Source organism: Streptomyces sp. NPDC086549 (assembly GCF_044746205.1).
In the GTDB taxonomy this organism is placed as follows: Bacteria; Actinomycetota; Actinomycetes; order Streptomycetales; family Streptomycetaceae; genus Streptomyces.
On the sequence record NZ_JBIVBS010000003.1, the window covers coordinates 169,704 to 226,084 of the forward strand.

Annotated in this window: 51 protein-coding genes and 3 pseudogenes (2 of these 54 cut by a window edge); 27 read left to right on the top strand and 27 right to left on the bottom strand. The window is 71.0% G+C overall.

All coding sequences use genetic code 11. The features are described 5' to 3' along the window. On the top strand, positions 1-529 hold the 3' portion of the coding sequence (locus ACIPSA_RS11710; RefSeq protein WP_402633731.1) for a HipA family kinase. The gene continues 383 nt to the left of window position 1, outside the view; only the last 529 of its 912 coding nucleotides appear in the window; its start codon lies off the left edge, out of view; its stop codon occupies positions 527-529. Further along, positions 526-822 carry a SelT/SelW/SelH family protein gene (locus ACIPSA_RS11715; RefSeq protein ID WP_402632195.1) on the top strand — a complete coding sequence of 99 codons (297 nt, stop codon included), beginning with the start codon at positions 526-528 and terminating at the stop codon, positions 820-822. The genes ACIPSA_RS11710 and ACIPSA_RS11715 overlap by 4 nt, the downstream gene beginning before the upstream one ends. Positions 823-841: 19 nt before the next feature. On the opposite strand, the gene aceB is transcribed toward ACIPSA_RS11715, so the two are convergent. Both aceB and ACIPSA_RS11725 read right to left on the bottom strand, forming a co-directional pair. After that, complete coding sequence (aceB, locus tag ACIPSA_RS11720; protein WP_402632198.1) at positions 842-2,467, bottom strand: malate synthase A; 1,626 nt, start codon at positions 2,465-2,467, stop codon at positions 842-844. Positions 2,468-2,650: 183 nt separating this feature from the next. Next, positions 2,651-3,250: an NTP transferase domain-containing protein gene (locus ACIPSA_RS11725; RefSeq protein ID WP_402632201.1), complete on the bottom strand. Its 600-nt coding sequence runs from the start codon at positions 3,248-3,250 to the stop codon at positions 2,651-2,653. 187 nt (positions 3,251-3,437) lie between these two features. On the opposite strand from ACIPSA_RS11725, the gene ACIPSA_RS11730 reads away from it, so the two are divergent. Beyond that, positions 3,438-3,752 (top strand): DUF5955 family protein, encoded by a 315-nt coding sequence (locus tag ACIPSA_RS11730; protein WP_402632204.1) that lies wholly within the window; start codon positions 3,438-3,440, stop codon positions 3,750-3,752. Between the two features lie 456 nt (positions 3,753-4,208). Here ACIPSA_RS11730 and ACIPSA_RS11735 read toward each other — a convergent pair whose 3' ends face one another. Continuing rightward, positions 4,209-5,000, bottom strand: a complete 792-nt coding sequence (locus tag ACIPSA_RS11735) for an IclR family transcriptional regulator (RefSeq protein WP_402632207.1) — start codon at positions 4,998-5,000, stop codon at positions 4,209-4,211. 274 nt (positions 5,001-5,274) lie between these two features. Here ACIPSA_RS11735 and allB point away from each other — a divergent pair, with 274 nt between their 5' ends. From allB to ACIPSA_RS11755, 4 genes are all read left to right on the top strand, one after another. After that, positions 5,275-6,615 carry an allantoinase AllB gene (gene allB / locus ACIPSA_RS11740; RefSeq protein WP_402632210.1) on the top strand — a complete coding sequence of 447 codons (1,341 nt, stop codon included), beginning with the start codon at positions 5,275-5,277 and terminating at the stop codon, positions 6,613-6,615. A 62-nt stretch (positions 6,616-6,677) separates the two neighbouring features. Further along, positions 6,678-7,793 (top strand): allantoicase, encoded by a 1,116-nt coding sequence (gene alc, locus ACIPSA_RS11745; RefSeq protein WP_402632212.1) that lies wholly within the window; start codon positions 6,678-6,680, stop codon positions 7,791-7,793. Positions 7,794-7,890: 97 nt separating this feature from the next. After that, on the top strand, positions 7,891-8,706 hold the full coding sequence (locus ACIPSA_RS11750; protein WP_402632215.1) for an AIM24 family protein: 816 nt from the start codon (positions 7,891-7,893) through the stop codon (positions 8,704-8,706). A 162-nt stretch (positions 8,707-8,868) separates the two neighbouring features. After that, complete coding sequence (locus tag ACIPSA_RS11755; RefSeq protein ID WP_402632218.1) at positions 8,869-9,264, top strand: ribonuclease domain-containing protein; 396 nt, start codon at positions 8,869-8,871, stop codon at positions 9,262-9,264. Between the two features lie 55 nt (positions 9,265-9,319). Here the strand turns inward: ACIPSA_RS11755 and ACIPSA_RS11760 are convergent, their stop codons facing one another. Next, entirely contained in the window at positions 9,320-9,520 is a 201-nt protein-coding gene (locus tag ACIPSA_RS11760; protein WP_402632221.1) for a hypothetical protein, read from the bottom strand. 182 nt (positions 9,521-9,702) lie between these two features. Between ACIPSA_RS11760 and ACIPSA_RS11765 the strand changes: the two genes are divergently transcribed. The 3 genes from ACIPSA_RS11765 to ACIPSA_RS11775 all read left to right on the top strand — a co-directional run bounded on the left by ACIPSA_RS11765 (position 9,703) and on the right by ACIPSA_RS11775 (position 13,009). Continuing rightward, positions 9,703-10,956, top strand: coding sequence for a sensor histidine kinase (locus ACIPSA_RS11765; protein WP_402633734.1), 1,254 nt, complete (start codon positions 9,703-9,705; stop codon positions 10,954-10,956). Between the two features lie 96 nt (positions 10,957-11,052). Next, entirely contained in the window at positions 11,053-11,751 is a 699-nt protein-coding gene (locus ACIPSA_RS11770; protein ID WP_402632224.1) for a response regulator, read from the top strand. A gap of 76 nt (positions 11,752-11,827) precedes the next feature. Beyond that, the gene (locus ACIPSA_RS11775; RefSeq protein ID WP_402632227.1) at positions 11,828-13,009 is read left to right on the top strand and encodes a cytochrome P450; all 1,182 of its coding nucleotides are present in this window, start codon (positions 11,828-11,830) and stop codon (positions 13,007-13,009) included. Between the two features lie 27 nt (positions 13,010-13,036). On the opposite strand, the gene ACIPSA_RS11780 is transcribed toward ACIPSA_RS11775, so the two are convergent. Continuing rightward, positions 13,037-14,059 (bottom strand): Gfo/Idh/MocA family oxidoreductase, encoded by a 1,023-nt coding sequence (locus tag ACIPSA_RS11780; protein WP_402632229.1) that lies wholly within the window; start codon positions 14,057-14,059, stop codon positions 13,037-13,039. Positions 14,060-14,176: 117 nt separating this feature from the next. Here ACIPSA_RS11780 and ACIPSA_RS11785 point away from each other — a divergent pair, with 117 nt between their 5' ends. The 9 genes from ACIPSA_RS11785 (at position 14,177) to ACIPSA_RS11825 (ending at position 25,565) form a co-directional block, all read left to right on the top strand. Beyond that, positions 14,177-14,926 (top strand): GntR family transcriptional regulator, encoded by a 750-nt coding sequence (locus tag ACIPSA_RS11785; RefSeq protein WP_402633737.1) that lies wholly within the window; start codon positions 14,177-14,179, stop codon positions 14,924-14,926. Between the two features lie 224 nt (positions 14,927-15,150). Further along, complete coding sequence (locus ACIPSA_RS11790; RefSeq protein ID WP_402632232.1) at positions 15,151-16,296, top strand: ROK family glucokinase; 1,146 nt, start codon at positions 15,151-15,153, stop codon at positions 16,294-16,296. Continuing rightward, the gene (locus ACIPSA_RS11795) at positions 16,293-16,871 is read left to right on the top strand and encodes a sugar kinase (RefSeq protein WP_402632235.1); all 579 of its coding nucleotides are present in this window, start codon (positions 16,293-16,295) and stop codon (positions 16,869-16,871) included. The genes ACIPSA_RS11790 and ACIPSA_RS11795 overlap by 4 nt, the downstream gene beginning before the upstream one ends. Positions 16,872-16,970: 99 nt before the next feature. Further along, complete coding sequence (locus tag ACIPSA_RS11800) at positions 16,971-19,838, top strand: SNF2-related protein (RefSeq protein ID WP_402632237.1); 2,868 nt, start codon at positions 16,971-16,973, stop codon at positions 19,836-19,838. A 326-nt stretch (positions 19,839-20,164) separates the two neighbouring features. After that, on the top strand, positions 20,165-22,282 hold the full coding sequence (locus ACIPSA_RS11805; RefSeq protein WP_402633740.1) for an SWIM zinc finger family protein: 2,118 nt from the start codon (positions 20,165-20,167) through the stop codon (positions 22,280-22,282). Between the two features lie 90 nt (positions 22,283-22,372). After that, positions 22,373-22,843: a MarR family winged helix-turn-helix transcriptional regulator gene (locus tag ACIPSA_RS11810; RefSeq protein ID WP_402632240.1), complete on the top strand. Its 471-nt coding sequence runs from the start codon at positions 22,373-22,375 to the stop codon at positions 22,841-22,843. Further along, complete coding sequence (locus ACIPSA_RS11815; protein ID WP_402632243.1) at positions 22,840-24,339, top strand: MFS transporter; 1,500 nt, start codon at positions 22,840-22,842, stop codon at positions 24,337-24,339. The genes ACIPSA_RS11810 and ACIPSA_RS11815 overlap by 4 nt, the downstream gene beginning before the upstream one ends. Then, a complete protein-coding gene (locus ACIPSA_RS11820) occupies positions 24,336-24,932 on the top strand; it encodes a cysteine hydrolase family protein (protein WP_402632246.1) in 597 nt (198 codons plus the stop codon). The genes ACIPSA_RS11815 and ACIPSA_RS11820 overlap by 4 nt, the downstream gene beginning before the upstream one ends. A gap of 402 nt (positions 24,933-25,334) precedes the next feature. Further along, a complete protein-coding gene (locus ACIPSA_RS11825) occupies positions 25,335-25,565 on the top strand; it encodes a hypothetical protein (protein WP_402632249.1) in 231 nt (76 codons plus the stop codon). A gap of 17 nt (positions 25,566-25,582) precedes the next feature. Here ACIPSA_RS11825 and ACIPSA_RS11830 read toward each other — a convergent pair whose 3' ends face one another. Further along, complete coding sequence (locus ACIPSA_RS11830; RefSeq protein WP_402632252.1) at positions 25,583-26,146, bottom strand: TetR/AcrR family transcriptional regulator; 564 nt, start codon at positions 26,144-26,146, stop codon at positions 25,583-25,585. Between the two features lie 87 nt (positions 26,147-26,233). On the opposite strand from ACIPSA_RS11830, the gene ACIPSA_RS11835 reads away from it, so the two are divergent. Continuing rightward, complete coding sequence (locus ACIPSA_RS11835; RefSeq protein WP_402632255.1) at positions 26,234-27,043, top strand: SDR family NAD(P)-dependent oxidoreductase; 810 nt, start codon at positions 26,234-26,236, stop codon at positions 27,041-27,043. Positions 27,044-27,823: 780 nt separating this feature from the next. On the opposite strand, the pseudogene ACIPSA_RS11840 reads toward ACIPSA_RS11835, so the two are convergent. Continuing rightward, a pseudogene (locus tag ACIPSA_RS11840) lies at positions 27,824-28,135 on the bottom strand (IS701 family transposase); the annotation flags it as partial. Positions 28,136-28,140: 5 nt separating this feature from the next. On the opposite strand from ACIPSA_RS11840, the gene ACIPSA_RS11845 reads away from it, so the two are divergent. Continuing rightward, complete coding sequence (locus ACIPSA_RS11845; RefSeq protein WP_402632258.1) at positions 28,141-28,284, top strand: hypothetical protein; 144 nt, start codon at positions 28,141-28,143, stop codon at positions 28,282-28,284. Positions 28,285-28,566: 282 nt separating this feature from the next. Next, complete coding sequence (locus tag ACIPSA_RS11850) at positions 28,567-29,856, top strand: alpha/beta hydrolase (RefSeq protein WP_402632261.1); 1,290 nt, start codon at positions 28,567-28,569, stop codon at positions 29,854-29,856. 203 nt (positions 29,857-30,059) lie between these two features. Here the strand turns inward: ACIPSA_RS11850 and ACIPSA_RS11855 are convergent. Next, a pseudogene (locus tag ACIPSA_RS11855) lies at positions 30,060-30,226 on the bottom strand (hypothetical protein); the annotation flags it as partial. A 150-nt stretch (positions 30,227-30,376) separates the two neighbouring features. Between ACIPSA_RS11855 and ACIPSA_RS11860 the strand changes: the two are divergent. Next, positions 30,377-30,511: a hypothetical protein gene (locus tag ACIPSA_RS11860; RefSeq protein ID WP_402632264.1), complete on the top strand. Its 135-nt coding sequence runs from the start codon at positions 30,377-30,379 to the stop codon at positions 30,509-30,511. On the opposite strand, the gene ACIPSA_RS11865 is transcribed toward ACIPSA_RS11860, so the two are convergent. The 3 genes from ACIPSA_RS11865 to ACIPSA_RS11875 form a co-directional block, all read right to left on the bottom strand. Then, entirely contained in the window at positions 30,512-31,996 is a 1,485-nt protein-coding gene (locus tag ACIPSA_RS11865) for a multicopper oxidase family protein (RefSeq protein ID WP_402632266.1), read from the bottom strand. After that, positions 31,993-32,229 carry a hypothetical protein gene (locus tag ACIPSA_RS11870; protein WP_402632269.1) on the bottom strand — a complete coding sequence of 79 codons (237 nt, stop codon included), beginning with the start codon at positions 32,227-32,229 and terminating at the stop codon, positions 31,993-31,995. Before ACIPSA_RS11870 ends, ACIPSA_RS11865 begins: the two co-directional genes overlap by 4 nt. Positions 32,230-32,759: 530 nt before the next feature. Next, a complete protein-coding gene (locus tag ACIPSA_RS11875) occupies positions 32,760-34,445 on the bottom strand; it encodes a ribonuclease J (protein WP_402632272.1) in 1,686 nt (561 codons plus the stop codon). Positions 34,446-35,135: 690 nt separating this feature from the next. Here ACIPSA_RS11875 and ACIPSA_RS11880 point away from each other — a divergent pair. Then, complete coding sequence (locus ACIPSA_RS11880) at positions 35,136-35,624, top strand: GNAT family N-acetyltransferase (protein WP_402632275.1); 489 nt, start codon at positions 35,136-35,138, stop codon at positions 35,622-35,624. 745 nt (positions 35,625-36,369) lie between these two features. On the opposite strand, the gene ACIPSA_RS11885 is transcribed toward ACIPSA_RS11880, so the two are convergent. The 6 genes from ACIPSA_RS11885 to ACIPSA_RS11910 all read right to left on the bottom strand — a co-directional run bounded on the left by ACIPSA_RS11885 (position 36,370) and on the right by ACIPSA_RS11910 (position 43,282). After that, entirely contained in the window at positions 36,370-37,062 is a 693-nt protein-coding gene (locus tag ACIPSA_RS11885) for a hypothetical protein (protein WP_402632278.1), read from the bottom strand. Positions 37,063-37,202: 140 nt separating this feature from the next. Beyond that, positions 37,203-37,556 (bottom strand): DoxX family protein, encoded by a 354-nt coding sequence (locus tag ACIPSA_RS11890; protein ID WP_402632281.1) that lies wholly within the window; start codon positions 37,554-37,556, stop codon positions 37,203-37,205. Continuing rightward, the gene (locus ACIPSA_RS11895; protein ID WP_402632284.1) at positions 37,553-39,586 is read right to left on the bottom strand and encodes an acetoacetate--CoA ligase; all 2,034 of its coding nucleotides are present in this window, start codon (positions 39,584-39,586) and stop codon (positions 37,553-37,555) included. Before ACIPSA_RS11895 ends, ACIPSA_RS11890 begins: the two co-directional genes overlap by 4 nt. Then, positions 39,583-41,205: a bifunctional 3-(3-hydroxy-phenyl)propionate/3-hydroxycinnamic acid hydroxylase gene (locus ACIPSA_RS11900; protein WP_402632287.1), complete on the bottom strand. Its 1,623-nt coding sequence runs from the start codon at positions 41,203-41,205 to the stop codon at positions 39,583-39,585. The genes ACIPSA_RS11895 and ACIPSA_RS11900 overlap by 4 nt, the downstream gene beginning before the upstream one ends. Then, a complete protein-coding gene (locus tag ACIPSA_RS11905; protein WP_402632290.1) occupies positions 41,202-42,140 on the bottom strand; it encodes a fumarylacetoacetate hydrolase family protein in 939 nt (312 codons plus the stop codon). The genes ACIPSA_RS11900 and ACIPSA_RS11905 overlap by 4 nt, the downstream gene beginning before the upstream one ends. Continuing rightward, entirely contained in the window at positions 42,137-43,282 is a 1,146-nt protein-coding gene (locus ACIPSA_RS11910) for a VOC family protein (RefSeq protein ID WP_402632293.1), read from the bottom strand. The genes ACIPSA_RS11905 and ACIPSA_RS11910 overlap by 4 nt, the downstream gene beginning before the upstream one ends. Before the next feature lie 138 nt (positions 43,283-43,420). Between ACIPSA_RS11910 and ACIPSA_RS11915 the strand changes: the two genes are divergently transcribed. Next, positions 43,421-44,056 (top strand): TetR/AcrR family transcriptional regulator, encoded by a 636-nt coding sequence (locus tag ACIPSA_RS11915; RefSeq protein ID WP_402632296.1) that lies wholly within the window; start codon positions 43,421-43,423, stop codon positions 44,054-44,056. On the opposite strand, the gene ACIPSA_RS11920 is transcribed toward ACIPSA_RS11915, so the two are convergent. From ACIPSA_RS11920 to ACIPSA_RS11930, 3 genes are all read right to left on the bottom strand, one after another. Further along, the gene (locus ACIPSA_RS11920; RefSeq protein ID WP_402632299.1) at positions 44,025-44,675 is read right to left on the bottom strand and encodes a TetR/AcrR family transcriptional regulator; all 651 of its coding nucleotides are present in this window, start codon (positions 44,673-44,675) and stop codon (positions 44,025-44,027) included. The genes ACIPSA_RS11915 and ACIPSA_RS11920 overlap by 32 nt on opposite strands. Before the next feature lie 108 nt (positions 44,676-44,783). Next, a complete protein-coding gene (locus ACIPSA_RS11925) occupies positions 44,784-45,830 on the bottom strand; it encodes a zinc-binding dehydrogenase (RefSeq protein ID WP_402632302.1) in 1,047 nt (348 codons plus the stop codon). Between the two features lie 162 nt (positions 45,831-45,992). Further along, complete coding sequence (locus tag ACIPSA_RS11930) at positions 45,993-49,214, bottom strand: cytochrome P450 (RefSeq protein WP_402632305.1); 3,222 nt, start codon at positions 49,212-49,214, stop codon at positions 45,993-45,995. A gap of 246 nt (positions 49,215-49,460) precedes the next feature. Between ACIPSA_RS11930 and ACIPSA_RS11935 the strand changes: the two genes are divergently transcribed. Beyond that, complete coding sequence (locus ACIPSA_RS11935) at positions 49,461-50,093, top strand: TetR/AcrR family transcriptional regulator (protein WP_402632308.1); 633 nt, start codon at positions 49,461-49,463, stop codon at positions 50,091-50,093. A gap of 774 nt (positions 50,094-50,867) precedes the next feature. Here the strand turns inward: ACIPSA_RS11935 and ACIPSA_RS11940 are convergent. The 4 genes from ACIPSA_RS11940 to ACIPSA_RS11955 form a co-directional block, all read right to left on the bottom strand. Continuing rightward, a complete protein-coding gene (locus ACIPSA_RS11940; protein WP_402632311.1) occupies positions 50,868-51,500 on the bottom strand; it encodes a Clp protease N-terminal domain-containing protein in 633 nt (210 codons plus the stop codon). A 149-nt stretch (positions 51,501-51,649) separates the two neighbouring features. Further along, a complete protein-coding gene (locus ACIPSA_RS11945) occupies positions 51,650-51,979 on the bottom strand; it encodes an NIPSNAP family protein (RefSeq protein ID WP_402632314.1) in 330 nt (109 codons plus the stop codon). A 47-nt stretch (positions 51,980-52,026) separates the two neighbouring features. Next, positions 52,027-52,449 (bottom strand): SsgA family sporulation/cell division regulator, encoded by a 423-nt coding sequence (locus ACIPSA_RS11950; protein WP_402632317.1) that lies wholly within the window; start codon positions 52,447-52,449, stop codon positions 52,027-52,029. A 263-nt stretch (positions 52,450-52,712) separates the two neighbouring features. After that, positions 52,713-53,108 (bottom strand): hypothetical protein, encoded by a 396-nt coding sequence (locus ACIPSA_RS11955; protein ID WP_402632320.1) that lies wholly within the window; start codon positions 53,106-53,108, stop codon positions 52,713-52,715. A 418-nt stretch (positions 53,109-53,526) separates the two neighbouring features. Between ACIPSA_RS11955 and ACIPSA_RS11960 the strand changes: the two are divergent. Beyond that, positions 53,527-53,598: pseudogene (locus ACIPSA_RS11960) on the top strand (HdeD family acid-resistance protein); the annotation flags it as partial. Between the two features lie 191 nt (positions 53,599-53,789). On the opposite strand, the gene ACIPSA_RS11965 reads toward ACIPSA_RS11960, so the two are convergent. The 3 genes from ACIPSA_RS11965 to ACIPSA_RS11975 all read right to left on the bottom strand — a co-directional run. Beyond that, a complete protein-coding gene (locus ACIPSA_RS11965) occupies positions 53,790-54,833 on the bottom strand; it encodes an NAD(P)-dependent alcohol dehydrogenase (RefSeq protein WP_402632323.1) in 1,044 nt (347 codons plus the stop codon). Positions 54,834-54,856: 23 nt separating this feature from the next. Further along, entirely contained in the window at positions 54,857-56,125 is a 1,269-nt protein-coding gene (locus tag ACIPSA_RS11970) for a cytochrome P450 (RefSeq protein ID WP_402632326.1), read from the bottom strand. A 62-nt stretch (positions 56,126-56,187) separates the two neighbouring features. Next, positions 56,188-56,381 carry the 3' end of an NAD(P)/FAD-dependent oxidoreductase gene (locus ACIPSA_RS11975; RefSeq protein ID WP_402632329.1) on the bottom strand. 1,210 nt of this gene lie beyond the right edge of the window, so only the last 194 of its 1,404 coding nucleotides appear in the window; its start codon lies off the right edge, out of view; the stop codon is at positions 56,188-56,190.

A 56,381-nucleotide genomic window follows, 5' to 3' on the forward strand; every position in this document is an offset into this window, starting at 1 on the left:
CGCCCTGACCGTGAACGTCGACCGTACGGTCCACAGCTCCAACCTGATGGTCTGGCCCACCTTCGGCACGGTGCCCCCGCGCCTGTGGCTGATCGACCACGGCGCCGCCCTCGTCTTCCACCACCGCTGGGACGCCTCGGATCCCGCGAAGGCGTACGACTTCCGCCATCACGCCCTCGGCCACTACGCGCCCGACACACGGGCTGCCGACGCCGAGCTGGCGCCGAAGGTGACGAGGGAACTGCTGAGGGAGATCACTGCCGAGGTCCCCGACGCCTGGCTGGACGGCGAGGAGGGGTTCACGACACCGGACGAGGTCCGCACGGCGTACGTGGACTATCTCCACGCGCGCGTGGAGGCGTCCGCGGCCTGGCTCCCCACCGACTTCCCGACCCGGGAGGAACTCGCCGCCGAGGAGGCGCTCCGGGCGGAGCGCTCGCAGCAGGGCCGTCCGAACTGGCTCAAGCGGGTCCCCGACCTGCACGGCAAACCGGCGGCGGAACAGGATTGGTCGGTGCACCTGGGATGACGGACAGCCCCCCGGACGCGCGGCACACGCAGCGGGTCGAGATCGAGTACTGCACCCAGTGCCGGTGGCTGCCGCGAGCCGCCTGGCTGGCGCAGGAGCTGCTGACGACCTTCGAGGCCGAGCTCACGGAGCTCGCCCTCAAGCCCGGCACGGGCGGCGTCTTCGTGGTCCGGGTGAACGACGAGGTGGTCTGGGACCGCCGGGCACAGGGCTTCCCGGAGCCGACGGCCGTGAAGCAGGCCGTACGGGACCGAGTGGCCCCGGGAAAGTCCCTGGGCCACTCGGACAGGTGACTCGGACGCCTGCGAGGACTCAGCCGGCGAGCTGCTCGTACGCGGGCAGGGTGAGGAAGTCCGCGTAGTCCTCGTCCAGGGCGACCTGGAGCAGCAGGTCATGGGCCTGCTGCCAGTGGCCCGCCGCGAAGGCCTCCTCGCCGGTCTCCTCGCGGATGGCCGACAGCTCCTGCGCGGCGACCTTGCGGGCCAGCTCCGGGGTCGCCTTCTCGCCGTTCTCGAACTCGACGCCCGCGTTGATCCACTGCCAGATCTGGGAGCGGGAGATCTCGGCGGTGGCCGCGTCCTCCATGAGGTTGAAGATGGCGACCGCGCCGAGGCCGCGCAGCCAGGCCTCGATGTACCGGATGCCGACCTGGACGGCGTTGACCAGGCCCGCGTACGTCGGCTTCGCGTCGAGCGAGTCGACGGCGGTCAGGTCGGCCGCCTCGACGTGGACGTCCTCGCGCAGACGGTCCTTCTGGTGGGGCTTGTCGCCGAGGACCCGGTCGAAGGACTCCATGGCGAGCGGGACCAGATCGGGGTGGGCGACCCAGGAGCCGTCGAAGCCGTCGTTCGCCTCGCGGTCCTTGTCCGCCTTGACCTTCTCAAAGGCGACCTTGTTGACCTCTTCGTCGCGGCGGGACGGGATGAAGGCCGCCATGCCGCCGATCGCGTGCGCGCCGCGCTTGTGGCAGGTGCGGACGAGGAGTTCGGTGTACGCGCGCATGAACGGGGCCGTCATCGTCACCGCGTTGCGGTCCGGCAGGACGAACCTGGGGCCGCCGTCGCGGAAATTCTTGACGATGGAGAAGAGATAGTCCCAGCGGCCCGCGTTCAACCCGGAGGCGTGGTCGCGGAGTTCGTAGAGGATCTCCTCCATCTCGTACGCCGCCGTGATCGTCTCGATGAGGACGGTGGCGCGGACGGTGCCCTGGGGGATGCCGAGGTAGTCCTGCGCGAAGACGAAGACGTCGTTCCAGAGGCGGGCCTCCAGGTGCGACTCCGTCTTGGGGAGGTAGAAGTACGGGCCCTTGCCGAGGTCGAGCAGGCGCTGGGCGTTGTGGAAGAAGTACAGGCCGAAGTCGACGAAGGCGCCCGGGACCGGGCTGCCGTCCGCGTCCACGAGGTGGCGCTCGTTCAGATGCCAGCCGCGGGGGCGCATGACGACGGTGGCGAGCTGCTCGTTCGCCTTGAGGGCGTACGACTTCCCGGACCCGGGGTCGGTGAAGTCGATGTTCCGGGTGTACGCGTCGATCAGGTTGACCTGGCCGAGGACGACGTTCTCCCAGGTGGGGGCGGAGGCGTCCTCGAAGTCCGCGAGCCACACCCGCGCGCCCGAGTTGAGGGCGTTGATGGTCATCTTGCGGTCGGTGGGGCCGGTGATCTCGACGCGCCGGTCGTCGAGGGCCTCGGGCGAGGGGGCCACCTTCCAGGAGTCGTCGGCGCGGATCGCGGCGGTCTGAGGGAGGAAGTCGAGCGTGGAGGTGCGGGCGATCTCGGCGCGGCGCTCCGCGCGGCGGGCCAGGAGCCCGTCACGGCGCGGCGTGAACCGCCGGTGCAGCTCGGCCACGAAGGCGAGCGCCGCGTCGGTGAGGACCTCCTCCTGCCGGGGCAGGGGCTCGGCGTCGACGATGGCCAGCGGAGACGGCGCTGGTGCGGACATGAGCTGTCACTTCCTTCAGCGATGGCACCGGGTGCCAGTCGAACCGGGTAGGACTGAGGACGCCCGGGGAGCGACAGGGCGCTTCTGAAGTGTGGATACTAGTTTCCTCATTGTGGAACTTCAATGGTTTGTTGATGTCGAGATTCTCCGGGTCGAGGCAAGGTGGCTCCCGGTGCCGTCCCCTCATTCGAGGTGGATCAGGTCGGCTTCCGTGTCGATGTCGTACGGCTGTGCCACATCGCCGCACTCGACGAGCGTGATCGCCTCCTCGTGTGCCTTCAGATAGGCACGTGCGCCCTGATCGCCGGTCGCGCTCGCGGCGATCCCGGCCCAGTGGGCGGCGCCGAACAGCACCGGATGCCCGCGTACCCCGTCGTACGCGGCCGAGATCAGCGACCACTCGCCCCGGTACGCGGCCAGCACCCGCGCCACTGCCTCCGGCCCGATGCCGGGCTGGTCGACGAGCGAGACCAGCGCGGCCCGCGTGCCGGTTCCGGCGAGCGCGGCGAGCCCGGCGCGCAGCGAGGAGCCCATGCCCTGCTTCCAGTGCGGGTTCTCCACCAGGACGCAGTCGGGCAGCTCCGCCCTGTCGCGCACGGTGTCCGCCTGCGCCCCGAGGACCACGTGGACACGGCCGCACCCGGCCGCGCGCAGGACACCGACCGCGTGCTCGACGAGCGGCCGTCCCCGGTGTTCGAGCAGCGCCTTGGGGCGTCCGCCGAGCCGTCTTCCGCCGCCCGCGGCGAGCAGCAGACCGGCGATTCGGCCTTGGTTGTCCGTCATACGTCCTGCATACCTGACGCGGCGTCGAGCGACCGGCTTCCGTGACCGGAATTTCGGTCCGCGGTGTGGCGCACCGCCTAGCGGGTGGCGTTTACTGACCCGCGTCCCCCGGCGCCCGACCGACGCCACGGGGCACCGGGCGGGAACGCGAGGCGTGTGCGCAGGGCGGCGTGCCAGGGGGAGGGCTGTGTTGCGGAGCTTGGGACAGAGGCCAGTGACCGGCAGCGACGAGGACCCGAGAGTGGCGGAACTGCGGACCGCGGTGTCCCGGCTCCGCCGCGAACTCGCCGCGCACCCCGCGGAGTTCCCCGACCGCAGCATCGCCGAGGACGAACTGGCGGCGCTCGCCGCGATGGCCGTGAGCGGGATCCCCGAGATACCCCGCCTGCGCCGCTCCCTGCTCCTGGTCGCGGGCGCGATCGGCTCCGTCAGCGCACTGGCGCGGGGGCTGTCCGAGGTCCGCGACGCGGTGGACCTGTTCGGGGAACCGCCGCGCGGCTGAACGGCGGCCCGCGGACGAACCCTGTGGTGGCTGTGGCTGTGGCTGTGGCTGATGCTGCGGCTCGGCTTCGGCGGAGGTGCCGCGCGCCCGGCAGGCCCGCCGCGCGAGGTGCGGCGGTGGTCACGCGCGGGGCCGGGGCTCGATCGCGAGGGGCGGCGGCACTCCCGCCTCGACGGCGCCTTCGACGCCGGGGCGGTGGCCGAGGCACCGGCGCGATGCCACACGCACCGGCGGGACGTGGACGGCGCCCGCCTCGCGGGACACGACAGCGCCCGACCGACGCACGGCCGGCCGGCCTGGCCCACGGGGCGCAGGATCGCGTCCGGCCGTCCGGGCTCGGCGGCGGTCGGCGCCCGGCATTGCGCGGGGCGGTGCGGGTGGTGCCCGGTGGCGAACGGGGCGGTGCCCGGTCGGCAGGGTGCGGGTTCGCGTCCGGCTGCCCGGAGGCCCGGTGGCTCAGCTGCCCGAGCTCGCCAGTGCCAGGGACAGTTCCGTCGCGACCTGCTGGAGTACCGGCACGATCCTGTCCGTCGCCGCTTCCGTGACCCGTCCCGCCGGGCCGGAGATCGAGATGGCGGCGGCCGTGGGGGAGCCGGGCACCGAGACCGCGAGGCAGCGGACGCCGACCTCCTGCTCACCGTCGTCGACGGCGTACCCGAGGCGGCGCACGTCCTCCAGGGCGGCCAGGAAGCCGTCCGGCGTCGTGATCGTCTTCTCCGTCGCGGCCGGCATGCCGGTGCGGGACAGGAGGGCGCGCACCTCCTGGTCGGGGACGTCGGCGAGCAGGGCCTTGCCGACGCCCGTGGAGTGCGGCAGGACGCGCCGGCCGACCTCGGTGAACATGCGCATCGAGTGCTTGGACGGCACCTGGGCGACATAGACGATCTCGTCGCCGTCCAGCAGTGCCATGTTCGCCGTCTCGCCGGTCTCCTCGACCAGGCGGGCGAGGTAGGGGCGGGCCCAGGTGCCGAGCAGCCGGGAGGCCGACTCGCCGAGGCGGATCAGGCGGGGGCCGAGGGCGTACCGGCGATTGGCCTGCTGGCGTACGTAGCCGCAGGCCACCAGTGTGCGCATCAGGCGGTGGATGGTGGGCAGCGGCAGTCCGCTGCTCGCGGACAGCTCGCTGAGGCCGACCTCGCCGCCCGCGTCGGCCATCCGCTCCAGCAGGTCGAAGGCGCGCTCCAGGGACTGGACCCCGCCGCCGGCGGACCTGGCGGAGCCGGTGGTGCTGGCGCTGGACGTCGGCACGGCGCGTTCCTTTCGGGACTGGCACGAAGGGCAGAAGCCTAACCGGCAGTCGGCCGACTCCCCGCTTGTACGTAGCCACGTTCTGTCTGCCGGAATTCTAATTCCGCTTTGTGGAAACGTCCAGAGTGGTGCGGTCGGATGCGCCGTGGAGAAGTGTGCCTCTTGACGGCGCGGGAGCGGGAGTGAAGACTCCTTCAACAGAACGTTGAATTCCATTACGTGGGCGTAAATCCCGTTTCCTGGAAGTAAAACGGCGGCAGAGAGAGGGGTCCGGGTGTCCGACGCTGAACTGGTGCTGCGCTCGACGCGCGTCATCACCCCGGAGGGAACGCGGGCCGCTCTGGTCGCGGTCTCCGCCGGGCGGATCACGGCCGTACTGCCGTACGACGCCGGCGTACCCTCCACGGCCCGCCTGGAGGACCTCGGTGACGACGTCCTGCTGCCCGGCCTGGTCGACACCCACGTGCACGTCAACGACCCCGGCCGCACCGAGTGGGAGGGCTTCTGGACCGCCACGCGCGCCGCGGCGGCCGGCGGCATCACCACCCTCGTCGACATGCCCCTCAACTCCCTCCCGCCGACCACGACGGTCGACCACCTCCGTACGAAGCGGCGGGTGGCCGCCGACAAGGCGCACATCGACGTCGGCTTCTGGGGCGGCGCCCTGCCCGGCAATGTCAAGGACCTGCGCCCGCTGCACGACGCCGGCGTCTTCGGCTTCAAGGCGTTCCTGTCGCCGTCGGGCGTGGACGAGTTCCCGCACCTCGACCAGGAGCAGCTGGCCCGGTCGCTGGCCGAGATCGCCGGGTTCGACGGCCTGCTGATCGTGCACGCCGAGGACCCGCACCACCTGGACGCGGCCCCGCAGCACGGCGGCCCCCGATACGCCGACTTCCTCGCCTCCCGCCCGCGTGACGCCGAGGACACCGCCATCGCGGGCCTCATCGACCGGGCGAAGCGCCTCCACGCGCGCGTGCACGTCCTGCACCTGTCCTCCGGTGACGCGCTGCCCCTGATCGCCGCGGCCAAGGCCGAGGGCGTCCGCATCACGGTGGAGACCTGCCCGCACTACCTGACCCTGACCGCCGAGGAGGTCCCGGACGGCGCCAGCGAGTTCAAGTGCTGCCCGCCCATCCGCGAGGCCGCCAACCAGGACCTGCTCTGGCAGGCGCTGGCCGACGGCACCATCGACTGCGTGGTCACCGACCACTCGCCGTCGACGGCCGACCTCAAGACCGACGACTTCGCCACCGCGTGGGGAGGCATCTCGGGCCTTCAGCTGAGCCTGGCGGCCGTCTGGACCGAGGCGCGCCGGCGCGGACACGGCCTGGAGGACGTCGTCCGCTGGATGTCGACGCGTACGGCCGCCCTCGTCGGCCTCGACGCGCACAAGGGCGCCATCGAGCCGGGCCGCGACGCCGACTTCGCCGTGTTCGCCCCCGACGAGACGTTCACCGTGGACCCGGCGGCCCTCCAGCACCGCAACCGTGTCACGGCGTACGCGGGCAGGACCCTGCACGGGGTCGTGAAGTCCACCTGGCTGCGCGGCGAACGCATCGTCGCGGACGGCGAGTTCACCGAACCGAAGGGCCGCCTGCTGACCCGCGCCACCTGACCCGCACCGGCATCCGCACCCGCGCCCGCAACGGCCGACTCCCGAAAGGACCCCTGATCCCCGTGACGGCGATCCAGAGCTTCACCGGCGACGCGAACCCCTACGGTGGCGGTGACCCGTACGCGGACTACCGCACCGCCGACTTCCCCTTCACCCACCACGCCGACCTCGCCGACCGGCGGCTCGGCGCCGGTGTCATCGCCGCCAACGACGAGTTCTTCGCCGAGCGGGAGAACCTGCTGGTGCCCGGGCGGGCCGAGTTCGACCCCGAGCGCTTCGGGCACAAGGGCAAGATCATGGACGGCTGGGAGACGCGCCGCCGGCGCGGAGCCTCGGCCGAGCACCCCTGGCCCACGGCCGAGGACCACGACTGGGCGCTCGTCCGCCTCGGCGCGCCGGGTGTCGTGCGGGGCATCGTGGTCGACACGGCCCACTTCCGCGGCAACTACCCGCAGGCGGTGTCGGTCGAGGGCGCGTCCGTGCCGGGTGCCCCGTCCCCGCGGGAGCTGCTCGGCGACGACGTGAAGTGGACGACCCTCGTCCCGCGCACCCCTGTCGGCGGCCACGCGGCGAACGGTTTCGCCGTCTCGGTCGAACAGCGCTTCACGCACCTGCGCGTCAACCAGCACCCCGACGGAGGCATCGCGCGCCTGCGGGTGTACGGCGAGGTCGTCCCCGACCCCGAGTGGCTGGCGGTCCTGGGCACCTTCGACGTGGTCGCCCTGGAGAACGGCGGCCGGGTCGAGGACGCCTCCGACCTCTTCTACTCGCCGGCGGCCAACACCGTCCGGCCGGGCCGCTCCCGCACGATGGACGAGGGCTGGGAGACCCGCCGCCGCCGCGACCGGGGCAACGACTGGATCCGCTACCGGCTGGCGGCCCAGGCCCGGATCCGCGCGATCGGGATCGACACGGCCTGCCTCAAGGGCAACAGCGCGGGCTGGGCGGCGGTGTCCGTGCGGGACGGCGAGAACGGCGACTGGCGCGAGATCCTCCCGCGCACCCGCCTCCAGCCCGACACCGACCACCGCTTCGTCCTGCCGGAGCCCGCCGTCGGCACGCACGCGCGCGTGGACATCTTCCCCGACGGCGGCATCTCCCGCCTGCGCCTGTTCGGCTCCCTGACGGAGGAGGGCGCGTCGGCCCTGGCGGCCCGCCATCAGGAGCTGGGCGGCTGACCCGGACCGCCTGCCGGACTTCAGGGGTTCCGTGAGTCGTCGGTCACTGGTCTCCGGCGAGCGGAACTCTTCCCTCCGCCTTTCGCGTTCTCCCCTCGTGACCCTTCAGCAAGAGATCGTCGGCAACGCCATGCAGATGGCTGTCGTCAACCTGAACCCCGGCCAGACCGTGTACTGCGAGGCGGGGAAGTTCCTGTTCAAGACCACGAACGTGACCATGGAGACCCGCCTGAGCAGCCCGTCCGGCAACGGCAACGGCGGCGCTCCCCAGGGCGGGGGCGGCATGGGCGGCATGCTGCGCCAGGCCATGGGCACGGCCATGCAGGTCGGCCAGCGCGTCCTCGCGGGCGAGTCGCTGGCCTTCCAGTACTTCACCGCGCAGGGCGGCGAGGGCACGGTCGGCTTCGCGGGCGTCCTCCCGGGCGAGATGCGCGCCCTGGAGCTGAACGGCACGCGCGCGTGGTTCGCCGAGAAGGACGCCTTCGTCGCCGCCGAGTCCACCGTCGAATTCGGCATCGCCTTCCAGGGCGGCCGCACCGGCAGGAGCGGCGGCGAGGGCTTCGTCCTGGAGAAGTTCACCGGGTACGGCACGGTGATCATCGCCGGGGCGGGCAACTTCATCGACCTCAACCCGGCCGACTTCGGCGGCCGCATCGAGGTCGACACCGGCTGTGTCGTCGCCTTCGAGGAGGGCATCCAGTACGGCGTCCAGCGCGTCGGCGGCCTCAACCGCCAGGGGATCATGAACGCGGTCTTCGGCGGCGAGGGCCTGTCGCTGGCCACCCTGGAGGGCAACGGCCGGGTCATCCTGCAGTCCCTGACCATCGAGGGCCTCGCCAACGCCCTGAAGAAGGCGCAGGGCGGCGACAAGCAGGGGCCGACCGGCGGACTGTTCTCCACGCACGTGGGGTGAGACGGCCGACGTACGGCTTGTACGAACTCCACCGAAAATTCCTGACCGCAGATCATTCGCCCCAGCGCGCAGGTTAACTCCCCGAAAACTCATCGGACTTGAGGGGAAACTCTTCAGACTTGTCATTGACATGCCACCATCTACGCGCGTCATCATGAAGCCATGAGATTCCCCCCACGCATCACCCGCATCGGCGCCGCGGGCGCCCTCCTGTCCGCCCTCCTCGTGGGCGGCGCCGTCACCGCCACCACGGCGGACGCGGCTGCCGCGTCCGTCGGCAGCATCTGCTACAGCGACCTGCCCTCGCAGGCGTACACCACCCTCCGGCTCATCGACCAGGGTGGCCCCTTCCCGTACTCGCAGGACGGCACCGTCTTCTCCAACCGCGAAGGCGTTCTGCCCAGCCAGTCGTCCGGCTACTACCACGAGTACACGGTGAAGACCCCCGGCTCCTCCACCCGCGGTGCCCGGCGCATCGTCACCGGTGAGGAGTACGAGGAGGACTACTACACGGCGGACCACTACGCCACGTTCGACCTGATCGACTTCGGCTGCTGAAGCCGGGCATCGGGTCCTGGGGAACAGTGCGACCAGCCGGAGGTCCGTGCGGCGCTCAGCCGGACCTCCGGCTCTCCGCGGCGGCGAACAGCGCGAACGCCAGCACCACCAGGCCGGCGCTCACATAGACCTCGTAGCCGTCGAGGAAGCCGAGCCGCTGCACGAGACCCACGTGCCAGTGGGTGAACTCGTGCACCAGGCCCAGCACACCCTGCACCAGGGCGATGAATCCGATCAGTTCCAGCAACTTCTTCATGGCAGGACTCTCGCCCCGCGGTCTGCCCCCACGCATCGGCCGCGGGGCGGGTCACTGCCCGCCGGAGGACTGCGATCGGGACGCGTCGGACCGCCGAAAGTCCACAACGGCGCGACTTTGGTCGGCGACCCCGACCGCGGGGGAGCCACGCGGGCCCACGCTGCGTAGATTTGCCGACCGTGATGGGTGACGAGACGGCCGGGGTGTCGCACGAGTTCACGGTCCGCCGGTGGCTGTTCCCGTCCGCCGTGATGCACGAACTGGACCCGGACGTCGGATCCTCCGGGCGGCGGCCGCGACGCACCGCGCGCGACTGGGTCGTCGACTTCTCCTGCTTCCTGCTGGCCGTCGTCGTCGGCCTCCTGGGCGCGCAGTCCCTGCCCGACGAGCCGAACCTGCCGCACGCCCTCGCCGTCCTCGACCAGTTGCTGGGCGCACTGGCCTGTGCGGCCGTCTGGTTCCGGCGCCGGTGGCCGGTCGCGCTCGCCGTCGCGATGATCCCCGTCGGCTTCCTGTCCAACACCGCGGGCGGCGCGAGCATGGTCGTGGCGTTCACCCTCGCCGTGCACCGGCCCTTCCGGTACGTGGCCTGGATCGGCGGCGTCGACCTCGCACTGGTCCCGCTCTCCCTCTGGCTGCGCCCCGACCCGGACGTGCCGTACGCGGGCATGGTCGCGTTGACGACGCTGCTCACCGTCTCGGTCGTCAGCTGGGGCATGTTCGTGCGCGCCAAGCGGCAGCTGACGCTCAGCCTGCGCGACCGCGCCCGCCGCGCCGAGACGGAGGCGCGGCTGCGCGCCGAGCGGGCGCAGCGGCTCGCACGGGAGGCCATCGCCCGCGAGATGCACGACGTACTCGCCCACCGGCTCACCCTGCTGAGCGTCCACGCGGGAGCCCTGGAGTTCCGCCCGGACGCGCCCCGCGAGGAGGTCGCGCGGGCCGCCGGCGTGATCCGGGAGAGCGCGCACGAGGCCCTCCAGGACCTGCGGGAGATCATCGGCGTGCTGCGGGCGGGCGAGCGCGACGACGCGGGCCGGCCCCAGCCGACGCTCGCCGCGCTGGACGCCCTGGTCGCCGAGTCCCGCGAGGCCGGCATGAAGGTCACTCTCGACGGCCGGGTCACCCACCCCGCGGCCGTCCCCGCCGCCGTCGGCCGCACCGTCTACCGCATCGCCCAGGAGGCACTGACCAACGCCCGCAAGCACGCCCCCGGCACCGAGGTCACGGTGACCGTCACGGGCGCCCCCGGCGACGGCCTGGCCGTGGCGGTGCGCAACCCCGCTCCGGAGGCCGATGTCCCGCCCGTGCCGGGCTCGGGCCAGGGCCTGATCGGCCTGACGGAGCGCGCGACGCTGGCCGGGGGCCGCCTGGCACACGGGCCCACGGCGGACGGGGGGTTCGAGGTGCGGGCCCGGTTGCCGTGGGGTGAGGGGTGAGGGGTGCCGTACGACCGTGATCCGTTGCCGCACGACCGCGATCTGTTACCGCACGACCGTGATCCGTTACCGCACGACCGTGATTACGTAGGGCCCATGACTGCGATCAGACTGCTGCTCGTCGACGACGATCCGCTGGTGCGGGCGGGCCTGTCCCTCATGATGGGCGGGGCCGACGACATCGAGATCGTCGGGGAGGCCGCCGACGGCGGCGAGGTCGAGGCGCTCGTGGACCGCACCCGGCCGGACGTCGTCCTGATGGACATCCGCATGCCGTCGGTGGACGGGCTGACCGCGACCGAGCGGCTGCGCCGCCGCGAGGACGCCCCGCAGGTCGTCGTCCTCACCACCTTCCACGCCGACGAGCAGGTGTTGCGTGCCCTGCGCGCGGGCGCCGCCGGTTTCGTCCTCAAGGACACCCCGCCCGCCGAGATGGTCGACGCGGTACGGAGGGTGGCGGCCGGCGACCCCGTGCTGTCGCCCACCGTCACCCGCCAGTTGATGGAGCACGCCGCCGGTGCCCCCGCCGACACCCGTCGAGCCCGCGCGCGGGAGCGGCTCGCGGGACTCAACGACCGTGAACGCGAGGTCGCCGTAGCGGTCGGCCGCGGGCTCGCCAACGCCCAGATCGCCGCCGGACTCTTCATGAGCGTCGCCACCGTCAAGACCCATGTCTCCCGCATCCTGGCCAGACTCGGCCTCAACAACCGCGTGCAGATCGCGCTGTTGGCCTACGACGCGGGGATGCTGGACGAGGGGAGCGGGAAGGACGCGGAGGGGAGGGCCGGGCACTAGCCGGGCCGGCCACGCGTTGTCGGTTCACCGGGGCGCGCCCCGGAGGACCTCGGGACTGTCCGAGATGGGGAGGATCATGGGGCAAGTGATCGACCTGAGTGAATTCGGAGACGGGCTCCGCGAGGACCCGCATTCGGTCTACGCGCGGCTGCGGGAGCTCGGCCCCGTGCACCGCGTACGGCTCCCGGCACCCGAAGAGCTCGAGACCTGGCTCGTCGTGGGGTACGAGGAGGCACGCGCGGCGCTCGCCGACCCGCGGCTGTCCAAGGACGGCGGCAGATTCGGGGTCCGCTTCTTCGACGAGGAGCTCATCGGCAAGCACCTCCTGCTCGCCGACCCGCCGCAGCACACGCGTCTGCGCGGGCTCATCACGCGCGCGTTCACCATGCGCCGGGTGGAGGAACTGCGCCCGAGGATTCAGCAGATCACCGACCGACTGCTCGACGAGATGCTCCCGCACGGCCGCGCCGACCTCATCGATGCCCTCGCCTACCCGCTGCCGATCACCGTGATCTGCGAACTGCTCGGCGTCCCCGAGCTGGACCGCGCGGAGTTCCGGAAGCTGTCCACGGAGACGGTCGCACCGACCAGCGCGGAGAGCGAGTACGAGGCCTTCGTCGGGCTCGCCGACTACCTCACCGAGCTGATCGAGGACAAGCGCAGCGCCGGTCCCAGCGACGACCTGCTCAGCGACCTGATCCGCACCACCGCCGAGGACGGCGACCGGCTCTCCCCGCAGGAACTGCGCGGCATGGCCTTCATCCTGCTGATCGCCGGCCACGAGACCACCGTCAACCTCATCGGCAACACGGTCCTCGCCCTGCTCGGCCACCCCGACCAACTGGCCGCCCTGCGTGCCGACATGACGCTCCTCGACGCCGCGATCGAGGAGTCGCTGCGCTACCAGGGGCCGGTGGAGAACGCGACGTACAGATACGCCGTGGAACCACTGGACATCGCGGGGACGGCCGTCGCGCAGGGCGACATCGTGCTGGTCACGCTCAGCGCGGCCGACCGCGACGCGACCCGTTACGCCGACCCCGTCCGCTTCGACATCCGCCGCGACACCCGTGGCCACCTGGCCTTCGGGCACGGCATCCACTTCTGCCTGGGCGCACCCCTGGCCCGCCTGGAGGCCCGCACGGCTCTCCGCTCCCTCCTGGAGCGCGCCCCGGCCCTCGCCCTGGACGGCGCACCCGGTGACTGGCTGCCGGGCATGCTGATGCGGGGGGTGCGGAGCCTGCCGGTGCGTTGGTAGGGGCACGGAGAGGCACCCGGTCGCCGGTCAGCCGAGCGCCGGCCGGGTGCCGTCCGGTATCTCCGCCAGCCGTACCGGTCTGCGCTCCCGGCGGGACACTTCGCAGGCCTCGGCGACGCGCAGGGCCTGGAGCGCCTCGCCGCCGTCGCAGGGGTTGGCCCGCCCGCCGCGCAGGACCTCCACGAAGGCGCACAGTTCGGCCTCGTACGCGGGCCCGAACCGCTCCAGGAACCCGGTCCACGGCTTGTCCGCGGCGGGCGGCCCGGTCGGCTCGGTCGAGGCGACCGGCGTACGGTCGTCCAGGCCCACCACGACCGTGTCCAGCTCCCCGGCGAGCTCCATCCGGACGTCGTAGCCGGCCCCGTTCAGCCGCGTCGCCGTCGCCGTGGCCAGTGTGCCGTCGTCGAGCGTGAGGACGGCCGCGCCCGTGTCGACGTCCCCCGCCTCACGGAACATCCTGGGGCCGGCGTCCGACCCGGTCGCGTACACGTCGACGATCTCGCGTCCCGTCACCCAGCGCAGCACGTCGAAGTCGTGGATCAGGGTGTCCCGGAACAGCCCGCCGGACAGCGGCAGCCAATCGGCCGGGGGAGGGGACTGGTCGCAGGTCAGCGCCCGGATCGTGTGCAGCCGCCCGAGCCGCCCCGAGCGCACCGCCTCCCGCGCACCGGCGTAGCCCGGGTCGAAACGCCGCTGGAACCCCATCTGCAGGACCGTGCCGGCGGCCTCGACCTCGGCGAGCGCCTGCAGCGTGCCGGGCACGTCGAGGGCGATCGGCTTCTCGCAGAAGACCGGGAGCCCGGACCGCGCCGCCCGGCCGATCAGTTCGGCGTGCGCCGAGGTCGCCGTGGTGATCACCACGGCGTCCACGCCCCACTTGAAGATCTCGTCCACCCCCGGCGCCGCCGTCTCCCCCAGACGGTGCGCGAGCTCCTGGGCCCGTGCCGGATCGGCGTCCGTGAGGATCAGTGACCCGACCTCGCGATGGCGGCTGAGCGTGTTCGCATGAATGGTGCCTATGCGGCCCGTACCGATGACCCCGATGCGCATGGAAACAAAGTGAGGGCCCACCCCGCACGCTGTCAATGCGTATGTCCGGACAATCGAACTACACAACTTCCCGTCAACCATTCACGGAGCTACGCTCGGGCCGTGCCGAAACCAGCAGTGGACCCGACCGTAGCGCTCGACCTCAGAGTGGACCGGAACTCACCGGTGCCGTTGTACTTCCAGCTGTCCCAGCAGCTGGAGGCCGCGATCGAGCACGGAGACCTCACTCCCGGCAGCCTCCTGGGCAACGAGATCGAGCTCGCCGCGCGGCTAGGCCTGTCCCGGCCCACCGTCCGCCAGGCCATCCAGTCCCTAGTGGACAAGGGTCTCCTCGTCCGCCGCCGCGGGGTCGGCACGCAGGTCGTGCACAGCCAGGTCAAGCGCCCGCTGGAGCTCAGCAGCCTCTACGACGACCTGGAGGCGGCCGGTCAGCGCCCCGCCACCAAGGTCCTGGTCAACACCGTCGTCCCGGCGACCGCCGAGGTCGCGGCCGCGCTCGGGGTCGCCGAGGGCGGCGAGGTGCACCGCATCGAGCGGCTGCGCCTGGCCCACGGCGAGCCGATGGCGTACCTGGTCAACTATCTGCCGCCCGGCCTGCTCGACCTGGACACCGCGCAGCTGGAGGCCACCGGCCTGTACCGGATGATGCGGTCCGCCGGTATCACCCTGCACAGCGCCCGGCAGTCCATCGGCGCCCGGGGTGCCACGGCCGCCGAGGCCGAGCGGCTCGCCGAGGAGGAGGGCGCCCCGCTGCTCACCATGCAGCGCACCACCTTCGACGACACGGGCCGCGCGGTCGAGTTCGGCGACCACACCTACCGCCCGACCCGCTACTCGTTCGAGTTCCAGTTGCTCGTGCGGCCCTGAAGGCCGCCCGACGCGCCCCGACGTACGGCCTGATGCGTCGTAATGTCCGGACAATGTGAAGGATGTGCTCGCCCCCGCCACCGCCCCTGCCACCGTCCTCGCCGTCGCGGCCGCGCCGCGTGGGCGCGACCGGCCACGGCGCACCCGCGGTCGGCAAAGATCGGGTATCCCCCTTCGCTCCCCTGCACGGCACCCCACCTCCCGGTGAGGCAGAATCGAGCCCGATGAGCACCTACCGCGACCTCACCGCCCCCATCGGCTCCCGCCGGGCCCCGGTCCTGCGTACCGTGGGCACCCGGGAACGCCGGTCACACCTGACCGCGCCCCGCGTGCCGACGGTCGGCATCGACATCGGCGGCACCAAGGTCATGGCGGGCGTCGTGGACGCCGACGGCAACATCCTCGAGAAGGTCCGCACCGAGACCCCGGACAAGTCGAAGAGTCCGAAGGTCGTCGAGGACACCATCGTCGAACTCGTCCTGGACCTCTCCGACCGGCACGACGTCCACGCGGTCGGCATCGGCGCGGCCGGCTGGGTCGACGCCGACCGCAACCGCGTGCTGTTCGCGCCCCACCTGTCGTGGCGCAACGAGCCGCTGCGGGACCGCCTCTCCGGCCGCCTCTCCGTCCCGGTCCTGGTGGACAACGACGCCAACACGGCCGCCTGGGCGGAGTGGCGGTTCGGCGCCGGGCGTGGCGAGGACCACCTCGTCATGATCACGCTGGGCACCGGCATCGGCGGCGCGATCCTGGAGGACGGCCAGGTCAAGCGCGGCAAGTTCGGTGTCGCCGGTGAGTTCGGTCATATGCAGGTCGTGCCCGGCGGCCACCGCTGCCCGTGCGGCAACCGCGGCTGCTGGGAGCAGTACAGCTCCGGCAACGCCCTCGTGCGCGAGGCCAGGGAGCTGGCCGCCGCCGACTCACCGGTGGCGTACGGGATCATCGAGCACGTCAAGGGCAACGTCGCCGACATCACAGGGCCGATGATCACGGAACTCGCCCGCGAGGGCGACGCCATGTGCATCGAGCTGCTCCAGGACATCGGCCAGTGGCTCGGCGTCGGCATCGCGAACCTCGCCGCCGCCCTGGACCCGTCCTGCTTCGTGATCGGCGGCGGTGTCAGCGCGGCCGACGACCTGCTGATCGGCCCCGCGCGGGACGCCTTCAAGCGCCACCTCACCGGCCGCGGCTACCGCCCCGAGGCCCGTATCACCCGCGCGCAGCTCGGCCCCGAGGCCGGCATGGTCGGCGCCGCCGACCTCGCCCGCCTGGTCGCCCGCCGCTTCCGGCGCGCCAAGCGACGCCGGGTGGAGCGGTACGAGCGCTACGAGCGGTACGCGGAGGCCCGCCGTACCCAGGACACGGCATGACCGCGTCCCTGCCCCGTCAGGCCGCGCCCCCGGACGAGCCGCGCCGCCCGGAGAACCCGCGTCACAAGGCCCGGCGCAGGGCGCTCACCCTGCTGATCATCGTGCTGCTCATCGGCGTCCCCGCGGGCTACCTGGTGATCTCCGCCAACCAGAGCCGCAACAGCGGCAAGGACAAGGAGCAGAAGTACTCGGCGACCGGCCTCACCGCGGGCTGGCCGTCGAAGGTGCAGCGCCGGCTGTACCAGGTGCCGGTCCCGCACCCGGCCGACGAGATCGCCTACTACGAGACGAACAACTGGAAGACCAGCCGTCTCTACGTGCAGTTCCGCACCAACAGTGCCGGACTGGACAGCTTCCTCGAGGGCATGGGCATCAGACGGGACGAGCTGAAGAAGGACGACATCGCCATCGGCACCCGCGACCAGAAGATCACCGGCTGGAGCTTCACCGGCCCCGGCCCGTGGTGGGGCCTGGCCCACCGGCAGAAGAACCCGGCGCCGACCCAGGACGTGGTCGTGAACCTGGCCGATCCGAACTTCCCGATGGTGTACGTCGTCTCCCGCACGGTCCCCTGACGGCGCGGGCCCCTGTCGGTCGCCGGGGCCGGTTGTCAGACCCCGCCCGTACAGTCGAAGACATCTGACTCGAGGCACGGGCGGGAGGTGGCAGGACGTATGGGCGGCACGGCTGCGGTGGCCGGGCGCACGGAGGAGACCGGGACGCCAGGGGAGACCGGGACGGCGGGGGAGCGCGTCCCGGTGCGGCTCGCGGCCGTCTACCTGCCCGCGCCCCTCCCGCGCGAGGGCCGGATCGCCTTCTGGGACCCCGACGGGGGACCACTGACCGTCGACGGCGAGGAGCTGACCGTCGTACGACGGCACGGCGCGGGCGTGCGCCGCAGGAAGGTGCCCGCGCTGTCCCTGCCGCTCGACGAGGCCCTCCCGGTGCTCGTGCGGGCCCGGCGCGACCCGGCCGCCCACCCGGCCACGGCGTGCTGGGGCGCCGCCGCCCTGCACGCGCTGCGGCTCGCCGCCCGCGGCCGCCTGCTGCCCGGCCTGACCCCCACCGGGCACGACGCCTGGCGCGCCGGCCCCCTGGAGCCCGACGACATCGCCCATCTGCGCGCGGTCGCCGCGGCCCTACCCGCCGAGGGCCACGCCGTACCCCTGCCCGGCCCCGGCCCGCTGCTGCTGCCCGACCCGGAAGCGCTGGTGCGCTCCTTCCTGGACGCGGTCGCGGACACCCTGCCGCGCACCCCGGCCGCCCCCTACACCTCCGGGAAGCCCTTCGCCGCCCGCGAGCCCCAGCGGCTGCCCCACGCGCACGAGTGGGCCGCGGAGGTCGCCGCCGGGATGGACGCGGGCGTGCGGATCTCGCTCCGCCTCGACCTCTCCGCGCACGACCTGTTCGACGCCGGCGCGGGCGGCGACGGGACGCGCGGCGCGGGAGCGGCGATCGTCCAGGTGCACAGCCTCGCCGACCCCACCCTCGTGGCCGACGCGGCGGCCCTGTGGGCGGGGGACGCCAACGCGGCGTTCGGCCCCCGCGCGCGCGTCGACGCGGCACTGGCCGTGCGCCGCGCCGCTCGCGTGTGGGCGCCGCTGGACCGGCTCCGCGAGCAGGACGTGCCCGACGTACTGGCCCTGTCCGAGCAGGAGCTGGGCGAACTGCTCGGCGTGGCGGCCACCCGGCTCGCCGCGGCCGGGGTCGCCGTGCACTGGCCCAGGGACCTGGCGCAGGACCTGAGCGCGGCCGCGGTGGTACGGCCCGCGCCGGGCTCGGCGACCGACGGCACCGGCTTCTTCGAGAGCGAGGAACTGCTCCAGTTCCGCTGGCAGCTGGCCCTGGGCGGCGACCCGCTCACCGACGCCGAGATGGACGCGCTCGCCGAGGCCCACCGGCCGGTCGTCCGGCTGCGCGACCGCTGGGTGCTCGTCGACCCGGCCCTCGTCCGCAAGGCCCGCAGACGCGAACTGGGCCTGCTCGACCCGGTCGACGCGCTGTCCGTCGCGCTCACCGGCAGCGCGGAGATCGACGGCGAGACCGTCGAGGCCGTGCCGGCCGGCGCGCTGGCCGCCCTGCGCGACCGCCTGACGGCCGGGCTCCGGCCGGCCGAGCCGCCCGCCGGCCTGCACGCCACCCTCCGCGACTACCAGCTCCGCGGACTGGCCTGGCTCGACCTGATGACCTCCCTCGGCCTGGGCGGCTGCCTCGCCGACGACATGGGGCTCGGCAAGACGATCACGGTCATCGCCCTGCACCTCAAGCGGGCCCGCGAGGAGCCCACCCTGGTGGTCTGCCCGGCGTCCCTGCTCGGCAACTGGCAGCGGGAGATCGCCCGCTTCGCCCCCGGCGTCCCTGTCCGCCGCTTCCACGGCCCGGACCGCACCCTGGACGACCTGGACGGCGGCTTCGTCCTCACGACGTACGGCACGATGCGGTCGACGGCCGCGCGGCTGGCCGAGCAGCCCTGGGGCATGGTGATCGCGGACGAGGCGCAGCACGTCAAGAACCCGTACTCGGCGACGGCGAAGGCACTGCGCACGATCCCGTCCCCCGCGCGCGTGGCCCTGACCGGCACCCCGGTGGAGAACAACCTGTCCGAACTGTGGGCCCTGCTGGACTGGACGACCCCCGGACTGCTGGGCCCCCTCAAGTCCTTCCGCGCCCGGCACGCGCGCGCGGTGGAGAACGGTGCGGCCGACGAGAACAGCGAAGCGGTGACCCGGCTGGCCCGCCTCGTGCGCCCCTTCCTGCTGCGCCGCAAGAAGTCCGATCCCGGCATCGTCCCGGAGCTGCCGCCCAAGACGGAGACCGACCACCCGGTCCCGCTCACCCGTGAACAGGCCGCGCTGTACGAGGCGGTGGTGCGGGAGTCGCTGCTGGCCATCGAGACGGCGGACGGCATCGCGCGCCGGGGCCTGGTACTGAAGCTCCTGGGCGCGCTCAAGCAGATCTGCGACCACCCCGCGCTCTACCTCAAGGAGGAGGCGCACGGCGACCGGCTGTCCGCCCGCTCCGGCAAACTCGCCCTGCTCGACGAGCTGCTGGACACCCTGCTGTCCGAGGACGGCTCGGCGCTCGTCTTCACGCAGTACGTCGGGATGGCCCGTCTCATCGCCTCCCACCTCTCCGCCCGCGCGGTCCCCGTGGACCTCCTGCACGGCGGCACGCCGGTTCCGGAGCGTGAACGCATGGTGGACCGGTTCCAGAGCGGGCGGACGCCCGTCCTGATCCTGTCCCTGAAGGCCGCGGGCACGGGCCTGAACCTCACCCGTGCGGGCCATGTCATCCACTTCGACCGCTGGTGGAACCCGGCGGTCGAGGAGCAGGCCACCGACCGTGCCTACCGCATCGGCCAGACCCAGCCGGTCCAGGTCCACCGGCTGGTCACCGAGGGCACGGTCGAGGACCGCATCGCCGAGATGCTGGCAGCCAAGCGCGCCCTGGCCGACGCGATCCTCGGTTCCGGCGAGGCGGCCCTCACGGAACTGACGGACCGGGAGCTGTCCGACCTGGTGTCGCTGCGGAGGTCGTCGTGACCGGGGCGGGCGGGCTGTCGCGGGGGACGTCCGGGGAGCCACGCCCCGGTGACGTGGCGCGCCGGGCGCTGCGGGACGCGCGGGACCGGGCGAACAGGCTGCGGGAGGGCTCGGACGAGGGGGCGGCGGAAACTCCCGAGGGCACGGCCGGGGCCGGGGAACCGGTGTCCGAGGGAACGGCCGGGGCTGGGGGACCGGTGTTCGAGGGAACGGCAGGGGCTGGGGGACAGGCTGCCGAGGCACCGGCAGGGGCTGGGGGACAGGCTGCCGAGGCACCGGCAGGGGCTGGGGGACAGGCTGCCGAGGGTGAGGCCGCGGAGCCGCAGCTGTCCTCCGAGCGCGCGGAGCGAGCCGGGGGACCGGCGGCGAGGGGCAGGGCCGAGGGCGGCACGGTGGAGACCCCCGTCGTCGGTGGACCCCGGCCCGGTGACGCCGCGCGGGCGGCACTCCGGTCGGCCGTGTCCGCCCGCCGCGCTTCGGGGGCGGGCCCCGACGACGCTGCCGGGTCCCGTCGTGTCGACACCGACGACGCTGCCGGGTCCCGTCGTGTCGACACCGGTGACGCTGCCGGGTCCCGTGGAGTCGACACCGGTGACGCTGCCGGGTCCCGTGGCGTCGAGGTCGGTGCGGCGGCGGGCGCCGCGGCCGGCGCGGACGAGACCGGTGACCGACCCGCTCCGCGGGACGCTCCCGGTGCTCGTGGTGCGGCCCGGACCGGAGGGCGTCCCGGGGACGCGGCGCGCGAGGCCCTGCGAGCCGCGCGCCGGGAGAGCGTGAAGGCAGAAGCGGACGCCGTGTCCCCAGGGGGAGCGGACACCGCACGCCGCCCGGTCTCCTCGGCCCGCTCCGCGTTTTCCTCTTCAAGTCCGTCACGCCCGTCACGCCTGTCGCGACCCGAGCCGTCCGCTTCCCGTGCCGGCGGGGGCGCCGCAGCGGGCCGCGGTGTGGACCGGGCCCGAGTTGCCCGTGACATACGGGAGTTCCTCTCGGGCGCGTTCCGGATGCCGTCGGCGACCGATGGCCCGGGGGAGGGGGCCGAGGCCCACGCCCAGGAGAGTCAGGGCACTTCGGCAACCTTCACCGGCGCCCCGACGCACGCGGCCGACGCGCTGTCGCACCCCGCGGCCCCGAGCACCATTTCCGCGGAGGCTCCGGCACCCCCGCCCGTCCCCCGCACGATGGCGACCCCCCACCGCGACGGCGAACTCCGCCGCACCTTCCCCGCGTTCCGGCCCCGGACGCCGAAGGAGGGCGCGGGCTTCGCCGACACCTGGTGGGGCAACGCCTGGGTCGACGCGCTGGAGCGGGGCGCGCTGGATGTGAAACGGCTGGCCCGTGGGCGTGGGTACGCGGAGCGGGGGCAGGTGGACGCCATCACCGTGACGCCGGGGCTCGTCCTCGCGTACGTGCAGGGCAGCCGGCCGCGGCCGTACCGCGTGCAGGTCCGGCTGCGCACCCTCGGCGAGGCCGACTGGGACCGGTTCCTGGACGCGGCCGCCGACCGGCCCGGCCACATCGCCGCACTGCTCGACAGGGAGCTGCCGCAGTCCCTCGCCGACTGCGGAGTCCCCCTCCTGCCCGGCCCCGGAGACCTCGAACCGCGCTGCAGCTGCCCAGACTCCGGCCACCCCTGCAAGCACGCCGCCGCCCTCTGCTACCAGACGGCACGCCTGCTCGACGCGGACCCCTTCGTGCTGCTCCTGCTGCGCGGCCGCGGTGAGCGCGAGCTGCTCGACGCGCTGTCCCGCCGCAATGCCGCCCGTGCGGCCCGCGCCGCGCAGGAACAGGGACCGGCCCCCCTTCCCGGCGTACGCGCGTCCGAAGCCCTCGCACCGCGTCGACTGCCGTCCCTCCCGGCGCCGCTGCCACCACCCCTGCATCCGGAACAGCCCCCGGTGTATCCGGCGGCTCCGGACGGCCCCGACCCGTTCGCCCTGGACCAGCTGGCGACGGATGCAGCCACCCGCGCGCACGCGCTGCTCGGCACCGGACGTGACCCGGTGGGCGAGCTGACACTGTGGCAGGACGCGGTGCGCCTCGCCGCGGCCCGCCCCGGTTCCGGCCTGACCGCGGGCACCCGCGCCCTCTACTCCTCGCTCGCCTCGGCCGCCGGACGGACCCCGGCCGAGCTGGCGCGCGCGGTGGCCGCCTGGCGGCAGGGCGGGCTCGACGGACTCGGCGTCCTGGAGGAGCCCTGGGACCCGCCCGCGGGCCGTTTCGACCGGGCCAGACCGCTGCTCCTGGCCGCCGACCTCCCGGCGTTCCGCCCCTGGCGCAACCGCCTCACCCACCCCCGGGGCCACGTCCAGCTCCGCCTGGGCCGCGACGGCCTGTGGTACGCGTACGAGTCGGAACCGGGGCAGGACGACTGGTGGCCCCGGGGCACGCCGGACCTGGACCCGGTGGGCGCGCTGACGGGACTGGACACGCCGGACGCCCTGTGACACGGCCCCCGCCCGGCCTTGGACCCAACCGTTCCCGAAAATAGACAAGTAACTTGGCAAAGTTTCTTGTCGAGTATTACGCTGCGCTTCATGAACACAGACCACGCCCGGCAGCAGTCCGCCGCGACCGCGGAGCGTCTCAACGACGCGATGAAGCGGCTGCGGGCACGCCTGCGGGCGGAATCGGGGCAGCACGCGACGGGCCTGACCCCCACGCAGCTCAGCGTGCTGGCGAGCGTGGTGCGGGAGGGCCCGGTCACCGCGGCCCGGCTCGCCTCGCTGGAGCACGTCAGCCCGCAGTCCATCGCGCAGAGCCTGGCGGTGCTCAAGGCCGCCGGCCTGGTCCACGGCGAGCCCGATCCGCAGGACGGCCGCAAGAAGCTGATGAGCCCCGACCCGTCGGCTACCGACCTGGTCGGGAGGCTGCTCCAGGGACGCGCCGTGTTCCTGGCACGGGCCATCGACCGGGTCGTCGCCCCCGGCGAGCGCCAGGACGTCGAGAAGGCCATCGAGTTGCTCGAACGCCTCGCCGCGGACGACCTGAGCGACGGCGGCATATGAGGACGACCCCGGCCCGGACCGAGGCGCCGGCGCACGACCTCGCACGACGGCCCTTCTCGTGGTCCTTCACCACGCCCCTCTACGTGGGCTCCAGCCTCAACCCGGTCAACAGCTCCATCATCGCGACCGGCCTGGTGCCGATCGCCGCCGACCTGCACGTCTCGATGGGCAGCACGGCCGTGCTGGTCTCCTCGCTCTACCTGGCCAGCGCCGTCGCGCAGCCCACGGCGGGCAAGCTGGCGGAGGTGCTCGGCGCACGCCGGATCTTCCTCTCGGGCATCGTGCTGGTGCTGCTCGGAGGTGTGGTCGGCGGCCTCGGCCAGAACCTGGCGATGCTGACCGTCGCCCGGGTACTGATCGGCATCGGCACCTCAGCCGGATTCCCCTGCGCCATGGTGCTGATCCGGCGCCGCGCCGAGGAGGCCGGTCTCGACGCTCCACCGGGCGGTGTGCTCGGCGGCATCGCGATCGCGGGCATGGCCACCGCCGCCGTCGGCCCGCCGGTCGGTGGACTGCTGGTGGGTGCCGCGGGCTGGCGCTGGGCCTTCCTGATCAACATCCCCGTCACCGTCATCGCGCTGGCCATGGCAGCCCGTTGGCTGCCCGGGGACGCCGGACTCGACCGCGCGCACAGCGGCTTCCGCCGGGTCGCCGACCGGATCGACCTGCCCGGCATCCTCGGCTTCGCGGTGTCCATGAGCGCACTGGTCGTCTTCCTGATGCGCCTGCCCCACCCCGAGTGGATCGCTCTGGCCGTCTTCGTCCTCACCGCGGTGCCCACGGTCGTGTGGGAGCTGCGGAAGGCCACGCCCTTCTTCGACTTCCGTGGGCTGGCCGCCAACGGCGCCCTCGCCCGCACCTATCTGCGCCAGGCCCTCACCCTGCTCGGCGTCTACTCCGTGATGTACGGCATGACCCAGTGGATGGAGGCCGGGCACGGACTGTCCACCCTGACTGCGGGACTCCTGCTGCTGCCGATGGGCGCCGTCTCCGCGCTGCTCTCGCGCCCGCTCGCCCGGCGCAATCTGGTGCGCGGGCCGCTGATCGCCTCGGCGGTGACCATGCTGCTCGGCTCGGTCGGCATCATGCTGCTGACCTCGCACAGCCCGGCGCTCGTGATCGTGCTGGTCTCCCTGATCTTCGGCGTCACGTCCGCCGCCACCACGGTCGGCAACCAGACCGCCCTCTACCTCGCGGCACCGCCCGAGCAGATCGGCACGGCCTCGGGACTGTTCCGGACCTTCGGATACCTCGGAACGATCACCTCCGCCGTGATCGGCAGCGCCGTCTTCCGCGACGGCGCGAGCGACCACGGCCTGCACACTCTCGGCCTGGTGCTGGTCGCGGCGGGCCTCGCAGTCCTGCTGCTGACCGTCCTCGACCGCGACCTGATGAGCGGTCGCGCGAACCGGCCGGCCGGCTCGCCCGGCACCACCGGGAACACCACGACCGACACCCCCACCACGAACACCCCCGTCAAGGAGAACCCCGCGTGAGCACCTCCGCCCTCCCCACGATCGACCCCGAACGCACGGCCCTGCTGGCCATGGACTTCCAGAACGGGATCGTCCCGATCGCGCCCGACTCCGACGCACTCGTCGAGCGGGTCAAGGGCGCCATCGCCGACGTCCGTGCCGCCGGCGGCACCATCGGCTACGTCCGTGTCGCCTTCACCGAGGACGACTGGGCGGCGGTTCCGGAGACCAACAAGACCTTCAGTGCGGTCGCCGCCGCGAAGCTGATGCACCACGAGGACGCCGCCACCCAGGTCGACGCCCGCATAGCCCCCGAGAACGGCGACATCGTCGTACGCAAGATCCGCTTCGGGTCCGGCTCCACCACCGACCTCCACCAGCAGCTGCGCGAGCGGGGTATCGACACCCTGATCCTCGCCGGGATCAGCACCGGCGGCGTCGTGCTGTCCACGCTCAACGAGGCCGCCGACCGCGACTACCGGGTCTACGTCCTGTCCGACGGCGTCGCCGACCCGGACCCGGAGATCCACCGGGTGCTGGTCGAGAAGGTGTTCCCGTCCCGGGCGCACCTCCTCGACACCGCCGCCCTGCGCGACCTCCTGCGGTCCGCCTGACACGACAGCCCCCGTTGGCCCTGGCCACCGGGGGCTTTGTCATCGGCCGGTGAGGGCACCGGTCGACAGCTGTCATCTGCGGGGCATCTGTCATCCGCGGGTCAGCTGCGGGGGTCGAAATGCGGCAAAGCTGCTAATATGCAGCTGTCAAATAGATGTGAAGTCCAGGCGTCGGAAATCACCGACGACGGCCGCGTGCTCGACCCGAACGGCCGTCCCGAGGACGTACGCCGACCAGCCGGCCGCCCCGCACGGTGTCGTCGCCGGCGACCGCAACGCTCCCGAGGACGGGGACGCTCGACGACCGACAGCCGGCCGGCGCTCCGACCCCGCCTCCGCTGGACCGGAAGACCCCGGTACGTACGTCGCAGCTCGGGCCGTTGCGTACGAAGGGACAAGGCCATGTCCCAGCCGGCCATTCGGTCCCGTGTCGCCGTCGGGGACACGTCGATCGCCTTTCTCCCCGACGGTTCCGGAGCCCACAACCCCGACGTCCTGTTTCCCGGTGTGGACTGGACGACGCGCCCCGGCTATCTGGAGGACGGGCAGCTCGTCCTCTCCTTCGGATCCTTCCTGATCAGGGCCGGAGGGCGGAAGATCCTCGTGGATCTCGTCGTGGGCGCCACCCCATAGGGGGTGATGCCGACGTCCTACGGCCGCAGCACGACGGCGACGGCCAGGGCGAGCTTGTCCACGAATTCCGGACGGTCGGCGACGCGGTGCTTCCAACCCTCGCCGGCGGCGGCCAGTACCTCGGCGATCTGCCGCGGCGTGATGGTGCCGGCCGGCCGGCCGGAGGCGGCGATGGCCTCGGCCAGCGCGTCGTGGAAGGCACCCCGGTAGTCGTCGTACAAGCTGTCGAGCTTTGCCGTGCCCTGCTCCAGCAGCTCGTCGACGCCCTCGTTGAGGTGCGTACCGACGTAACGGCCCAGATTGGCGTCGAGTGCGGCCACCAGGCGCGAGTCGAGGTCCGCGTCGGGTGCGGTCAGCGCCGTACGGACGTCGTCCAGGGCCTTGTCCAGCTCCTGCCGCATGGTCGCGCGGAACAGTTCCTCCTTGCTGGAGAAGAGGAAGTACAGCCCCGGCCGGGAAATGTCCGCGGCCCGGGCCACGGCGTCCATCGACGTCTTGCGATAGCCGAAGGTGGCGAAAACGGTCAGCGCCGCCGCAAGCACCTGCTCACGGCGCTGGGCGTCTCCTCTGGGTGTTGACATAGGCGCACTATACAGAGTGAGCATGCTATACAGTATTTGTCGTTCCTGTTTAGTGCGGCGAGAGGCCGTACGCCGAAAGAGAGCATCATGAGCAAGACAGTTCTGATCACCGGAGCCTCGACCGGCATGGGCGAGGCGATCACCTTCCAGTACGCCGAGCGCGGCTGGAACGTCGTGGCCACCATGCGTGACACGACCAAGGCCAACCCTGCCTTCGCCGACCTCGCCAACGTCCTGGTCACCCGCCTGGACGTCACCGACCGCGCGGGCATCGAGACGGCCGTCGAGGAAGCGCTCGACCGCTTCGGCGCCATCGACGCCCTCGTCAACGCCGCCGGCTACGGGCAGGTCGGCGCCGTCGAGGAAGTCGGCCCCGACCAGCTGCGCGACCAGTTCGAGACCAACGTGGTGGGCCTCGTCCAGGTGATCCAGGTCGTGCTCCCGCACATGCGGGAACGCGGCTTTGGCCACATCCTCAACATCGGCTCCATGGGCGGCCACGTCAGCCTGCCCACGATGGCCGTGTACTGCGCCTCCAAGAGCGCCGTGCAGAACCTGACCGAGGGGCTGGCCGCGGAGGTCGGCCCGCTGGGCATCCGCGTCACCCTGGTCGAGCCGGCGGGCTTCAACACCGGGTTCGCGAACAACTCGAAGCTCCCCGCCACGTCGATCCCCGCCTACGCGCCCGCCTACACGACCATGGCTGCATTCGACTCGCAGGCGGTCAGGGGTGACCTCGTCAAGTCCATGGCGGCCGTTGCCGACATCACGGGCATCGACGAGCCCCCGCTTCACCTGGCCGTGGCCACCGCCGGCCTGGAGATGGTGCGGGGCCGCTTCGCCGAGCTGATGGACGAGTACACCCGCTGGGAACCGCTCACGGCCGGCACCGACTGACGGCGACACCCCGCGGTACCGCTCGCGGACGCCCCCCAGTGGGCCGGCGCCACCGGACCGCCTCCATCCGGAAGCGTCGGCCCCGGGCGGTACGACCGGACCCCGGACCCGGGACAGGAACCGCCGGGTTCCCTCGGCACCACATGGCACATGTCGTGGAAACCGTCCACGGGCGTCCAGTTGATCCAGGGTGAGCGCGTAAGTCCAGTTCAGAGCCTTGTGACGTGAGTGCGTCCGCGGGGTTGGTGACCCGCCTGCGATCGCTCGTGACACGTGATGGCCCCCGTCGGCCTGCTCCGGCGGGGGGCCTGCGACTACAGGGCGCAATGGTTCGCACGGATCTCGCTCGCTTGCTCTTTGATCTGCCGGCGACGACTCAAAAGGGCTGCTGCGTAGTCACGGGACGCGCTCGACGCACTCTTCAAGGCCGGCGAATGCTCAGCTACTCGGTGATGCGCTTCTGCTTCCAGCCCCGTTCCCCGAGGCGCCGTATGCGCCAGCTCGGCAGCGGGTGACGTGATCGTGTTACGAGCTCCAGAGCAGAGTATCGCCGTATCCGTCGACGAACTCCTTGTAGTCCGCGGGAAGTTCGCGGCCGAGCTACTTCTCTACGGAACGCCACGTCTCAGGAGGCGCGGGTCGCAGGCGTTCTGGTGGACCCAGGAGGGAGGTCAGGGTCGACGAGGGCATGGGGACGTCATTTCCATGTGCAGCGACCGTCACATTCCGCGGGGCGGCCCGTACCGCTTCTCGGGCCGCTCACCCGGTGCCATGGGCAGGTCTTCGGATCTCGTTGCAGGTGAGTGGGATCAGCTCACCTGGCCCGGGGTGGTGGGCGTGTTCGTCGGCGCGAACGACGGCGAGGAAGGCGTGGGTGAGCATGGCGAGGGTGACCCAGCGGCTCCAGGACGGGTAGCGGCGGACCTGTTGCTCATCGAGCCCGGCCAGGCCCTTCTCGGCCTGGAAGGTTTCCTCCACCCGCCACCTGGAACCAGCCGTCTTGACCAGGGTGCTCAGCGGGACCGGCAAGGTGGAATGGCAGCGGTAGTAGGCGAGTTCACCAGTGGTGCGGTTGCGCCGGATCAGCAGCTGAACTGGTGCTGACCAACCGCCGCTCGGTCCTCGGCGACGCCGCCAGCGGCCCGCGCCATCGCATCGCCGCCACCGTCGTCGTCGGCGTCGGTGGCATGTCCACCATCCTGCTCGTGCAGACGGTGCTCGGCTGGTTCGGGCTCGGCTGATCGTTCCTCCGACCCGGCTGCACCGTCGGACATCACGGTGTCCGGTCCGCGGCCCAGCGCACCCTGCGGGGCATCCACTTGGCCTACGTCGCGCCGAGCCTGGACGAGCGAGCCGGCCCGGCGAGGGTTGCGCGGGCTTGCGCGGGACACTCCGTGGCGACGAACAGCCGCTCGGCCCGCGTCTTTATCCCTTTCGCGTCCGTTGGGGAACGCAGAGGAGTCTGCAGCCCTCCTTCTGAATGAAGGAGACCGCACAGGCAAGCAAACCGGGGATCGAGTGGTATGGGTTTGACCAGCGAGACGACCGTGTACGTAATGGCGGCTCTGGCCGCCATCTGTGTGGCGCTGCTGGTATGGCTGTGGCCACGGTTGGCCAAGCAGGGGCTGCGTCACGTGCTCGGACGGCTCGGGGCCATCGGGGTGACCCAGGTGGCGATCATCGCGGCCTTCGCGTGCTGGCTGAACTCGTCGTATCAGTTCTTCGGATCGTGGGGCGAACTCTTCGGTCACGTCGAGACGGCCCCCGTCGGCATCACCCAGGCGGGAGCCGGCAACGGCGACGGAACGGTGAACGGCGTCGCCGTGAAGGGGGCGCTGGTACAGCCCGCCTCCGACGAGCAGTTGAGCCGGGTCAGCGGACTGCCCACCGGCCCCGCCGCGGTGAACGGGCGAGTGGAGTCGGTGAAGGTCATCGGCCGCCGCACCGGCGTGGTCGACCCGGCATTCGTCTACCTGCCACCGCAGTACTTCCAGAAGGCGTACCACCGCCAGCGCTTCCCCGTGATCGTCGTGCTCAGCGGCTACCCGGGCAGCATCTTCAACCTCGCGCAGCATCTGCGTGTGTCGCAGACCGCCGGAGAGCTGCAGAAGAACGGCCAGATGCAGCCCACCATCATGGTGATGATCCGGCCGACGATCGCCCCGCCCCGCGACACCGAGTGCGTGGACGTCCCGGGCGGTCCGCAGACCGAGACCTTCCTGGCCAAGGACCTCCCGGACGCCGTGAAATCCGCCTACCGGGTGGGCCACGACGCCAGCGCCTGGGGTGTCATGGGCTACTCCTCCGGCGCCAGCTGCGCCCTGCAGCTGACGATGCGCAATCCGCATGTGTACACGACGGCCGGCGCCCTGTCGCCCGACTACCGGGTCAAGGACGATCCGACGACCGGCAATCTCTTCGGCAGCGGGCTGGGCCGCGTCAACCGGATCAACGGCCACGACCTGATGTGGCGGCTCAAGCACCTGCCCGTCCCCCAGGTCTCCGTCCTGGTCGCCGACAGCAAGCACGGCGAGCCGGGCTACCCGCAGACACTGGCGTTCATCAAGGCCGTCCGGGCACCCATGCGGGTCGCGTCGATCCTGCCCGAGCAGGGCAGCCACAACTTCCCGACCTGGGTACGGGAGATGCCGGCCACCCTGAAGTGGATGAACCAGCAGCTGACGTTCCCCCAGGACGTCGTGCCCCGCCACCACAAGAAGGGCACCGTGGTCGCCGCCCGCCCCAAGGCCGACCACGGCACCCTGCGTGCCGACGGCACGGAGCCCACACCCACCGCCACGACTCACAAGTGACGGCTGCCGCCTGCTGCTCCGGTACGCGGATGCCGACGCTCCTCTGCTGTCCCTACTGGCCGGGGCCGGTCTGGTCGAGCGCGTCGAGTGCCGAGATGATCAGGCCGACATCCGCGGCAGTGAGTGTGCCGACGTGCGGCGCTTTGGGCCAGGTCGCTGCTGAGCTGTTTCCGTATGACGACCCTCTGCACGCCGGCAATCGCTCACGCACTGCTGATGACGGCCATGCCCGTGAGGCGGACCAGGGCGCCGGTGATGTCGAGGTGGTCGGGGCGGTAGCCGTCCACGACCATGCCCCAGGCGGTGGATCCGGCCACGAAGATCCGCCGTGGGCGGCGAGGATGCGGCCGAAGCGGTCGTCGGTCTGGAACCAGAAACCGCCGATCGGTCGGGGGCCCCGCCTCCACCAGGGGTTGGGGCCTTTTCGGCCGTCTCTACGGGCCCTGCTCGGGCCGTCGCTTGCAGGATCTACTGTCCCAGCAGTCCGGTGTCGCAACGACCGTCCGGGTAACGGGCATTGGTGACAACATCACCCCGGGGAACGACTGGTTGGACCACGCTGACGCTGCAGCCCGGCCGCTACGAGCTGGTCTTCAACCTTCCGGGCCACTACCCGGCCGGTACGTACGCCGGACTCGACATCACCGGCCGGTAGTTAGCCGCGTACGTTCACGGTGGCCATCATGCCCAGATCCTCATGGTCGAGGATGTGGCAGTGAAATACGCTGCGCCCGGCGAAGTCGCTGAACCGGATGCGCAGGCGCACCCACCCCCGTGCGGGGACGAGGACGACGTTCTGAAGCACGCCGGCCGGCGGCATACCGGCGCTCCCCGCCAGCACGTGGAAGGGCCAGACGTGCAGGTGGAACGGGTGAGCCATGGGGCTGGTGTTGACCACGGTCCACTCCTCGACCGTGCCAAGGGCGACGCTCTGGTCGTCACGGTCCGGGTCGAAGGTACGCCCGTCGATGGTGAAACCCATCCCGCCCATGCCCATCCCACCCATGCCCATGGCGAAGGTGAGCCGACGCCGCCCGGCCACCGGGCCCTGCGGGACAGTCGGGGCCGGCAGCGTCACGGGCACCGACGGCGACGTTGTGGCCGGTCCGGCAGTGGCCAGGGTGGCCAGGGTGACCGGATCACCAGTGGAGGGGCCACCGCCCATCATGCCGCCCATCATGCCGAGACCACCCCGGTCGTAGGGCTCGCTGACCAATGCGTACTGGCCGCTGCCGGTGGGGCGCACGAGCAGGTCGGCGCGGTTGCCGGGGGCCAGCACCACCTGGTCCCGGTCGACCGGTGCGGGCAGGAACGCCCCGTCCAGGGCGACGTGGGTGAGCCGGTGCCCCTCGAGCCGTAGCGCCAGCACCCTGGATACGCAGCCGTTGATGACCCGCCACCGCTGCACCGACCCGGGTGCGGCGGTGATGACGGGCTGGCGCTGGCCGTCGACCAACACCAACTCGCCCTCGCGACCCCTCATCCTGGCCATCATGGTCGGCGAGGCGACCCGGCCGGCTCCGTCCAGGGTGGTGTCGGTGACCAGCAGCAGCCGGTCGCCGTGGACCGGCAGGTCCGCCTCACCCCCGGAACCCTCGACCAGCAGCGCCCCGACCAGGCCGGCGAAGATTTGATCGGCGACGGTGCCGTGGTGGTGCGGGTGGTACCAGAACGTGCCCGCCGGATGCCTGGCCGGAATCCTCATGGCGTAGTCGAAGCTGCCACCGGGCTCGATGGTGAGGAACGGGTTGTCGCTGTTGCCCGACGGGGACACGTGCAGGCCGTGGGTGTGCAGGTTGGTCGGCTGGTCGATGTGGTTGACCAGCCGCACCCGCAGCAGATCCCCGGGCCGCACCCGCAACGTCGGACCCGGTGAGGTGCCGTTGAACCCCCACCCCGCGGTATCCCGCCCCGCCAGCCGTACGCCTGAGGCGGCAACAAGCCGCACATCCAGCAGCCCGTCGCGGCTTGCCAGCACCTGCGGCTCGGCAAGCCGCCGGCCCTGCGCGGCCGGCTTGAGCCGATCCCTGGGCGGGGCGCCCGAGCCGGTGGCCCAGCCCGCCGCGCCGGCCGCCGCGCCGGCCGTACCCAACCCGAGCAGACCCAGCGCCCGGCGGCGGCTGATCGGCTCCCCGCTCACGGCAACACGCTCCTGCGCCGCCGGTACTCCTGCTCGTCGATCTCCCCGCGTGCGTAGCACTCATCGCGGATCCGCCGGGCCGCCGCCCCGGCCCCAGCCCCGATGCGGGAAGACTCCCGGCCGCCACGCGCCAGGTTCACCGCCGCGTAGCCGATGATCAGCGAACCGGCCACGACCAGTGCCGGCCACACCCACATCCAGCCGATCGCCTGACCGCCCAACACCGCGATCACGTCCCTCGGGCAGTTCCTTCGCCTCAGCGCCAGCCTAGCTCTGGCCCATCGCGACGGCATCCAGGGAGGTCTGGTATCCACCCGCGAGCATGGCCGACACGGCGGGTGGCCCATGGTTGTCGACGACGACATGGCCGCGTACACCCGCAGCCTGCGGGCCAACGGTGTCGGGGCAAGCCCCTACACGGTGGCCGGGGCGATGAGCAATGCATCCCCTGAAACCCCTCGCGCCCGGCATATCCTCGATTCCGGGGTGCTATGGCCGCCGGGAAGTCGCCGCGCCCGTTGCACTCTCGCCGCCGTGACGCTCATTTGACGCTCTGCGGGCCTGACGAACTCCAACTGGAGCCGGAAAAGCACACTTGACCTGTGGTTTTCCCTAGCCCCTGCCTGGCCGACATGTTCCCGATGACGCATCATGTGGAGTGCGTTGCCACCCCGGCCTTCCGGGGTGGCTGCTGACTCCCGTGCCCGGCCTCGGTGTTGGCGGGGCCGCGGCCGGAACGGGGACCGTGCTGCCGGGCTGGGGCTCAGGCGTCGATGATGACGGGGATGATGAGGGGCTTGCGGCGGTGGGCGCGGAACGCCCAGTTCGCCACGGCGCGGGCGAGGAGCTGTTCGAGTTGGTGTGCGTCCCCGACGCCCTCCTCGGCCGCGGTGGCCAGGGTCTTCTCGATGACGGGGATGACCGGCTCGAAGGTGGCGTCGTCGTGCACGAAGCCGCGGGCCAGGAAGTCGGGGGCCTCGGCGAGGGCGCCGGTGTCCGCGTCGACGATCGCCACCACCGTGACCACGCCTTCGGCGGCGAGAGTGAGGCGGTCCTTGAGGGACGCTTCGGTGGCGCCGCCGACTTCCATGCCGTCCACGTAGACGTTGCCGGCGGGGACCTTGCCGGTGATGGAGGCGTGCCCGTCGACGAGGTCGACGACGACGCCGTCCTCGGCGATGACGACCCGGTCGGGGTCGACACCGGTACGGATGGCGAGGTCGCCGTTGGCCCGCAGGTGGCGCCATTCGCCGTGTACGGGCATGACGTTGCGGGGCTTGACGATGTTGTAGCAGTAGACGAGTTCGCCGGCGCTGGCATGCCCGGAGACGTGCACCTTGGCGTTGCCCTTGTGGACCACGTGGGCGCCCCACCGGGTGAGTCCGTTGATCACCCGGTAGATGGCGTTCTCGTTGCCGGGGATGAGGGAGCTGGCGAGCAGGACGGTGTCGCCCTTGCCGATGCGGATCATGTGGTCGCGGTTGGCCATCCGTGACAGCGCGGCCATCGGTTCGCCCTGGGAGCCGGTGCACACCAGAGTGACCTTGTGGTCCGGAAGCTTCTCCAGCTCCTTCGTGCTCACGACCAGACCGGAGGGGACCTTCAGATAGCCCAGGTCACGGGCGATGCCCATGTTGCGGACCATCGACCGGCCGACGAAGGCGACCTTGCGGCCGTGCTGGTGGGCGGCGTCCAGGACCTGCTGGATGCGGTGCACGTGGCTGGCGAAGCTGGAGACGATGACCCGGCGCGGCGCGGTGCGCATCACCTGCTCGATCGCTGGGTTCAGCTCTCGCTCGGAGGTGGTGAAGCCGGGTACCTCGGCGTTGGTGGAGTCGGTGAGGAACAGGTCCACGCCCTCCTCGCCGAGGCGGGCGAAGGCGCGCAGATCGGTGATGCGGTCGTCGAGTGGGAACTGGTCCATCTTGAAGTCGCCGGTGTGCAGCACCATCCCGGCCCGGGTGCGGATCGCGACCGCGAGGCTGTCGGGGATGGAGTGGTTGACCGCCACGAACTCGCAGTCGAAGGGCCCGAAGCCGCGCCGGTCGCCCTCCCGCACCCGTACCGTGCGCGGCCGGATGCCGTGTTCCTTGAGCTTGGCCTCCAGGAACGCCAGCGTCAGCTTGGAGCCGACGACGGGAATGTCGGACCGCTCGCGCAGCAGGTACGGCACGCCGCCGATGTGGTCCTCGTGGCCGTGGGTGAGGACCACGGCCACGATGTCGTCCAGCCGGTCCCGGATCGAGGTGAAGTCCGGCAGGATCACGTCCACGCCGGGCTGGGTCTCCTCCGGGAACAGCACGCCGCAGTCGACGATGAGCAGCTTGCCCGCGTGCTCGAAGACGGTCATGTTGCGGCCGATCTCACCCAGGCCGCCCAGGGCGATGACCCGCAGCCCTCCTTCGGGAAGGGGCGGCGCGGCTTTCAGCTCGGGGTGCGGATGACTCATACCCTGACGGTACCCGGAGAGCGGGACAGGGTGATCCATTGCCTGTGTGATCCGACGAGCGCTCGATACGACCCGCCGCCGAAGACGTACTGGCGCTCAGGTCGGCATCCGTCTCATCTGCCCGCTGCCCCGGCCCCGAGACAAGAGGGCAGCCGCGGCCGCAGCGGCCGCCGCGGGTGCCGCGGGTGCCGGGGTGGCTTTGCGGGTCGCGCAGGCGGTGAGCACCCCGCCCGTGATCACAGAGAAGAAGCAGGGCGAACCGACGGCCCGGGCCTGCGCTCACGGCCGCTGAAGTATCGAGGTTGAACGTGATGTCGACCTGCGCGGTCCGTTGTGGTCGGCCAAAGTCGAGGCCGAAATCCCGGGCCCCGAGGACGGTGAGGGCGTGGCTCCAGCCGCCGGGGCCGGCGAACAGGTCGAGGATGATCCGCCTCACGAGGCCGACCCGAGATCATCCTGTACCGGCTCGGCTTCGCCACGGCAGGCCCAGGGAGAGCTGCCGTCGACCACCCCGTTCTCCAGCTCCCCCGCAGCCGGGCGTCCAGTTGCTGCTGGCGGGCGGCCCATTCGGCGGCAGCGACGTGATCGGTCGGGGCCTGGGCGAGCGGTTCCCGGGAGCGGTGCAGGAACGCCTGCGCGAGCAGCCGACCCGCCGCAGGAAGGCACTTCCTGGTGCGAAATACTCTCCCGATGAGTTCACGCACTTCCTCGATCAGCCAGCCGATCACGATACGGAGGGCAGTCGCGCGGGATGCCAAACGGCTCACGCGGCTCGTGCGTGGCTCAGGCGCCTACGAGGGTAAGTACGCAGCCGCAGTGGCGGGCTACCGGGTCGGTCCTGATTACATCGAAGCCCACCGCGCTTTCGTGGCCGTCGGCGCCGACGAGCATGGAGGGCGGGTCCTCGGGTTCTACTCGCTCGTCCTCGCTCCACCGGAGCTCGACCTGCTGTTCGTGGCCGACGACGTGCAAGGACGGGGTATTGGACGGCTGCTCGTGGCGCACATGCAGTCCGAGGCCCGTGCCGCCGGGCTCGACCGTGTCAAGGTCGTGTCGCATCGTCCCTCTGAGGACTTCTACCACCGCGTCGGTGCGGTGCGGACCGGGACCGCGTTCGCGAACCCGCCCGCCGTGCCGTGGGACCGTCCCGAATTCGAGTTTCGCATTCCTTCGGAATGACGCGGTGCCGGTTCGCAGGGCACCGGCTATGCCTGCATGGTGGCCGGCATGCAGGAGCCGCTGGACGCCGCGCGCTCCGTGTGTGCCATCGTCTCTGCCCTGGCGTGGTGATCGCCTGCGCCAGCGGCCTCCCCCCGGCGAATTCCTCATCTCGGCACTCCCAGAGCCATCGCAATCAAGCACGCATTCCCTGCCCACCTGTCGGGCCGTGGTGCTGGTAAGCCGTCTTCCGCGCGACTGGAGCCGGTGGGTGAACCTGTGTCTTCAGCGGATACCCCGAAGCTGTCGGAGTGCTGACAGCGTGCTGGGGAGGTTTGCGGCGATTGGGCTTGGGCCCAGTTGGCCGCGGTGGTCCATGAGGTGCTGGAAAAGGTCGCCCGACCTTTGCGTGCTGCAGCGAGCGGGAACAGAAGCTGCTCGAGCGGCTCGGCGCTGTCGTTGCGTCGCTGTCCACCGGCTGGCAGGACGCCCTGCGCATCGTCGCCTCACGCAGCGGCTCGACTCGGCCGCCCCCTCGCGCAGCGTCATTGACCAGGCCGTGGGGGGCCATGGGGTGCGTCATGCAACAGCAACGCTGAGCTGAGCAGGAGGCATTCGATCTGCCGCGCCAACTGTCCCAGCTGCCGAAAGGCAGTCGTTCGGCGTTGTTCAGGGTGCTCGCCCAGCGGGCTCACGGGCCGGCGTGGCCGCAGTAGCCGTGATCTCCTGCTCGCAGCAGGAGCTTGCCCGGCTGGCGGGAGCTGCATCAGCGGCTCGTGTCGGCGTCGCCGTCGTCCTTGGAAGAATGCCGCTGTCTCCTGCCGCCCGAAGCGGAGTCGTCTCCTTGCTCTTCCAATAGCTCAAGGAGTGCGGCATCCGCCCTTTTCCGATCTTCCTTCGTCAGCTCGATCGGCGCGTTGTTGTAGACGGTGTAGCGATCCGGATCGGTGATGTTGGCGGCCCGCAGGGTGAACGTCAGCAGGCGGCGCCACCCCTTGCGGTGGCCGACCCTCGCTTGCAGTTGGACCTTGAAGTCACGGGCTTCCGGCATGAACCCGGAAAACGGTGCCTCGAACTCGATGAAGAGTTGTTGCGCTTCTCTGCCGGGCACAACGAAGCCGGCCGGCAGCTTTGCATCCTCATCCGGCCCGGGCTGGAGGCGAGACGGTGAGGACACCCACAGCAGCGGCAGGTGAGAAGCGGGCTCGTCAGGGAAGGTCAGGAGGAGGTCCTGTACGACTATCGGCTTGGGGCCGGTGTTGTGCAGGACGAGCGGGAGCCGCAGGCGGGCGGTGGATGAGTGGATGATCGCTGCGAAGGCATGAGGCTCCCATGTCTTCAGGCGCCCCTGTCTGGCGTTGAGCCACCAGAACGACGCGACGGTGAAGAGCAATGCGCAGACCGACACCACACCGGCGCCTGTGAGTGATGAGGACGCGGCCTGACCGGTCGCGGTCATCAGCGGAACCACAGATTCAGTCTGCCAGCCTCGGCGTGGGCTCGCTAACAGGACTCAGGGGCCTCCGCCGCCGGCGCGCAGCAGCCGACAAGCAGGACCGTCTGCGTATCACAGGTGGCCGCTACAGTCCTCGGCCAACGTCACGAGCCGACATCGGCAAGGAGCACGAGATACCAGGTGACCATTGCGGCGCACACCATCGCGGGGACGAGTTTGGGCAGCTGGTCTCCCTTGCGCACGTGCGTGGTCACAGCACCGGCGAGCAGCATCAGCAGGCCGAGGCCGGCCAGCTCTCCGAACAGCGGCAGGACCGGGCCGAGGGCCACGCCGATGGCGCCTGCCAGCTCCAGCGCACCGATCACCCGGTAGGAGGCGGTGGTGAAGCCGGCGTGGGCGGCCAGCTCGGGCATCGGACCGAGCGCCATGATCTTGGCTACGCCCAGCAGGGCGAAGATCAGCACGATCAGACAGGCCAGGGCGGCGGAAAGGCTCATGAAGCGTCCTTGACGGTGTGCGGGTGACGGGCCTGGCGGCGTTCGGCTCCCAGGTCGGCGAAGTAGGAGACCAGGTCCGGGTTGTCGACCGCCGAGGGATTGAGGACCTGCTCGGCGGGCGCGCCCTGGAGGAGGCGCTTGACCGGGACCTCGAGTTTCTTGCCGGTCCTGGTGTGCGGGATGGCCGGCACGGCGAGGATCTCGTCGGGCACGTGGCGGGGCGAGGAGCCGGTGCGGACGGCGTCGCGGATCTTCTCGCGCAGGGTGTCGTCCAGCGTGACACCAGGCGCGGGAACGACGAACAGGGGCATCCAGTAGCCGCCGTCGGGTTCCTCCGCACCGATGACGAGGGCCTCGGTGATCTCGGGGAGTCGTTCGACGATGTCGTGGATGTCGGCACTGCCCAGGCGCACGCCGTTGCGGTTGAGGGTGGCGTCGGAACGGCCGTGGACGATCACCGAGCCGTGGGAGGTGAGCGTGATCCAGTCGCCGTGCCGCCACACGCCCGGGTAGGCGCCGAAGTAGGCGTCGCGGTATCGGCTGCCGTCCGGGTCGTTCCAGAAGTACAGCGGCATGGACGGCATCGGGCGGGTGACGACCAGTTCGCCGACCTGGTCGACGACCGGCTCTCCCGCGCCGTCGTACGCCGCGAGCGCCACGCCGAGGTTTGGGGCGGACACCTCGCCGGCCCAGACGGGGGTCGTGGGGGCGCTGCCGGCGAAGGCGGAGACGACGTCGGTGCCGCCGCTGGTGGAGGCCAGCTGGATGCCTGCGCCCACGTGGTCGCGGACCCAGGGGTAGGCGGAGGCGGGCAGGGCGGAGCCGGTGCTGCCGATGGCCCGGATGGCCGACAGGTCGTGCGCGGAGGGTTCGAGGCCCAGCTTGGCCATGGCCAGCAGGTACTGGGGGCTGGTGCCGAAGACGGTCACTTTGTGGCGGGCCGCCTGCTCCCACAGGACGTCCGGGCGCGCCATCGGCGCGGGGCTGCCGTCGTAGGTGCAGGTGGTGGCGCCGGTCAGCAGGGTGGAGACGACCAGGTTCCACATCATCCAGTGGGTGGTGGTGTACCACAGCAGGCGGTCCCCCACGCCCAGGTCGCAGTGCAGGGCGAGGATCTTGAGGTGTTCGAGCAGGACGCCGCCGTGGCCGTGGACGATGCCCTTGGGCAGGCCGGTGGTGCCGGAGGAGAAGACGATCCACAACGGATGATCGAACGGCACCGGCGTGATGGTGAGGTGTTCGGTGCGGGTGGCCGCGTCGTCCCAGGGCACCGTCAGGTTGGTGTGCTGGGTCTCGGGCCAGGTGAGGCCCAGGTGGTCCACGAGCACTGCGGCTTTCAGGGTGGGCAGGGCGTCGGCCAGTTCGAGGGAGGCGGCGCGGCGGTCGTGGCGGGTGTCATTGAAGAGGTAGCCGTTCGCGGTGATGAGCACCGTGGGTTCGAGCTGGGCGAAGCGGTCGGCTGCGGCCTTGGGGGCGTAGTCCTGGCCGCACACCGACCACACCGCGCCCAGGCTGGCCGTGGCGAGGAAGGCGATGACGGCGTGGGGGGTGTTGGGCAGGTAGCCGACCACCCGGTCGCCCTGTCCGACGCCCAGGTCGCGCAGGGTGGCGGCGACGGAGGCGACCTGGGCGCGGAGCTGTCGGCCCGTGATCTCGTAGCCGGCTCCGGTCTCGTCCGATGCGGTGATCGCGGGTGCGTCCGGGTGCAGGTTGCGCAGTGCGTGGTGGGTGTAGTTGAGGGTGGCGCCGGGGAACCAGCGGGCGCCGGGCATGGTCTCCTCGGCCAGCACCCGCTCGTACGGAGTGGCAGCGTCGATGTCGAAGTACTCCCACACCGCCGTCCAGAACCCCTCCAGGTCGGTGACGGACCAGCGGTGCAGGGCCTCGTAGTCGCTGGGGTCCTGGATCCCTTCGGCGCCCCGGTGCCGGGCGGCCCAGCGGGCGAAGTCCGCGATGCGGCTGCCGGCGGCCGCCTTCGGGTCGGGCGGCAGGAACGGTTCCGGATGCTGCGCGGGGTGCGGGGTGGTCACGGTGTGGCGCTCCTCGGCGGAGGGACGGGCCGGGCATCGGTGGTACGGCGGGCCGTGTGGAGCAGGGAGGCCCAGGCGGTGGGGTCCGGGAAGTGGCCGGTGCCGGCGGGGACGGTGTCCAGCACGACGCGGTCGGGGCGTAGCAGGGCGGCGTCCGCCCGGCCGCGTGCCAGCCAGGCGGCCAGCGTGCCGTCGTCGTCCAGGTCGTCGACGTGGATCGTGGCTGCGTCAAGTGCCGTGGCCACGGCCGTCATGTGTGGGGTGGGCGGCACAGCGGTCAGGAGGGCGAAGGAGTCTTTGAGGACGTCGTCCAGGCGCATTCGCCTGCCGTCGACGATCACCCAGGGCTGAGGGCAGAAAGTGCCGGTCAGCCCCCGTCCGATGAGCCCGGGGCGGCGCCGTACCAGTGGGCCGGCGGTCAGCGCGGGGCTGAGGTCGCGGCTCACCGCCGCGGTCACGCCGGGGAGGCGGCATGCCGCGCCGACGACGGCCCGGCGAAGTGCCGCGCCGCGGTCCTGCCCACCTGTCATGGCCCAGCCGATGGCCACCGCGAGCCGGATCATGTAGCGGGCGTGTGGTTTACGCTCGTGCTCGTAGGTGTCCAACAGGCCTTCGTCCGCGCCCTGTCGGAGAACGCGGGCGAGCTTCCAGGTGAGGTTTCGGGCGTCGCGCAGACCCGCGCACAGACCCTGGCCGATGAAGGGGGGCGTGAGGTGGGCCGCGTCGCCCAACAGGAAGACGCGTCCCTGGCGCCACCGGTCGGCGAGGCGGGCCCTGAAGGTGTAGTGCGCCTGCCGGATCACCTCGAAGTCGTCGGCCCCCGCGGCGCCGGACGGCACGTCCACCCAGGGGGCGACCAGCTCGCGCAGGCGTTCCCGGCCGTCCGGGCCGTCCAGGTGTACGTCGGCGGGCAGCCGGAACTCCCAGCGGTAGCGGTCCTCGCCGAGGCGCATGAAGGTGGCGGGCTGGGTGGGGCAGCAGATCTGGTCGACGCCTTCCCAGGTCCGCACCGGGTGGCTGGTGCGTACGTCGATGACCCGCCAGCTCTCCTCGAAGTGCAGGTCCTCCCACACGGCGCCGATGGCGTCGCGGGTGAGGCTGCCGGCGCCGTCGCAGCCGAGGACTGCATCGGCCCACACGTGCTCGTCCTCGTCGCTGCCGTCGCGGCGGAAGGTGACCCGGACCGGAGCCGTCCCGTCGGTGTCCTGCGTGACGGACACGACCTCCACCCCGCCCCGCAGCTCACACTCCGGGCGGCGCTCCAGAGCTTCGCGCAGCAGACGCTCCAGGTCCGGCTGGTCGAACATGCTGGTCTGGGGGAAGCCGTGATGCCCGTGCCGGGATCGTGCGAATTCGGCGATCACGCGGTGCCGGGCGTCCAGCAGCCGCAGCCCGCGCGCCGGCCGGGCGAGGGCTGCGAATTCCTCGTGGATGCCGACGCTCTGCAGGATCCGGCGCACCTCGTCGTCCACGACGACGGCGCGCGGCAGGGGGTAGACGTCCCGGTGGCGTTCCAGGACGAGGCTGGGCACTCCGTGCCGGGCGAGCAGGAGAGCGGCTGTGACTCCCACGGGCCCCGCGCCGATGATCACTACCGGTCTCCGGGATGCGGCGCTCACGTCGCGTCCGCCACAGCGGTCCGCTGCTCGCCCAGGTCGATGTGCCCGTCGGGGGTGGCGATGGTGGCGGTGACGAGGTCGCCGTCGCGCAGGTACAGGGGATTCTTTGCCTGGCCGTTGAAGAACGCCTTCCACTTCAACGCGGGCGGCAGCAGGGCGCCGATCTTCTCGACCGGCTTGGGCGGGGCCTTCAGGGCCGTGCCGCCGGGTGTGCCGGTCAGCAGCAGGTCGCCCGGGTCGAGGGTCTGGAAGCGGGCGAGCAGGGTGAGCGCCTGCGCGGGCCGTACGATCATGTCGGCGAGGGTGCGGTCCTGGCGCGGTACGCCGTTGACGTTCAGCCGCAGCCGCAGGTCGATCAGACGGGCGAAGTCCTCGGGCTCCAGCAGGGCCAGGTACGGGCCGGTCGGTGTGAACGTCGGGTAGGACTTGCTCTCGTAGAACTGGGTCTTGGTCAGCTGGACGTCGCGGGCGCTGACGTCGTTGGTGAGGACGAGCCCGGCGACATACGAAGGCAGGTCCCGCTCCTCCACAACAGTGCCCACGGGCAGCGGCGCGCCCATGACGAGGCCGAGTTCCACCTCGTAGTCGAGGAAGTTCACGTGTGCGGGGCGGACGATCGTCTCGTGCGGGCCGCTGACCGAGCCGGACGCCTTGCGGAAGAAGGTGGGCGGTATGTCACCGGTGAAGCCCGAATCCTTGGCGTGGCTACGGTAGTTGACCATCTGGGCCACCACGCGGCAGGGGGTGGTGACCGGGGGCAGCGCCACCAGGTCGGCGACGGGTGTGCCGCTCTCGCCGGAGGCGGCGGCCTCCCGCACGGCGGCTCGGTCGGCGAGCAGTTCGGCGGTGGTGACCGCCTTGGTCTCGATGCGCACGGCGCGCTCGTTCCGGACGGCCCACCAGCCGTCGGGGGTGCGCAGAACGTTGGTGCTCATGAGCTCATCGCTTTCATCAGGCCCAGCAGGCGTGCGGGGTCGAGTTCGTTGTCGTCGCGCAGGGCCGTCATGACCTCGCGGAGCTTGGCGGGAGAGGGGTTGGTCCCCAGGAAGTCGCGGGTGACGGGCGGGCCCCACTGGGCCAGGCCGCTCGCCGACATCGGTGCCCATCCCGGTTCGAGGTCGCAGGAGAACAGGTCGCCGTCGGCGAAGTGCTCCAGCATGAAGCGGTCGGGGTCACGCCAGTAGTCGAAGAGCTGGCTGCCCTGGATGTGCCGGCCGATCCCCCAACTGCGCTGGTAGCCGCGCTCGGCCAGGTACTCCCCGCCGGCGGCGATCGCGTCGAGGTCGGTGACCTGGTAGGCGGAGTGGACGTAGCCGGTACCGGGACCCAGGTGCAGGGCGAGAGTGTGGTGGTCCACGGGCAGGCTGCCCTGGTCGCAGCGGATGAACGCCATCGTCGGCCCGCGCCCGCGCTGCCCGTCCAGGAACAGGAAGTCGGACACGATCATCCCGAGGGTGTCCAGGTACCAGTCCAGCGTGCGGGCGAAAGTCCGTGTCTCCAGCACCACATGGCCGAGGCGCTGGATGCGGGACGGCTCACGGGGCGGGCGCTGGGTGGCATTCGTACGGCGGGGTGCCGTGCCGGTGTTGAGGGTCAGCGGCGGCTGCTCGGGCAGCGCGGGCAGCGGTTCGGCGCAGTGCACCACCCGGACCGGGAGGCCCGAGTGGTCGAACAGGGAGACCGACCGACCGCCGCCCGGTACGTCGATGTCCCGGACCGTGTGTCCGACGGCGGTGGCCAGCCGGTCCACATCGGCTCGCTCGGCCGCGCGGAACGCCGGCCCGAGGAAGCGGGAGGCGCGCCCACGCCGGATGACCATGCAGGGAGAGCCCGCGAACGTGCCGCGCAGCCAGAGTTCGTGCTGGGTGCGTGCGGCGATCGCGAAGCCGAAGTCACGTGCGAACACCTCGGCCCGGTCCAGGTCGGGCTTCTCGAATTCCAGCCAGGCCAGGTCCGCCACCTTGATCACGGGATTCCGGGCTCGTCCGGGGTGCTCGCCGCGCAGGGTGCCCTGCTCGCTGTGGAGGTCTTGGTGGGGCGTCAGAGGACCGCCCTTGTTGACGGGGATGTGGGACATGGTGTCCTCCAGGCAACACTGCTGTAATGAGGAAATCATCAACTCTGCCGTTTCCCTCCGTCAATGGGTGCAGCCCAAATAATTGAGGATCTCATCAGTAATGGCAGTGTCATCGTGGCGGTGGTTACACTGGGCCGTATGCCGACGTCAGCCCCGCCCAAGAACCGCTTCGAGCGGCGCCGCGCCGAGACCCGCCAGGCGCTCGTCCGTGCGGCCCGGCAGATCCTCGCCGAGACCGGGGACACCAGCGTCAGCATCCAGGCCATCGCCGAGCGCGCCGATGTCGGTTTCGGGTCCTTCTACAACCACTTCGAGTCCAAGACGGAGCTGTTCGATGCCGCGGTGACGGACGCCCTGGAGGAGTTCGGGCAGGTCATCGACGCGCGTGTGGAAGGCATCGACGACCCGGCCGAGCTGGTCGCGTCCGGTTTCCGGCTCACCGCCCGGATGGCCGACTCCCACCCGGAACTCCTGCGGATCCTGCGTGACCGCGGCCTGGCCCACATCCACTCCGACCGTGGCCTCGCCCCGCGCGCCCTGCGCGACCTGGAGATCGGCATCGCCTCGGGCCGCTTCACCTGCGGCAACGCGACCACGGCCCTGTCCGCCCTGGGCGGCACCGTGCTGTCCCTCGTGGCTCTCAGGTTGGACCGCCCGGACCTGGACGGCGACGAGGCCGCCTCCGACCTGGCCGAGATGGTCCTGCGCATGCTCGGCCTCGCTGCGGACGACGCCCATGAGGTCACCCGGCGCCCGCTGCCCGACCCCGCCTGACAACCTCTCGCACCTGAAGCGCGGCCGCCTGTGGTGCCATGCCGGCGGCTACGAGGAACGCGGTGGCCGAGGCCTCACCCGTAGGGTCCGCCCACGTGCACGCGGCGTTGTCCTCGGCGAGGGCCAGCATCAGTGCCTCGAGCGCCTGGGCGAGGACTGGTGCTGGAAGGTGGTCGGCGAAGACGCCTTCGCGCTGACCGCGTCGTAGGGTCGCGACGGCCTCTTCGCGGGCCGGTGTCAGGGTGGCGCGGATCGCATCCTCTCCCAGATGGCGCCGCCCCAAGGCGATGAGCATGCGGTACTGGTCGCCCACCGCCCATGCCGCCAGCACCATCCGCGTCATCGCCTCGACCGGATCAGCATCCGCAGTACGGGCTGCGGCGAACACCTGCCGGGGTTCATGGCCTGCATCCCGCGTCAGGTCGGCGATCAGCGCATGCCGGCTGGGGAAGTGGCCGTAGAGGGTGCGCCGGGCGACGCCGGCCGCCTGAGCGATGCTGTCGAGACTCGCGTCGGGGTCCTCCCGCAGTTTCTGCCGGGCGGCCGCGAGGATGCGTCTGCGGTTGGAATGAGCATCCCTGCGCTGCGGAGTACGGCCCAGGGCATCGGTCGTCTGCATGGTTCTGTCTCTCCACGGGTGCCGGAAAGCCGTGGGCGCCGGTGCTCCCTCACGCACCGGCGCCCACTCACCCCTGCCCAGGGTGGCTCGATGTCCTGCTGACAGGCGTCAGGGGACGAGGATGAGGCGGATCGGGTCGCCGATCTTGTTCTCCAGACGGCTGACCGCGTCGGCCGCGTCCACCAGCGGGATGTGGTCGGTGATGGAGGGGGCCAGGTCGAGGCGGCCGGCCGCGGTCAGCCGCACCAGCTCGGAGACGGACTCGGGGCTGCCGCCGTAGTGGCCGCGGACCTGCTTGCACATGTAGTTGAAGGTCAGGCCCTCGGTGATGGTGAGCGGCCTGGGCGTGATGCCCACCAGGATGAGGGAGCCGCCCAGGCCGAGGACGGAGGCGGCCTGCTCGCGGACGGCGGGTACGCCGGCGCAGTCGAAGGCGAAGTCCAGGCCCCGTCCTTCGGTGGCCGCGCGGACCTGGTCGGCGAAGTCGGGGTCGGCCGGGTCCAGGGCGTGGTCCGCACCGAAGGCCAGGGCACGCTCGCGGGCGCTGGGCAGCGGGTCGACGGCGATGATCGGCGCGGCGCCGACCAGGCGGGCGAGGCGTACGTTGTGGGCGCCGACTCCGCCCACGCCCCAGACACCGACGGACTGGGCGGGGCGGACGCCCGCGGTGGTGACGACGGCGGCGTAGGGGGTGGAGACCGCGTCGGGGATGATCGCGGCCTGGTCGAAGGGCAGGCTGTCCGGGATGGGGATGAGGGTGTCCTCGCGGGCGATCACGTACTCGGCCCAGCCGCCGTCGTAGTCGATGCCGGCGGTGAGCATCTGGGTGCAGGGCCGGCGGCGCACGCATCCGGCGCACCGGCCACAGGTCTTGCCGGCCTCCAGAGTGACGCGGGTGCCGACGGGCAGACCGCGCTTGAGGTCGGGGCCGAGTGTGTGGACCACACCGGAGACCTCGTGGCCGACGGTGACCGTGTCGGAGGTGGCGAACAGCGGGACCAGGGAGCCGTCGATCAGGTGGACGTCCGAGAGACAGACGCCCGCGGCCTTCACCTCGATGAGGACCTCGCCCGGGCCCGGTACGGGGATGGGGACCTCCTCCACGGCGAACTTCTTGCTGTCCAGGTGGAAGCGTCCGGCGAGCATGGTGTCCATGAAGATCTGCTTTCTGCGAGCGGCACCGCCCGGTGGTTCGGGACATGGGTGCCATGTGGTGTCTGAATGGCATGTGGTGGCCGGGAGGCGTACGGCCGGCAGCGGGGGATGCCGCACGCCTCCCGGCGGCTGGGGGTCGCACGCCGTGACGGCGTGCGACGGTCAGGCGAAGACGTCCTGCTGGTAGCGCTCGTCGGCCTCGAGCCGGGCGAGCCACTGCTGGGCGGTCTCGTCGTCGCTGCCGGTCCTCTGGCGGTGGATGGCGGCCAGTGCCTCGCGGACGGCGGGTGCCATACGGCGGCCGTCACCGCAGACGTAGATGTACGCGCCGTCCTCGACGGCCTGCCACACCTTGTCGGCGGCGCCTGCGATGGCGTTCTGCACGAACCGGGCCGGGTGGCCGGTCACCGCCGAGAAGGCGGTGTGGACCTGTGCGATCCCGGCCTGCTCCCAGTCCTGCATCTCCTGACGGTAGAAGTAGTCGTGCTCCGGGTGGCGGCAGCCGACGAAGACCTGCGCCTCGCCGACCTGCGTGCCGTTGGCGTGCTGCCAGGCCCGCTCCTCCAGGAAGCCGCGCAGCGGCGCGATGCCGGTGCCGGGGCCGATGAGGATCAGCGGAGTGGCGGGGTCGGCGGGCGGGGCGAACGTCGGGGAGGGCACGCGGACGTAGCCGTACACGACGTCCCCAGGCTCGAGGCCCGCGATGTAAGAGGAGCAGGTGCCGCGGTACTGGCCGTCACCGGACAGGGCCGGGCCCTCCAGCAGGCCGACGGTCAGGCGCACATGGCGCGGGTTGGCCGACGGGGCGGAGGAGATGGAGTAGAAGCGCGGACGGATCGGCCCCATCATCTCCAGGAAGACCGCCAGCGGCAGCTCGATGGCCTCGAAGCGCTCCAGCAGGCCCAGCACCGAGACCCGCTTGCCGAGGATCTCCTTGCTGTAGCGCTCCTCGGCCTCCTCAGTGTCGGCGGTGTACGCCTGGAGCTGCGGCCGGGTCCACGGGCACTGGGTGTACTCGGCCAGGGTCTGGATCTGGGAGCGGGTGGCCACGTCCTGCAGTTCCAGGAACTCGGTGAGCAGGATGCCGGCGGTGACGGGGACGCCGACCGGCAGGTGGGTGCGGCCGCCTGCGGGCTGGTCGAGCCGGAGCACCTGGTCGTAGTCGACACCGAGCCGCCTCAGCGCGCGCTCCACCAGGGAGAGTTCGTTCTTGGCGAAGACGGCCAGGTGGTTGCCGGTGTCGTAGGTGACACCGTCGGGCAGCTGGAAAATGATGGACTTCGCCGACGGGCGCGGCGGCTCGATGCTGAAGTCCCACAGACCGCTGGCATCCGCCACGAGCTCCTCGTTGGCCACCACCGTGAGCGGGTACGCCTGCTCGGAGACGATGGCGGGGCGCACGTCGGACTCGGTGAGCAGCTGGACCTGGTAGCGCGGGCCGCTCGCCTCGGAGGTGTCGGCGGCGTACTCCTCGGCCAGGGTGGCCCACAGGTTGTCCATCCAACGAGTGGCCATGCCGTCGAAGTCACCGGCGGCGTCCGCGATGCCGCGCTCGACGACCGGGGTGGCGCCGGCGGCCAGCAGACCTTCCTCGATCCGCTTGGGGAAGGCCTGATAGGTGGCCACCCACTGGGTGTTGCCGGCGCCCAGCAGCGCGAACCGTACGTTCGACAGTGCACCCTCCGGCAGTCCGGCGGCGAGCAGGTCGTCGAAGCGCTGGGCGTTGTCGGGTGCCTTGCCGTTGTAGCTGGCGGCGACGACGGCGAGCAGACCCTCGGTGGGCAGGTTGTCGCCCAGATCGTCCAGGCTCACCAGCGTGGTGCCGAAGCCGGAGCGCTCACCGCGGTCGGCGATGGTGCGCGCCAGGTCTTCGCAGGAGCCGAGGCTGGAGCCGTAGGCGACGGTGAGGTTGACGCCGACGCCGCTGACCGGGGCCTGCTGCTGCGTGTCGTCGGTCTGCGGGTCGGTGGCACCGAAGACGGTCCGCTGGTGCTCCTGACGCGTGCGGACGACCAGCTGGAAGTCACCGGGCTTGCGCGTCAGCGCCTCGCGGACATCCATCTTGTAGTCGGTGGTGTCGGAGAACCTGAACTTCTGCAGCACCAGCGCCAGGGCCAGGCGGGCCTCGGTGAGCGCGAACTGGCGGCCGATGCAGGCGCGTACGCCGTTGCCGAACGGCTTGTAGGCGTGCGGGTGCTGTTCCACGCGGTTCTCCGGCAGCCACCGGTCGATGTCGAACTCATCCGGCCGGTCCCACGCCTTGGTGTGGGAGTGCAGCGCGCCCATGAGGATGTTGGCCCTGGTTCCCTTCTTCAGCTCATACCGGTCGCCGATGACGGTGTCGTCGATGGGCGCCTTGGCAATCAGCGGGATGGGGGCCCACAGGCGCAGGGTCTCCTCCAGGATCCGCGGGATGACGTCCAGCTGCATGATCGTGTCGTAGTCCGGGACGGTGTCGCCGGGCATCAGGCGGTCGACCTCGGCATACGCCTGCGCCAGGACGTGCGGGTTGCGCATGAGCGAGTACGTGGCGAACGACAGCAGGCCGCTGGTGGTCTCGTGACCGGCGATGAGGAAGGTCACCACCTGGTCGCGGACGTTGTCGTCCGCCAGCAGCCGGCCGGTCTCCGGGTCGGTGGCCTCCAGCATCAGGCCGAGCAGGTCCTCCTCGCCGGTGCCCTTCCCCTCGCGACGCTCCTTGATCACGCTCTCGACCAGGTCGCGCATCAGCTGGATGTTCTTGCGGTACTTCCTGTCGTCCGCCTTGCGCAGCTTGGTCATCATCGGCAGCTCCTGGGAGCGCCGCATCGACTCGATCAGTGCCTCCAGCAGCGCGTTGAGGAAGGGGTGCAGCTCCTCTTCGTCGAAAGACTGGAAGCGGTAGCCGAAGCCGGACAGGGCGATGGTGTCCAGGGTGAGCCGGGTGTAGTCGTCGGTGATGGCGACCGGCTGGCCCTCCCGGCTCCCCCACTTGCCGACCAGGTTCTGGGCGATCTCCAGCATCTGCCCGAAGTACGTCTTCATGGCCCGCTGGCTGAAGGCCGGCAGCAGGATCCGGTGGGCCATGGCCCATTCCTCTTCGTGCTGGTGGGCCGTGAACAGTCCCGCCCCTGTGTAGTCCCGCACATGGCTCAGCGGCGTCTTCTCGATCTGCTTGAAGAACCGCGTCTCGTCGCAGACCTCGGCCACCAGGTCCGGGTCGTAGACGAAGACCTGCTCGATGCCGGCGATGTCCATGCCGTAGATGCCCTCGGGGAACTGCTTGGACAGTTCGTTGAAGTACTCCACCGGGTTGGTGTCGGGGATCTGCGGCGTGTGGCCGAGGAGGGGGATCCCACGCGGGGACCGGATGGGGCGAAGGTCGTTCGCGGGGTGCGTGGTCATGGCTTGCTCCTCTGCGTGGAGGGGGATGGGCAAGGGCGCGCTGCGCAGGTCGATGCCGTGGCGCCGTACGGAAACATACGCCGTATGGAATTAGTACCGTACGGCGTATGGAAACCTGAAACAACCCGCGACCGTGCAGGCAGGTGCTGTGATTCAGGTCATTTCCATACGGCGTACGGAACTGATACCGTACGTGGTATGGAAAAGAAGGTGAGGCGTGCCCCGCGGGGAACGAGGAAGCGAGACGTGCCTCTGACCGAGGCCGGGATCTATGCCGCCGCTCTGCGGCTCATCGACGAGGACGGGGTCGAGGCGCTCACCATGCGCAAACTCGCCACTGTGCTCGACGCGAACCCGATGTCGCTGTACCACCACGTGCCGAACAAGGAAGCCGTGTTGCGCGGCGTGGCGAGAATGGTCGGCGCCCAGTTTCGCACCGTGACGCTTCAGGACGCTCCGTGGCAGGAGCGCATCCGTCTGCTGGCCATGGATTTCCGGACCCTGGCGCACCGTCACCCGGAGCTGATGGCCTACTCGTTCAGTCACCAGCCGGACTTCATCCAGCCCGACGACCCGTTCTGGACCGCGCTCACCGCGATCGTGGCCGCTGCCGGGGTGTCGCAGCCGGAGGTCCCGGAGATCGCCGCTCTCATGGTCGCCGTCGTCGTCGGTGTCCTCGGCGCCGAACTCAACGGCTCGCTCCAGCAGTGGGCGAGCCTCAAGCCCCGCGATGCCGCTGCCGACGCGGACGAGGTCACGGACGCAGACCAGGCAGGCCCTGACCAGGAGCACATGTTCCGGCTGGTGATCGACACACTTGTCACGGGCCTGGAGGGCCGGCTCGCCGCCGATCGTAATGGCCAGGGCGCCGGCCGCTGAGTCGGTGGTTCCAAGGCGTTGCGGCCTGGGGCGCCCGTGATCGGGCGAGTTCAGCCTGCGACGCACTTGGAGCCACCCGTCACCTCCGGGAAGACCGTCCCGGGGCAGCCGCTGCCGGTGCACGGTGTGTTGTCGACCCGGCTGCGCGGTGGCGAGCAGCAGGGGAAGCACTTGCAGGCCGGCACCGCCACCGACAGGTCCGCGGTCCGGAGCTCCGGGTGGCCCTCGTCGCGACTGCCCCGAGCTTGTGTGCACGCCCCCGGATCTGCCCTCCCGGCAACTACACCCTCAGGCGTCGTCGCAGGCCGCGCCTTTCTCCCCTCAAGGCGCTGCGTCGGCACCGCGGGCCCCTGGGTGCCGTGCGCTCACCTGGACGGTGCGCGCGCAAGGGCGCTGGACGCAGCTGCGCGGCTCACTCGCACTTTGGACAGCGAGCCTGACCACGCCTTGGCAGCCGAGCTGTCTGTGCGGTGCCGGTCGAAGCATGGCGGGCATGGTGTCGCTGGTACACCTGCATTCCCCGGAGCAGGGGGCGGGCCACGCCCGGGCGGCCAATTGCCGCTCCTCGGCGCACGAGTGGCGTCCAGCTGCCTCCTGGCGGCTCGGGTCCCCTGAGGCCGGGCCTCGCCGCGGGTACGGAGCCGCGCTCGCCGCCGGTGAGACTTCCCGGGTTCGGCCAGAGCTGCTCTTCTCCGCAGTTGATCTGGTTTTGAGGGGGCAGGGAATATGAGTATGCAAGGGGCCGCTGACCGTGAGGTCGGTGGCCCCTGAGCATCAGCGCAGTGCGTTGTTGGCAGTCGTGCAGTGATGAGCGGGTGTCCGTGGCCCGGCGTCGAGGGAGGACGGGGCGAAGCCGGCCTCGGCCAGGATGTCGGCGGCCACTCCGCGGCCGAGCTGGGCAAGGCCGATCAGCAGGTCGTCGCAGTCGATGCGGTCGGAGCCGTTGTGATCGGATCTCGTCCGGGCAAAGGCGATGGCCTTGCGGGAGTAGGGCGTCCAGGCGATGCGCTCGGCTGCTTGGGAGGCACCCATGCTCAGTCGGGTGCCGACCAACCGGTGGACCGCTTTCGGCGAGACATCGACGGCCTGCAGGAGCCGGGTGGCGCTGTTGTCCTCGGCGGTCAGGCCCCAGAGCAGGTGCTCGGTGCCGATGTAGTTGTTGCGCTGCTGGATCGCCGCCTGTTTGACGTGCGCCAGCGCCCGGCGGAGATCGTCGGTCATCGATTCGGGGCTGTAGCGCTTGGGCGGGCCGTTGAAGCGCTGCTGGACCGCCTGTCGAGTCACACCCAGGGCGGCACCGATGTCGGCCCACGAGGAGCCGTGCGTCCGGCAGCGCTCGACGTGTTCCTCGACCAAGGCATCGGCCAACGCCTGCAGTTGGCCGGCAAGGTCCGCAGCGACGGTCAACAGGGCAATTCCGTCGTGCTGTTCCTGACCTGCGGGACGGTGTGTGGTGTCGCATCTCCGGTGGACTTCCGCGATGAGATCGCCCAGGTCCGGAAGAGCCATGAGGGCGCTTGCCCTTCTGGTCGCGTCACCTGCAGGAAGGCCAGCCGTCATCGCAAGGGCGAGTCGGCGGTGGGCGTCAGCACGGACTCGTCGACATCGATGATCTGGCTGATGTCGAAGCCCTCCATGTCCGCGCGGAATTCTGGACTCGACAGGTATGCCTCCAGCCGCTCCTGCACGTTGTCGATGTCCCTGTAGGAAATGAGGGCGTACAGCCGGGGAGTCTCGCTTCCGGGCGCCGCGGGCACCGTCCAGACGCCGTGTGTGGTGATCCGCTGCTTGGCCATGCCGGGAATGTGCTGGGCCCAGATCTTCTCGTAGGCGGAAAGGGCGTCGGGGCCGCGCAGGGTGTAGATGCGAAGCTGGTACTGAGGCATGACACAGGTTCCTTTTCTTCTGAGCTCTGATCATGGATGGTCGGCGGTCAGTCTTGGGGGAGGAGGTGCGCCAGTTCGGCATCCCAGTCGATGTGTCCGGACTCGGTGCCCCGTGGCACCAGAGCCTCCGTGTCCTGAAGGAAGGACGTGATGTCCTGCACGGGGACCTCGAGCAAGGCGGTGCCTGTGGAAGACCCGAGGGCGATGTACATCGACTGGTCACCCCGCCCCGCGGCCCACCAGACCCTGACGTCCGCGTAGCCTGCGGAACCCTTCAGGCCGTCAGCCAGAAGATCCCGCCCCAAGACCCATTCGACCGGCTCGTCACAGTCGGCGAAGAAGACGGCATGGACGACATAGGGGTCGGTGGGCTCATACCGAAGACGTACGCACAGGGGCAGTGAGTAGGCGCGCGAGACGACCAGCTGCACGGCTGTCCGCCGCTCCACAGTCTTCAAGGACTTCTTCATCGACTTTCACTCCTGGGCGCGGCTCGGCTGCGTGTCACGCACGGCCTGTGGCAAAGAGGCAGCGCGGGCGGGACGGTGCAGCAGGGCGCGGGCGCCGGACGGCACCGGCGCACCGCACGATGAGTGGCGCTGCACTCACTCGGCCGGCGGTCGGCGACGCCGACCCACGACCGCCGGGCGCGTCCCTGCCGCCGGCAGGGATCGGACCGAGGGGAACTGCTTGGGCTCACGGCCTCGGTACCCGTCTCACCGGTCGTCGCGGCTCAGGCCGTGGTGGTGCCTGCCCCGGCCGTCGTGCTCGCAGCGGCTCCGTCGTGCCGGTAGGACCTGTCGGACGTCCAGTCGTGTCCCTCGCCCTCCCAGCGGTAGAAGTGACCATCGCGGTAGTAGAGACCCTCGCAGTCGTGCCGGGTCGGGTCGGTGCCGTGGTGGTCCTGGTGCCAGCCACGGGTCTCGTCGCAGGAGTAGCCCTGTTCGAGCAGGTAGCCGACCCCGTGGTCCCAGCTGTGATCAGCGGCCTCACCCCTGTCGGACGGTCGCGGGGCGTGCGCGGGCGCAAGGGGTGCGGCCGATGCGGTGCCCCCGGCACCGAGGACGGCGACACCCGCGACCGCTACGGAGGAGACAGTGAGGGCGATGCGCTTCGTGAGCTTCTTCATGATCTTTCCTTCCCGGTGGCGTGATCTGCGCCGGCGGTGGTTCGGTCAGGCGATGTGTGGCCCCTGGTGTGGTACGAACGAGCACTTCCATACGCCGTATGGAAGCACCCTTCCAGTATTACCATACGCCGTATGGAAATGTCGAAGTGATGAAGGCGACCAAGGTGAAAGGCGCGCAGGAGTGTCCAGACAACTCCAGGGCCTCCTGGGTGAGTTAGATATCGCTGTCCACTCGGTCCACGGGGGTTGCGTTGCGCGGCCTCGACATGCGGGCGGCGGTTCGCTGAGCTGAGTCAGCGGAGGAAGGGCGGATGGACGTGCCGAGCAGCCCCGCCGTCGGCTGCAGGCCGCCGCGCGACAGCCGCCGCCCGCCCCGCGGACACCGAGGGGGCCCGGTGGCTGGTCCGCCGACGACTGACTGATCTGCTTCCGGGGCACCCTGGAGTCGATCCTGCTGCTCGTCCTGTGGATCGGCTTCAGCTGGCTGCTGAACCCATACCCGCAGTGCCCGAGTCGCCCAGCGGGCGGCCTCACTTGTCGAGCACTCCACGAGCAAGCTCCTTTGGCCTGCTCACCGGCACGTGCCCTCGGTCGAGGTCGGGATCAGGCGTCTTTGGGCCGCCCGACACCAGCGGCTGCAGCACACGTCGTGGTGTCCGGTTCGGGTTGACTCGTCGGTACTCATGCCTGGGGGGTGACGACGGCGCGTCCTTGGATCTTGCCGTCGTGCAGGAGTTGATAGGCGGCGTCGGCGCGTTCCAGGGGGAAGTGCTCGACCAGCATTTTGATCTTTCCCTGCTGGGCGAGGGTGATCACTTCCGTCAGTTCGGTGAGGGAGCCCCAGTAGGGCGAGGCGACCGAGCACTCGTGGGGCGGGCTGGAGAAGTTGACGGGCAGGGCTGCGCCGCCGAGGCCGACGATGGTCAGGTGGCCGAGCATCCTGGCCACCTGAGCAGCCATCCGCAGGGTCGGGGCTACGCCGACCATGTCCAGGACGAGCTGAGCGCCTTGTTGCCCCGTGATCTCCTTGATGCGCTTGATCGCCTCGTCACCCGAGAGCAATGCTTCGTCGGCGCCCATGCGCTTGGCGGTTTCCAGCTTGCCGGCGTCGGTGTCGACGGCGACGACGGTGGTCGCCGCGCTGAGCGCGCGCAGAATCTGGATGGTCATCTGGCCCAGGCCGCCGGCCCCGATCACGACCGCGGTCGAGCCCGGCCCCAGCAGGTGCAGCGACCGTTTGACGGCGTGATAGCTGGTCAGTCCGGCGTCGCTGAGCGGGGCGGCCTGGCGGGGGTCGAGGGTGCCCAGCGGAATCAGGTACCGCGCTGCCGGGACCAGCAGGTACTCGGCCATGCCCCCGTCGTGACCACCTCCCAGGCCCGGGCCCTGACCGCCCAGGGTCTGGCAGTAATTCTCGCGACTCTCCCGGCAGTTGGCGCACACCCCACAGCCCCAGGAGCCATAGACGATCACAGGGTCCCCGGGTACGAACCCGGTGACACCGGGTCCCAGCCGTTCCACCCATCCCGCGTTCTCATGGCCCAGCGTGAAGGGCGGACTCGTGAAACCGGGTAGCGGGGCGGGTGCCTCCATGATGTGCAGATCGGAGTGGCACGCACCGGCACCCCCGACCTTCACCAGAACCTGCCCCGGACCGGGATCGGGTACCGGCACCTCGCGCAGCTCGGGCGGTTGCTGCCATCCGACCAGTTGATAGGCCTGCATGACGGTCCTTCCCGCACGCCCATTCAGTCGCGGATGCCGTCGATGTCGACCAGGAGGTGGCGGGGGCCGCGGAAGATCTGGTTGTGCCGGTACGGCGGTGGGTCCTCGACGAGGCGGGGGTTCTGCACCCGGCGGATGAACTCGCCGACGGCGATCTGGACCTCGAGCCGCGCGAGCGGAGCGCCGAAGCAGAAGTGGATGCCCTGGCTGAACCCGAGGTGCTGGTTGTCGCGGCGTTCGAGGTCGAGTTCGTCGGGGTCGGAGAACCGTTCCGGGTCGCGGTTCGCCGAGCCGTACGCCAGGAAGATCGGCGCCCCCTTGGGGATGGTGGTGCCGGCGATGTCGATGTCTTCCACGGCGGAGCGGGTGTGCCAGAACTGGACCGACGACTCGAAGCGCAGCAGCTCCTCCACCGCGGGCACGATGAGCTCGGGCCGGCGGCGCAGCTTCTCGAGCGCGTCGGGATGGCGCAGCAGGGTGAGCACGCTGTGGGCGATGAGGTTGACCGTGGTTTCGTGTCCCGCGAAGATCAGGAGCAGGGTGTTGCTCGCGAGCACGCCCTTGGACATCCGTCCCTCCGGGCCGTCCTCGTTCACCATCGCCGAGAGCATGCCCGGGCCGGGCTGCTGGGCGTACCTGTCGAGCAGCTCGGCTGCGAACTGCCCGAACTCCTGCACGGCCTGCCGCCCCCCGGCCTGCCGGCTCTGGATCTCTTCGGATGCGGCCTCGGGACCGAAGTCCAAGGCGTCCAGGGCGGTTTCTATCCAGTGGTGGAAGCGTCGCTCGTCCTCCAGCGGCACGCCCAGAACCTTGCAGATCACCGTCACCGGCAGGGGATAGGCGAACTCGTCGACGGCATCGATCCGGTTCTTGCCCTTCATGTTGTCCAGGAGGCCGTCGACGATGCGGCGGATGTCGGGTTCCAGGTCGGATATCAGGTGAGGCGCGTGGGGCGGGCCGGCGAAGTGCGGCATCATCATCCGGCGATCCCGATCGTGCTCGGGCGGATCGCAGGTGATGATGTTCGGCTCGGTCAGTGCCTCCCTGATCGGCTCGGCCACCGGCTCCGCCGGGCCCTCTGCCTGGGCCGCGGCCGGGGCGGCACACTTTCTTGGATCCGAACTGACCCGGGGGTCGTGGAGCAGCGCGACGATCTCCCGGTAGGTGCTGACGACGTAGGTTCCGTCCGGCTGCCGCGCGACCGGTGTCTTGCGGAGTTCCTCGTAGAACGGGTACGGATTGGCGCGGTTGGCGTAGCGGAGGGCCTGCTGCCAGGGGGTTTCCTCGACCACGAGGCTCCCCTCCTTCTTCCTGTCGGTGCTGTCCGCTCACACGGGTTGACCCGGCGGGCGCGTCAGTGACGCCGAGGCCGGAACTCGGCCGTCCGCTCGCCCGGGTCGTGGCCGGTCAGGACGACGTCGGGTACGGCTCCGGGGGCGCCACGTTCCGGGAACTCGGCCGGCATCGGCTTCGTGTCGGCCGGCTGGTCCCAGCCCGGCGGCGCAGGCGGGAACGGACCGGATTGCTCGATCAGCTTTCCGTAGTACT

What these genes read in the sequence shown, in the direction of transcription:
- ACIPSA_RS11880 (WP_402632275.1), top strand. Translation starts at nt 35,136, where the DNA reads ATGAGTTCACGCACTTCCTCGATCAGCCAGCCGATCACGATACGGAGG.
- ACIPSA_RS11810 (WP_402632240.1), top strand. Translation starts at nt 22,373, where the DNA reads ATGAACACAGACCACGCCCGGCAGCAGTCCGCCGCGACCGCGGAGCGT.
- ACIPSA_RS11790 (WP_402632232.1), top strand. Translation starts at nt 15,151, where the DNA reads ATGAGCACCTACCGCGACCTCACCGCCCCCATCGGCTCCCGCCGGGCC.
- ACIPSA_RS11825 (WP_402632249.1), top strand. Translation starts at nt 25,335, where the DNA reads ATGTCCCAGCCGGCCATTCGGTCCCGTGTCGCCGTCGGGGACACGTCG.
- ACIPSA_RS11760 (WP_402632221.1), bottom strand. Translation starts at nt 9,520, where the DNA reads ATGAAGAAGTTGCTGGAACTGATCGGATTCATCGCCCTGGTGCAGGGT.
- ACIPSA_RS11835 (WP_402632255.1), top strand. Translation starts at nt 26,234, where the DNA reads ATGAGCAAGACAGTTCTGATCACCGGAGCCTCGACCGGCATGGGCGAG.
- ACIPSA_RS11925 (WP_402632302.1), bottom strand. Translation starts at nt 45,830, where the DNA reads ATGGACACCATGCTCGCCGGACGCTTCCACCTGGACAGCAAGAAGTTC.
- ACIPSA_RS11795 (WP_402632235.1), top strand. Translation starts at nt 16,293, where the DNA reads ATGACCGCGTCCCTGCCCCGTCAGGCCGCGCCCCCGGACGAGCCGCGC.
- ACIPSA_RS11905 (WP_402632290.1), bottom strand. Translation starts at nt 42,140, where the DNA reads ATGAGCACCAACGTTCTGCGCACCCCCGACGGCTGGTGGGCCGTCCGG.
- ACIPSA_RS11765 (WP_402633734.1), top strand. Translation starts at nt 9,703, where the DNA reads ATGGGTGACGAGACGGCCGGGGTGTCGCACGAGTTCACGGTCCGCCGG.
- ACIPSA_RS11725 (WP_402632201.1), bottom strand. Translation starts at nt 3,250, where the DNA reads ATGACGGACAACCAAGGCCGAATCGCCGGTCTGCTGCTCGCCGCGGGC.
- ACIPSA_RS11780 (WP_402632229.1), bottom strand. Translation starts at nt 14,059, where the DNA reads ATGCGCATCGGGGTCATCGGTACGGGCCGCATAGGCACCATTCATGCG.
- ACIPSA_RS11875 (WP_402632272.1), bottom strand. Translation starts at nt 34,445, where the DNA reads ATGAGTCATCCGCACCCCGAGCTGAAAGCCGCGCCGCCCCTTCCCGAA.
- ACIPSA_RS11715 (WP_402632195.1), top strand. Translation starts at nt 526, where the DNA reads ATGACGGACAGCCCCCCGGACGCGCGGCACACGCAGCGGGTCGAGATC.
- ACIPSA_RS11850 (WP_402632261.1), top strand. Translation starts at nt 28,567, where the DNA reads ATGGGTTTGACCAGCGAGACGACCGTGTACGTAATGGCGGCTCTGGCC.
- ACIPSA_RS11945 (WP_402632314.1), bottom strand. Translation starts at nt 51,979, where the DNA reads ATGCCTCAGTACCAGCTTCGCATCTACACCCTGCGCGGCCCCGACGCC.
- ACIPSA_RS11955 (WP_402632320.1), bottom strand. Translation starts at nt 53,108, where the DNA reads ATGAAGAAGCTCACGAAGCGCATCGCCCTCACTGTCTCCTCCGTAGCG.
- ACIPSA_RS11800 (WP_402632237.1), top strand. Translation starts at nt 16,971, where the DNA reads ATGGGCGGCACGGCTGCGGTGGCCGGGCGCACGGAGGAGACCGGGACG.
- ACIPSA_RS11770 (WP_402632224.1), top strand. Translation starts at nt 11,053, where the DNA reads ATGACTGCGATCAGACTGCTGCTCGTCGACGACGATCCGCTGGTGCGG.
- ACIPSA_RS11910 (WP_402632293.1), bottom strand. Translation starts at nt 43,282, where the DNA reads ATGTCCCACATCCCCGTCAACAAGGGCGGTCCTCTGACGCCCCACCAA.
- ACIPSA_RS11915 (WP_402632296.1), top strand. Translation starts at nt 43,421, where the DNA reads ATGCCGACGTCAGCCCCGCCCAAGAACCGCTTCGAGCGGCGCCGCGCC.
- ACIPSA_RS11920 (WP_402632299.1), bottom strand. Translation starts at nt 44,675, where the DNA reads ATGCAGACGACCGATGCCCTGGGCCGTACTCCGCAGCGCAGGGATGCT.
- ACIPSA_RS11830 (WP_402632252.1), bottom strand. Translation starts at nt 26,146, where the DNA reads ATGTCAACACCCAGAGGAGACGCCCAGCGCCGTGAGCAGGTGCTTGCG.
- ACIPSA_RS11890 (WP_402632281.1), bottom strand. Translation starts at nt 37,556, where the DNA reads ATGAGCCTTTCCGCCGCCCTGGCCTGTCTGATCGTGCTGATCTTCGCC.
- aceB (WP_402632198.1), bottom strand. Translation starts at nt 2,467, where the DNA reads ATGTCCGCACCAGCGCCGTCTCCGCTGGCCATCGTCGACGCCGAGCCC.
- ACIPSA_RS11965 (WP_402632323.1), bottom strand. Translation starts at nt 54,833, where the DNA reads ATGCAGGCCTATCAACTGGTCGGATGGCAGCAACCGCCCGAGCTGCGC.
- ACIPSA_RS11950 (WP_402632317.1), bottom strand. Translation starts at nt 52,449, where the DNA reads ATGAAGAAGTCCTTGAAGACTGTGGAGCGGCGGACAGCCGTGCAGCTG.
- ACIPSA_RS11755 (WP_402632218.1), top strand. Translation starts at nt 8,869, where the DNA reads ATGAGATTCCCCCCACGCATCACCCGCATCGGCGCCGCGGGCGCCCTC.
- ACIPSA_RS11885 (WP_402632278.1), bottom strand. Translation starts at nt 37,062, where the DNA reads ATGACCGCGACCGGTCAGGCCGCGTCCTCATCACTCACAGGCGCCGGT.
- ACIPSA_RS11775 (WP_402632227.1), top strand. Translation starts at nt 11,828, where the DNA reads ATGGGGCAAGTGATCGACCTGAGTGAATTCGGAGACGGGCTCCGCGAG.
- ACIPSA_RS11930 (WP_402632305.1), bottom strand. Translation starts at nt 49,214, where the DNA reads ATGACCACGCACCCCGCGAACGACCTTCGCCCCATCCGGTCCCCGCGT.
- ACIPSA_RS11815 (WP_402632243.1), top strand. Translation starts at nt 22,840, where the DNA reads ATGAGGACGACCCCGGCCCGGACCGAGGCGCCGGCGCACGACCTCGCA.